The organism is Pseudomonas syringae (assembly GCF_000737245.1).
Classification (GTDB): domain Bacteria; phylum Pseudomonadota; class Gammaproteobacteria; order Pseudomonadales; family Pseudomonadaceae; genus Aquipseudomonas; species Aquipseudomonas syringae_J.
In genome coordinates, this window is record NZ_JPQU01000038.1 from 1 (window position 1) to 57,671 (window position 57,671).

Annotated in this window: 46 protein-coding genes (1 of these 46 running past the window's edge); 25 read left to right on the forward strand and 21 right to left on the reverse strand. The window is 59.2% G+C overall.

What is annotated here, in order from left to right:
• The first annotated feature begins 172 nt into the window (after positions 1-172).
• The 6 genes from IV01_RS11585 (at position 173) to efeO (IV01_RS11560) (ending at position 7,829) form a co-directional block, all read left to right on the forward strand.
• On the forward strand, positions 173-1,618 hold the full coding sequence (locus IV01_RS11585) for a SulP family inorganic anion transporter (protein WP_032628943.1): 1,446 nt from the start codon (positions 173-175) through the stop codon (positions 1,616-1,618).
• Positions 1,619-1,799: 181 nt separating this feature from the next.
• On the forward strand, positions 1,800-2,948 hold the full coding sequence (ampC, locus tag IV01_RS11580) for a class C beta-lactamase (protein WP_050507637.1): 1,149 nt from the start codon (positions 1,800-1,802) through the stop codon (positions 2,946-2,948).
• Between the two features lie 459 nt (positions 2,949-3,407).
• Positions 3,408-4,262: an iron uptake transporter permease EfeU gene (gene efeU, locus IV01_RS11575; RefSeq protein WP_032628945.1), complete on the forward strand. Its 855-nt coding sequence runs from the start codon at positions 3,408-3,410 to the stop codon at positions 4,260-4,262.
• An 8-nt stretch (positions 4,263-4,270) separates the two neighbouring features.
• On the forward strand, positions 4,271-5,479 hold the full coding sequence (gene efeO, locus IV01_RS11570) for an iron uptake system protein EfeO (protein ID WP_032628946.1): 1,209 nt from the start codon (positions 4,271-4,273) through the stop codon (positions 5,477-5,479).
• A gap of 181 nt (positions 5,480-5,660) precedes the next feature.
• Entirely contained in the window at positions 5,661-6,977 is a 1,317-nt protein-coding gene (gene efeB / locus IV01_RS11565) for an iron uptake transporter deferrochelatase/peroxidase subunit (RefSeq protein ID WP_032628947.1), read from the forward strand.
• 33 nt (positions 6,978-7,010) lie between these two features.
• Complete coding sequence (gene efeO / locus IV01_RS11560; protein ID WP_032628948.1) at positions 7,011-7,829, forward strand: iron uptake system protein EfeO; 819 nt, start codon at positions 7,011-7,013, stop codon at positions 7,827-7,829.
• Between the two features lie 130 nt (positions 7,830-7,959).
• On the opposite strand, the gene IV01_RS11555 is transcribed toward efeO (IV01_RS11560), so the two are convergent.
• The 3 genes from IV01_RS11555 to IV01_RS11545 all read right to left on the reverse strand — a co-directional run bounded on the left by IV01_RS11555 (position 7,960) and on the right by IV01_RS11545 (position 10,094).
• On the reverse strand, positions 7,960-8,742 hold the full coding sequence (locus IV01_RS11555; RefSeq protein WP_032628951.1) for a molybdopterin-dependent oxidoreductase: 783 nt from the start codon (positions 8,740-8,742) through the stop codon (positions 7,960-7,962).
• Positions 8,735-9,349 (reverse strand): cytochrome b/b6 domain-containing protein, encoded by a 615-nt coding sequence (locus IV01_RS11550; protein WP_032628953.1) that lies wholly within the window; start codon positions 9,347-9,349, stop codon positions 8,735-8,737. Before IV01_RS11550 ends, IV01_RS11555 begins: the two co-directional genes overlap by 8 nt.
• Positions 9,350-9,488: 139 nt before the next feature.
• Entirely contained in the window at positions 9,489-10,094 is a 606-nt protein-coding gene (locus IV01_RS11545; protein ID WP_032628954.1) for a hypothetical protein, read from the reverse strand.
• Positions 10,095-10,323: 229 nt separating this feature from the next.
• Here IV01_RS11545 and IV01_RS11540 point away from each other — a divergent pair, with 229 nt between their 5' ends.
• On the forward strand, positions 10,324-11,013 hold the full coding sequence (locus IV01_RS11540; RefSeq protein ID WP_032628956.1) for a heavy metal response regulator transcription factor: 690 nt from the start codon (positions 10,324-10,326) through the stop codon (positions 11,011-11,013).
• The gene (locus IV01_RS11535; protein ID WP_032628957.1) at positions 10,992-12,377 is read left to right on the forward strand and encodes a heavy metal sensor histidine kinase; all 1,386 of its coding nucleotides are present in this window, start codon (positions 10,992-10,994) and stop codon (positions 12,375-12,377) included. Before IV01_RS11540 ends, IV01_RS11535 begins: the two co-directional genes overlap by 22 nt.
• 179 nt (positions 12,378-12,556) lie before the next feature.
• Here the strand turns inward: IV01_RS11535 and IV01_RS11530 are convergent, their stop codons facing one another.
• Entirely contained in the window at positions 12,557-13,225 is a 669-nt protein-coding gene (locus IV01_RS11530; protein WP_032628958.1) for a polysaccharide lyase family 7 protein, read from the reverse strand.
• A 532-nt stretch (positions 13,226-13,757) separates the two neighbouring features.
• Between IV01_RS11530 and IV01_RS11525 the strand changes: the two genes are divergently transcribed.
• The 5 genes from IV01_RS11525 to IV01_RS11505 are packed head-to-tail and all read left to right on the forward strand — an operon-like array spanning position 13,758 to position 18,817.
• Complete coding sequence (locus IV01_RS11525; RefSeq protein ID WP_032628959.1) at positions 13,758-14,210, forward strand: MarR family winged helix-turn-helix transcriptional regulator; 453 nt, start codon at positions 13,758-13,760, stop codon at positions 14,208-14,210.
• Positions 14,207-16,297 carry an FUSC family protein gene (locus tag IV01_RS11520; RefSeq protein WP_032628960.1) on the forward strand — a complete coding sequence of 697 codons (2,091 nt, stop codon included), beginning with the start codon at positions 14,207-14,209 and terminating at the stop codon, positions 16,295-16,297. The genes IV01_RS11525 and IV01_RS11520 overlap by 4 nt, the downstream gene beginning before the upstream one ends.
• Entirely contained in the window at positions 16,294-16,503 is a 210-nt protein-coding gene (locus IV01_RS11515; protein WP_032628961.1) for a DUF1656 domain-containing protein, read from the forward strand. Before IV01_RS11520 ends, IV01_RS11515 begins: the two co-directional genes overlap by 4 nt.
• Positions 16,500-17,399 carry an HlyD family secretion protein gene (locus tag IV01_RS11510; RefSeq protein ID WP_032628963.1) on the forward strand — a complete coding sequence of 300 codons (900 nt, stop codon included), beginning with the start codon at positions 16,500-16,502 and terminating at the stop codon, positions 17,397-17,399. Before IV01_RS11515 ends, IV01_RS11510 begins: the two co-directional genes overlap by 4 nt.
• Positions 17,396-18,817, forward strand: a complete 1,422-nt coding sequence (locus IV01_RS11505; RefSeq protein ID WP_032628964.1) for an efflux transporter outer membrane subunit — start codon at positions 17,396-17,398, stop codon at positions 18,815-18,817. Before IV01_RS11510 ends, IV01_RS11505 begins: the two co-directional genes overlap by 4 nt.
• Before the next feature lie 521 nt (positions 18,818-19,338).
• Here IV01_RS11505 and IV01_RS11500 read toward each other — a convergent pair.
• Positions 19,339-24,195, reverse strand: coding sequence for an NAD-glutamate dehydrogenase (locus tag IV01_RS11500; RefSeq protein WP_032628965.1), 4,857 nt, complete (start codon positions 24,193-24,195; stop codon positions 19,339-19,341).
• Between the two features lie 349 nt (positions 24,196-24,544).
• Between IV01_RS11500 and IV01_RS11495 the strand changes: the two genes are divergently transcribed.
• From IV01_RS11495 to IV01_RS11445, 10 genes are all read left to right on the forward strand, one after another.
• The gene (locus IV01_RS11495) at positions 24,545-24,904 is read left to right on the forward strand and encodes a hypothetical protein (RefSeq protein WP_032628967.1); all 360 of its coding nucleotides are present in this window, start codon (positions 24,545-24,547) and stop codon (positions 24,902-24,904) included.
• Between the two features lie 395 nt (positions 24,905-25,299).
• Positions 25,300-26,259, forward strand: coding sequence for an AAA family ATPase (locus IV01_RS11485; protein WP_032628971.1), 960 nt, complete (start codon positions 25,300-25,302; stop codon positions 26,257-26,259).
• Between the two features lie 4 nt (positions 26,260-26,263).
• Positions 26,264-27,208: a DUF58 domain-containing protein gene (locus tag IV01_RS11480; protein ID WP_032628972.1), complete on the forward strand. Its 945-nt coding sequence runs from the start codon at positions 26,264-26,266 to the stop codon at positions 27,206-27,208.
• Positions 27,205-27,699 carry a DUF4381 domain-containing protein gene (locus IV01_RS11475; RefSeq protein ID WP_032628973.1) on the forward strand — a complete coding sequence of 165 codons (495 nt, stop codon included), beginning with the start codon at positions 27,205-27,207 and terminating at the stop codon, positions 27,697-27,699. Before IV01_RS11480 ends, IV01_RS11475 begins: the two co-directional genes overlap by 4 nt.
• The gene (locus IV01_RS11470) at positions 27,692-28,762 is read left to right on the forward strand and encodes a vWA domain-containing protein (protein ID WP_032628974.1); all 1,071 of its coding nucleotides are present in this window, start codon (positions 27,692-27,694) and stop codon (positions 28,760-28,762) included. The genes IV01_RS11475 and IV01_RS11470 overlap by 8 nt, the downstream gene beginning before the upstream one ends.
• Positions 28,759-30,528, forward strand: a complete 1,770-nt coding sequence (locus IV01_RS11465) for a VWA domain-containing protein (protein WP_032628977.1) — start codon at positions 28,759-28,761, stop codon at positions 30,526-30,528. Before IV01_RS11470 ends, IV01_RS11465 begins: the two co-directional genes overlap by 4 nt.
• Positions 30,525-32,207: a BatD family protein gene (locus IV01_RS11460; RefSeq protein WP_032628978.1), complete on the forward strand. Its 1,683-nt coding sequence runs from the start codon at positions 30,525-30,527 to the stop codon at positions 32,205-32,207. Before IV01_RS11465 ends, IV01_RS11460 begins: the two co-directional genes overlap by 4 nt.
• 163 nt (positions 32,208-32,370) lie before the next feature.
• On the forward strand, positions 32,371-33,615 hold the full coding sequence (locus IV01_RS11455; protein WP_032628980.1) for an exonuclease SbcCD subunit D C-terminal domain-containing protein: 1,245 nt from the start codon (positions 32,371-32,373) through the stop codon (positions 33,613-33,615).
• Positions 33,612-37,256, forward strand: coding sequence for an AAA family ATPase (locus IV01_RS11450; RefSeq protein WP_032628981.1), 3,645 nt, complete (start codon positions 33,612-33,614; stop codon positions 37,254-37,256). The genes IV01_RS11455 and IV01_RS11450 overlap by 4 nt, the downstream gene beginning before the upstream one ends.
• Positions 37,256-37,855, forward strand: coding sequence for a glutathione S-transferase (locus IV01_RS11445; RefSeq protein ID WP_032628982.1), 600 nt, complete (start codon positions 37,256-37,258; stop codon positions 37,853-37,855). The genes IV01_RS11450 and IV01_RS11445 overlap by 1 nt, the downstream gene beginning before the upstream one ends.
• A gap of 183 nt (positions 37,856-38,038) precedes the next feature.
• Here IV01_RS11445 and IV01_RS0125140 read toward each other — a convergent pair whose 3' ends face one another.
• From IV01_RS0125140 to IV01_RS11415, 8 genes are all read right to left on the reverse strand, one after another.
• The gene (locus tag IV01_RS0125140) at positions 38,039-38,242 is read right to left on the reverse strand and encodes a hypothetical protein (protein WP_050507642.1); all 204 of its coding nucleotides are present in this window, start codon (positions 38,240-38,242) and stop codon (positions 38,039-38,041) included.
• The gene (locus tag IV01_RS26660; RefSeq protein WP_154232227.1) at positions 38,239-38,412 is read right to left on the reverse strand and encodes a hypothetical protein; all 174 of its coding nucleotides are present in this window, start codon (positions 38,410-38,412) and stop codon (positions 38,239-38,241) included. Before IV01_RS26660 ends, IV01_RS0125140 begins: the two co-directional genes overlap by 4 nt.
• A 477-nt stretch (positions 38,413-38,889) precedes the next feature.
• The gene (locus tag IV01_RS11440) at positions 38,890-39,072 is read right to left on the reverse strand and encodes a hypothetical protein (protein WP_032628983.1); all 183 of its coding nucleotides are present in this window, start codon (positions 39,070-39,072) and stop codon (positions 38,890-38,892) included.
• A 191-nt stretch (positions 39,073-39,263) separates the two neighbouring features.
• Complete coding sequence (locus tag IV01_RS11435; protein ID WP_032628984.1) at positions 39,264-40,433, reverse strand: lactonase family protein; 1,170 nt, start codon at positions 40,431-40,433, stop codon at positions 39,264-39,266.
• 94 nt (positions 40,434-40,527) lie between these two features.
• The gene (locus IV01_RS11430; RefSeq protein ID WP_032628986.1) at positions 40,528-40,818 is read right to left on the reverse strand and encodes a DUF5629 family protein; all 291 of its coding nucleotides are present in this window, start codon (positions 40,816-40,818) and stop codon (positions 40,528-40,530) included.
• Positions 40,819-40,887: 69 nt separating this feature from the next.
• Positions 40,888-42,246, reverse strand: a complete 1,359-nt coding sequence (locus IV01_RS11425) for an MFS transporter (RefSeq protein ID WP_032628988.1) — start codon at positions 42,244-42,246, stop codon at positions 40,888-40,890.
• A 130-nt stretch (positions 42,247-42,376) separates the two neighbouring features.
• On the reverse strand, positions 42,377-43,369 hold the full coding sequence (araD1, locus tag IV01_RS11420; protein WP_032628990.1) for an AraD1 family protein: 993 nt from the start codon (positions 43,367-43,369) through the stop codon (positions 42,377-42,379).
• A 152-nt stretch (positions 43,370-43,521) separates the two neighbouring features.
• The gene (locus IV01_RS11415) at positions 43,522-44,841 is read right to left on the reverse strand and encodes an MFS transporter (RefSeq protein ID WP_032628993.1); all 1,320 of its coding nucleotides are present in this window, start codon (positions 44,839-44,841) and stop codon (positions 43,522-43,524) included.
• A 205-nt stretch (positions 44,842-45,046) separates the two neighbouring features.
• On the opposite strand from IV01_RS11415, the gene IV01_RS11410 reads away from it, so the two are divergent.
• Both IV01_RS11410 and IV01_RS11405 read left to right on the forward strand, forming a co-directional pair.
• Complete coding sequence (locus tag IV01_RS11410; protein ID WP_032628995.1) at positions 45,047-46,792, forward strand: IlvD/Edd family dehydratase; 1,746 nt, start codon at positions 45,047-45,049, stop codon at positions 46,790-46,792.
• A 190-nt stretch (positions 46,793-46,982) separates the two neighbouring features.
• Positions 46,983-47,705, forward strand: a complete 723-nt coding sequence (locus IV01_RS11405) for a FadR/GntR family transcriptional regulator (protein WP_032628996.1) — start codon at positions 46,983-46,985, stop codon at positions 47,703-47,705.
• A gap of 107 nt (positions 47,706-47,812) precedes the next feature.
• On the opposite strand, the gene IV01_RS11400 is transcribed toward IV01_RS11405, so the two are convergent.
• From IV01_RS11400 to IV01_RS11370, 8 genes are all read right to left on the reverse strand, one after another.
• Positions 47,813-50,206, reverse strand: coding sequence for an efflux RND transporter permease subunit (locus IV01_RS11400; protein ID WP_032628998.1), 2,394 nt, complete (start codon positions 50,204-50,206; stop codon positions 47,813-47,815).
• Between the two features lie 27 nt (positions 50,207-50,233).
• Positions 50,234-51,319, reverse strand: a complete 1,086-nt coding sequence (locus IV01_RS11395; protein ID WP_032628999.1) for a WD40/YVTN/BNR-like repeat-containing protein — start codon at positions 51,317-51,319, stop codon at positions 50,234-50,236.
• A gap of 425 nt (positions 51,320-51,744) precedes the next feature.
• Positions 51,745-52,689 (reverse strand): omptin family outer membrane protease, encoded by a 945-nt coding sequence (locus IV01_RS25925; RefSeq protein WP_195758791.1) that lies wholly within the window; start codon positions 52,687-52,689, stop codon positions 51,745-51,747.
• 241 nt (positions 52,690-52,930) lie between these two features.
• A complete protein-coding gene (gene pepN, locus IV01_RS11390; RefSeq protein WP_032629000.1) occupies positions 52,931-55,597 on the reverse strand; it encodes an aminopeptidase N in 2,667 nt (888 codons plus the stop codon).
• A gap of 11 nt (positions 55,598-55,608) precedes the next feature.
• Positions 55,609-56,439, reverse strand: coding sequence for a DUF2797 domain-containing protein (locus tag IV01_RS11385; protein WP_032629002.1), 831 nt, complete (start codon positions 56,437-56,439; stop codon positions 55,609-55,611).
• Positions 56,436-56,696 carry a YeaC family protein gene (locus IV01_RS11380; protein ID WP_027902009.1) on the reverse strand — a complete coding sequence of 87 codons (261 nt, stop codon included), beginning with the start codon at positions 56,694-56,696 and terminating at the stop codon, positions 56,436-56,438. Before IV01_RS11380 ends, IV01_RS11385 begins: the two co-directional genes overlap by 4 nt.
• Before the next feature lie 41 nt (positions 56,697-56,737).
• Complete coding sequence (locus tag IV01_RS11375; RefSeq protein WP_032629005.1) at positions 56,738-57,610, reverse strand: rhomboid family intramembrane serine protease; 873 nt, start codon at positions 57,608-57,610, stop codon at positions 56,738-56,740.
• A protein-coding gene (locus IV01_RS11370) for a metallophosphoesterase (protein WP_032629006.1) crosses the window boundary here: on the reverse strand, positions 57,610-57,671 show its final stretch. The gene runs 907 nt beyond the window's last position; only the last 62 of its 969 coding nucleotides appear in the window; its start codon lies off the right edge, out of view; its stop codon occupies positions 57,610-57,612. The genes IV01_RS11375 and IV01_RS11370 overlap by 1 nt, the downstream gene beginning before the upstream one ends.

Consider the following 57,671-nt stretch of genomic DNA (forward strand, 5'->3'; position numbering starts at 1 on the left):
GGAGCGGTGCTTGCCCGCGATGAACGATTACACGGTGTGCCTGATAAACCACGCCGCCTGTATCGCGGGCAAGCGCCGCTCCCACAGGGTCATGTGCCTACTTTAGGTCGCGGTACTCCCTCACATTCAGTAACATCCCCTCCTTTTTACGCTTCCCGCAGTCAGGTAGTTCATGAAACCAGCTCGTATACGCGCCGATGTTCTGGCAGGCCTCACCACCGCTTTCGCCCTCGTGCCGGAATGCATTGCCTTCGCGCTGGTGGCTCACCTCAATCCTTTAATGGGTTTGTACGGAGCATTCGTCATTTGCACCCTGACCGCGCTGTTCGGCGGTCGGCCGGGGATGATTTCCGGGGCCGCAGGGTCCATGGCCGTGGTGATCGTCGCGCTGGTGGTGCAACACGGGGTGCAGTACCTGCTGGCCACGGTGCTGTTGGGCGGTTTGCTGATGATCCTGTTTGGCGTGTTACGTCTGGGCAAGCTGGTGCGCATGGTTCCGTATTCGGTGATGCTGGGCTTCGTCAACGGACTGGCAATTGTCATTGCCATGGCGCAACTGGAGCACTTCAAGGTGGGCGATGCCTGGTTGTCCGGCAAGCCGCTGTACCTGATGCTCGGGCTGGTGGCGCTGACCATGGCGATTGTTTATCTGTTGCCGCGCCTGACCCGGGCGGTGCCGCCAGCACTGATCGCCATCCTCGGCGTCGGGCTGCTGGTCTATTTACTGGATCTGCCCACCCATACACTGGGTGACATGGCGCACATCGCCGGTGGCCTGCCGACCCTGGCGTTGCCGGATATCCCGTGGAATTTTGACACCCTGCGCATCATCGCCCCCTACGCCATCCTCATGGCGCTGGTAGGCCTGCTGGAAACCCTGCTGACCCTGAACCTGACTGACGAAATCACCGAAAGCCGAGGCAATCCAGACCGTGAATGCGTGGCGTTGGGCGTCTCCAATATGGTGTCCGGTGCCTGCGGCGGCATGGGCGGTTGCGCGATGATTGGCCAGACGGTGATCAACCTCAGCTCCGGTGGCCGAGGTCGCCTGTCCGGCGTGGTCGCGGGGCTGATGATTCTGCTGTTTGTGCTGTTCCTTTCCCCACTGATCGAAGAGATTCCGTTGGCAGCACTGGTCGGCGTGATGTTCGTGGTCGCTCAACAGACGTTCGCCTGGGCCTCGCTGCGGATTCTGCACAAAGTCCCGGTCAACGACCTGCTGGCGATCATCGCCGTCACTATCGTCACCGTACTCACTGACCTGGCGACCGCCGTCATGTTCGGCATTGTCATCGCCGCGCTCAATTTCGCTTGGCAGCATGCCCGTGAGCTGTACGCCGACAGTCATATCGAAGCGGATGGTCAAAAAATCTACACCGTACACGGCACACTATTTTTCGCCTCCACCACGCGCTTTCTGAATCAGTTCACCCCAGGGGAAGATCCGGCGCACACAACCCTGGACTGCCGCCACCTGATCTTTGTCGATTACTCGGCGGTATCGGCGCTGACCACCCTGCGCGAACGCTACAGCAAAGCGGGCAAGCATCTGCGCGTGGTACACCTGTCGGACCGCTGCAAACAGTTGCTCAAGCGTAATGATGTGCAGCACGGTTGAACTGATCTGGCAAAGACGCGACTCTGGTTGTAGCCATAACCTCCGGGGCCCGTACTATTCGCGCTACCGGATGCCTGATGGTTGGTCATCAGCGCTAAACGCGATGTGATGAATCGTTTGTCGAGAGTTGATCTCCCACGGCGATAGTTTCCGGGCTCAGAAAGACACTGAAGGACATCCAATGCTGACTATTTCACGCCTGCTGCTCATGACCTGCAGCTTCTCGTTTCCCCTCCTCGCCTCGGCGACTCAGCCAACACCGAACATCGAGGCCAAAGCCCGCGCCGCCGCCGAGCAAGTCATGCAGGAATACAAGGTTCCGGGCATGGCAATCGCGGTCACAGCCAACGGGCATCAGTTCTTTTATAACTTTGGCGTGACCTCCAGAGAGGCTCCAAAACAGGTCAGCGACGACACTCTGTTCGAGGTCGGCTCAATCAGCAAGACCCTCACCGCAACATTGGCGACCTACGCCCAGGCCAATGGCCAGCTCTCGCTCAACGATCATCCAGGCCAATACTTGCCTGCGCTTAAAGGCACGGCGTTCGACAAAGTCACACTCCTGAATCTGGCCACTCACACCGCTGGCGGCTTCCCTTTGCAGGTGCCTGATGAGGTACAGAGCAACGAACAGTTGCTGACTTATCTGAAAAACTGGCAGCCAGAATACGCCCCTGGAACTGCCCGAACTTACGCCAACCCCAGTATCGGCATGCTGGGGATGATCACTGCCAAAGCCATGAACATGCCCTTCGTTGAGGCGATGCAACAGCAGCTGTATCCGAAGCTTCGGCTGACCAACAGCTACCTGAATGTACCGGCGGATAAACTGCCGCTGTATGCACAGGGGTACGACAAAAAAGATGCGCCCGTTCGGCTGAACGGTGGCGTGCTCGGTGACGAAGCCTATGGCATGAAAACCAGCAGCAAGGACCTGATTCACTTTGTCGAAGCCAATATCAACCCTGCCAAGCTCGACACCGCCCTGGCTCGAGCGGTTGCCGACACGCAGGTGGCTTACTTCAAAGCAGGCGCCATTACGCAGGATCTGGTGTGGGAGCAATATGCCTACCCGGTGAAACTGGAGACGCTGCTGGAGGGCAATTCGGCGAAAATGGTTCTTGAAACCCATCCCGCCCAGGCGATCACTACGCCGCTGGCTGCGCAGCAAAACACCTGGATCAACAAGACCGGCTCCACCAATGGCTTCGGCGGTTATATAGCGTTCATCCCGCAGAAAAAACTGGGCATCGTCATCCTCGCCAACAAGAATTACCCGAACGAAGCGCGGGTTAAATTGGCGTATCAGATCCTCAGCGAGTTGGATTAAGGCCCAGATCCCTGTTGGAGGAAGCTTGCATGCGAAGGCAATTTCGAAGGCGCGAAGAACGTGGCGAATGTCACGCCCTCTTCGCGAGCAAGCTCGCTCCCACAGGTGTGGCTCGATATTGCCGATGTCGTGGGACCGGCTTTAGCCGGGAAGAGGCCGTTACTATCACTGATAATTGGTCGCCAGAAATACCGCCTTCCCGGCTAAAGCGGAACGCCGCCCGGCCGCTCCCACGTCGTCACATCCGATTGCGAGCAAACATAGAATCTCCCACAGACATATGACGCACACACCTCCCCACCTGAACCCCGCCTGAACACGATTGAGAATCTGATCCAAAACAAAAAAACAACTATACGCATTCAATAATGAGTATCATTATGTTACACATTGTTTCGGATGCTCCCGCGTTTCCCCGCTCCGAAGCAGATCAGATTTCCGATTTAACCCTGGTGAATCATGCTCGTTCCTTTTTTGATCATGCTGCGCGAAGGGATTGAAGCCGCGCTTATCGTTGGCATCATCGCCAGTTATTTGAAACAGACCGGTCGCGGCGAGTGGATGCCCGCTGTGTGGATCGGGGTGTTCCTCGCCGTTGCCCTGGCGCTGTTCGTCGGTGGTGGTCTGGAACTGGTCAGTGCCGAATTCCCCCAGAAGCAGCAGGAATTGTTCGAAGGCATCGTCGGACTGGTCGCCGTGGTGATCCTCAGTTCCATGGTGTTCTGGATGCGTAAGGTCTCCCGCTCGATCAAGCATGCGCTGCATGAATCTCTGGACGCCGCCCTCGCCGGTTCGAAAAACCAGACCTACGCGCTGATCGCCATGGTGTTTTTCGCCGTGGCCCGTGAAGGTCTGGAGACCGTATTCTTCCTGCTCGCCGTGTTCCAGCAGAGCGAAGGTGCCGGTGCGCCGATGGGCGCCCTGCTCGGCCTGGTCCTTGCGGTCGCCGTGGGTTTCGCCATCTACAGCGGCAGCATGCGCCTGAATCTGAGCCTGTTCTTCCGTTGGACCGGGCTGTTCATTCTGGTGGTTGCCGCCGGGATTCTCGCCAACTCGGTGCAAGCGCTGCATGAAGCCGGCGTGTGGAATCACCTGCAAGCGGTGGTCTTCGACATCAGTGCCACATTGCCGATGGACGGGCCGACCGGTTCGGTTCTGGCGGGCATGTTTGGTTATCAGGATGCGCCGACCGTCAGCACGCTGAGCGTTTACCTGATTTACCTGCTGTTCGCGCTGGCATTGTTCTTCATGCCGCACGCGGGTCAGTCCAGCCGACCGGCGCACTCGCACCCATCTTCAGCTACGAACGAATAAGGGCATCCATGTCGAATCGTCCTAACCGGCTTTCAGAGAAAGCCAAGCCTCCCCGCGCCTTGCAATTGGCGGTCGCGGGCTCCGTGGTGATCATGATCGCTGCAGGCGGGCTGTTTTATTACGCGTCCCAGACCGCCATGAAGAAGCGCGCCGCCAACAACAGCGCGGAAACCGTAGTCACCATTCACGCCCATGCCTGTGAACCCAATGCCCTGACGGTGCCGGCCGGCAAAAACGCCTTCCGCATCGTCAACCGCTCCGAGCGGGCCGTTGAATGGGAAATCCTCGACGGTGTGCTGGTGATAGAAGAACGGGAAAACATCGCGCCCGGACTGAGCCAGGTGATCAACGCCAATCTGCAACCCGGCGACTACGCCATCACCTGCGGATTACTGAGCAACCCGCGCGGCACGCTGCATGTCACGCCGACTGCAGAATCCGAAGCCAATGCCAAGGCGCGGCCGTCGATGGTGGCGTTCATTGGCCCGCTATCTGAATACCGGGTTTACCTGAGCCTGCAAGGTTCGGCACTGATCAAGGCCGTGACCGCGTTGCAACAAGCCATCGAGGCTGGCGACCTTAATGCTGCACAGGCCGCTTATGTTCCTGCCCGCGCCGCGTATCAGCGGATCGCCCCAGCTGCGCAGCGTCTGGCTGAGCTGGACAACGCCATCAACGCCCGCGCCGACTATTACGAAAAGCGTGAGCAGGATGCGGCCTTCAGCGGCTTCCATCGCATCGAGTATGGGCTGTTCGATCAGCACAGCGTCGAAAGCCTGAACCCCATCGCCCAGCGCTTGCAAACCGATGTCACGTCCCTCAAGCAACAGTTGCTGGCGCAGAACATGGCCCCCGAGCAACTGGCCGCCATTGTTGTACGCAACATGCGCAGCCTTGCGGAAATCCGCAGCAATGGCGAAGAGGAACGTTACAGCCACAACGACCTGAATGGTTTCGCCGCCAACCTGGAAGGCACTCGCAAAGTCATCGACCTGCTGCGCCCATTGTTGAGCAAGAGCTCAGGGCCGCTGCTGGAAAAAATCGATGCCGCCAGCGCCGGACTGGACACTGAGCTCAATGGCCTGAAAACCGACAGTGGCTACCGCCCCTACGATCAGGTCGATGCAGTACAACGCAAGTTGATCGCCGACAAGGCCAAGACATTGGCCGATGCGCTGGATGGGATTGATGCGGCTCTGGGTTTGTCGGGGCTTTGATGAATGATCGCGATCCTCTGAATTGAAATGCATTCCTGTGGGAGCGAGCTTGCTCGCGAAGAGGCCGTTACGTCTGTCCCGTTTTCTGTGGCCAAACAAATGCATTCGCGAGCAAGGTGGAGCGCCACCCCGGTCGCTCCCACGGGTTAATACGCACAGACTTTGAGAAAGACCAAAAGCCATGAACGATTCAGATACCAGCAACGCCCCACAATCAGCCCAGCGCCGCCGAGTACTGCTTGGCCTTGGCGCGGCCGGTGCGGCTTTGGCAGGCAGCAGCCTGAGCGGCAACGTGTTGGCCGCCGCACCAGCGCAAGTCACTGAAGCGCCGAAAAGCGAAAAGACCGAAGACCATAACGACTTCCACGGCATCCACCAGACCGGGATCGTCAACCCGCGTCCGGCGTCCGGCATGCTGGTGGCCTTCGATGTGCTGGCCGCTGACCGTGAAGATCTGGAGCGCCTGTTCCGCACCTTGAATGAACGCATCGCCTTCCTGATGACCGGCGGCAGCGTGCCTCAGGTCGATCCGAAACTGCCGCCGCTGGATTCGGGCATCCTCGGCCCGGTGGTCACCCCGGACAATCTGACCATCACCGTTTCGGTGGGCGAGTCGCTATTCGACGAGCGCTTCGGTCTGGAATCGGTGAAACCCAAGCGCCTGAGCCGCATGGTCGGCTTCCCCAATGACGCACTGGACGCCGACTGCTGCCATGGCGATCTGAGCATCCAGTTCTGCGCCAACACCGCCGACAGCAACATTCACGCCCTGCGCGACATCGTGAAAAACCTGCCGGACCTGCTGCTGGTGCGCTGGAAGCAAGAAGGCACCGTGCCGCCGCAAGCGCCGAAGAAACCTGGCCAGCCACCAGAAAGCGCGCGCAACTTCCTTGGCTTTCGTGACGGTTCGGCCAACCCTGATTCCAACAACCAGAAAACCATGAACGAACTGGTGTGGGTACAACCGGGCAGCGACGAGCCGAGTTGGGCCGCCAACGGCAGCTACCAGGCAGTGCGGATTATCCGCAACTTCGTCGAACGCTGGGACCGCACACCGCTGCAGGAACAGGAAGCCATCTTCGGCCGGGTCAAAACCACCGGCGCGCCCATGGACGGCAAGGTCGAAACCGACGTCCCGAACTACGCGGCCGACCCCCATGGCAAGAAAACCAAAATGGATTCCCACATCCGCCTGGCCAACCCGCGCACCGCTGAAAGCCAGCGCAACCTGATCCTGCGCCGCCCGTTCAATTACTCCAACGGAGTGAACAAGAACGGCCAGTTGGACATGGGCCTGCTGTTCATCTGTTACCAGTCCGATCTGGAAAAAGGCTTCATCACAGTCCAGACCCGTCTCAATGGCGAGCCGCTGGAGGAATACCTCAAGCCCATCGGCGGCGGTTACTTCTTCACCTTGCCGGGGGTGGTCAACGATCAGGATTTTATCGGTCGCTCGCTGCTCCAGGCTTCGGCCAACGCCGACACTAAAACCGTTTAACCCGCTATCAGACACCTCAACAGGAAGAGTCCCATGAAAAAGTTGCCTTTTGCTTTGCTGCTCACCGTTGGTTTGCTCCAGACCCCAGCCTTCGCCGCCACCGCGCCGCTGGATCTGGTAGGGCCGGTGTCGGATTACAAAATCTATGTGTCCGAGCAGATCAGTGAGCTGGTCAGCCACACCCAGAAATTCACCGACGCAGTGAAGAAAGGTGACCTGGCCACGGCCAAGAAACTCTACGCACCAACCCGCGTGTTCTACGAAGAAATCGAGCCGATGGCTGAGCTCTTCAGCGACCTGGACGCGTCCATCGACTCCCGCGTCGATGACCACGAAAAAGGCGTGAACGCTGAAGATTTCACCGGCTTCCACCGCCTGGAATACGCCCTGTTCGCCCAGAACAGCACCAAGGATCAGGGCCCGATTGCTGACAAGCTGATGGCTGATGTGAAAGATCTGGAAGCCCGTGTGACCGGCCTGACCTTCCCGCCTGAGAAAGTCGTCGGCGGTGCCGCTGCGCTGCTCGAAGAAGTCGCAGCCACCAAGATCTCCGGTGAAGAAGACCGTTACAGCCACACTGACCTCTACGACTTCCAGGGCAACATCGACGGCGCGAAGAAAATCGTCGACCTGTTCCGCCCGCAAATCGAGAAGTCTGACAAAGTCTTCGCCGCCAAGGTCGACAAGAACTTCGCCACCGTGGACAAGATCCTGGCCAAGTACAAAACCAAGGATGGCGGTTTCGAGACGTATGACAAAGTGAAGGAAAACGACCGTAAAGCACTGATTGGCCCGGTCAACACCCTGGCTGAAGACCTGTCCACCTTGCGTGGCAAGTTGGGTTTGAACTGAGTCCAGAAGGCAAGCGCAGTCCCCTGTAGGAGCGCGCTTGCCCGCGATGGCGTTGGTACAGCCGATAGATAAATATCGCCCGACACACCGCATCGCGGGCAAGCGCGCTCCTACGGGGCCATTGCCAACCTCAAATCCCGCTAAACCAGTTATACCCCTGGTCTTCCCAATATCCGCCGGGGTTCTCGTTGGTCACGAATATCTCGACGATGTGTTTGGGGTTCTTGAAGCCCAGTTTGGTCGGTACCCGCACCCGCAGCGGGTAACCGTAGTCAGGCGGCAAGGCGACCTCGCCGAAGTCCAGCGCCAGCAGCGTTTGCGGATGCAGCGCGGTGGGCATGTCCAAGCTTGAGTAGTAGCGGTCGGCGCACTTGAAGCCGACGAATTTCGCCGTGGTGTCGGCACCGATGCGCTCCAGGAAAGTCCGCAACGGCACCCCGCCCCACTGGCCGATGGCGCTCCAGCCTTCAATACAGATCAAGCGCGTGATGTCCGAACGCTGAGGCAGTTTGCGTAGCCCTTCCAGTGTCCACTCCTGCTTGTCCCGCACCAGCCCTGAAACCCCCAGACGGTAATCGGACAGATCCACCTCCGGCACGTTGTACTCGGGGTAAAACGCATTGAACGGGAACGGATTGGTCAGCTGCGCCTTGCTGTACACCGGCGCGAGTTTCTGGCCGCTGAACAACCAGGCCTGCACTCGGTCATTCCAGCGCGACATGGCCCACAGTGCCTTGTCGACCTGATCGCCGTCCTGCAGGTTGCAGCCTGTCAGCATCGACATCGCCCCCACGGTCAGACCGGCGCGCAGGAAGGAACGGCGCTGAATATTGATCAATTGAGTTTGCTGTGCCGGTTCCAGGCGGATGCGCTGTTCGCGGCGCTGATCCCGGTTAGAGAGTGGCTTATTCATGAGCATCTTCAAGCGTGCGCTTGCCCCCGGTAATCATGGGTAACAGTGTGCGCGGCACAATCAGAACCAGCGCCAGGTGCACCACGACGAACGCGCCAATGGCGGCCATCGCGGAAAAGTGCACATAGCGGGCAGTGTCATAGCCGCCCAACAGACTGGCCAGCTCCTGAAACTGCACCGGCTTCCAGATGGCCAGGCCGGACAGTACGATCAGCACGCCCATCAGCAACACCAGCCAGTACATCAACCGCTGCACCGAGTTGTAGCGCCCGTGCTCATGGGCCAGTCGAAAACGCAAAGCGTCCACCACGTCGCGTTTCACGGCGCTGACATGCACAGGCAGCAGATCGCGCTTGAAATGGCGGCTGAACACGCCATACAGCACGTAGGCCAGGCCGTTGATCACCAGCAGCCACATCACCGCAAAATGCCAAGCGATGGAGCCACCGAGCCAACCGCCCAGCGTGAGTTGTTTGGGAAAGGTGAAGCCGAACAGCGGCGACGCGTTATAGATCGCCCAGCCGCTCATAAACATGCCGACCATGCCGGCGGCGTTGAGCCAGTGGGTCAGGCGCACGGGCCAGGGGTGGATGGTGCGGGTTTTCATAGGGCTCTCCTGTGATCGCCAGTCAGGCGCCACCTGTCAGACCTGATTGCATGAACAGACGCCTTCGCGAGCAAGCTCGCTCCCACAGATCTACGCTAAACCTGTGGGAGCGAGCTTGCTCGCGAATGGCCTCACACGTTTACATCGGCGGAGTAAAACCATCCTTGCCGACAGCTACACCGCGAGCCGATTTGCCGTCGTCGGCCGGGAACAGGACGATCTTCGCACCCGCTTTCAGCTCGTCGCGTTTGCCGGGTTCAACGTAGGCAATCGGCACATCCTGCGGAACGACCAGTTGCTTCTCGCCGCCTTTGTACAACACGGTCAGCGTCCGGCCGTTGGCCTTGGACAGTTTGCCCACCGTACCGTTAGTCATGGTGCCAGTGGTGCCGTCGGCATTTTCCCAGCCGTAGTGACCTTCGCCGCTGCCTTTGAGGCTGGCTTCAAATACAGTCACTTCCAGGGCTTTCAAGCTGCCATCGGCTTGTGGAATTGCGGCGGAACCGACAAAGCTGTCCGCTTTGATCGAATCCAGATCGGCCTTGGAGACCAGTCGAATACCGGTTTTGTCAGTCAGCATGATGCTCTGGTGCTGACCGCTGCGGGTGGTGTAGTTCAAGGTGTCGGCCTGAACGCTGTCGACCGTGCCGCGCATCGGTTTGACCACTGGCATGTCGGCAGCCTGAGTCATGACAGCGGCGCTGAGCAGCAACAGGCCGAACGTGGTGGACAATGCAGTCTTCATGAGTGATTCCTTGGCAGGTGAATTCGTAATCATATTCACCCCGTTACCGGCACTGGACCATGACCGGCGAATGACATCTTTGTCATAAACGCCGCCACTGCATTGGGGTGCCCTGATCAGTAAAGCCCTTAATGACAAAGATGTAACCGACACCGCACAAGCACTTGGTTAAACTTGGCCCACTCCGCACTTTTGCCACCCTGCCGGCGTACCGCGCCCGAGCTTAACGATGCATATCCTGCTGATCGAAGACGACACCAAGACCGGCGAGTACCTGAAAAAGGGCCTCGGCGAATCCGGCTACAAGGTCGACTGGACCCAGCACGGCACCGATGGCCTGCACTTGGCCCTGGAAAACCGCTACGACCTGATCGTCCTGGATGTGATGCTGCCCGGTATCGATGGCTGGCAGATCATTGAAGTGCTGCGCGCCAGACAGGATGTGCCGGTGCTGTTCCTGACCGCCCGGGATCAATTGCAGGACCGGATTCGCGGCCTGGAACTGGGGGCTGACGACTATCTGGTCAAGCCGTTCTCCTTCACCGAGCTGTTACTGCGCATCCGCACGATTCTGCGCCGGGGAGTGGTTCGCGAGGCCGACCACTTCCATCTGGCCGACCTGGAGCTGGATCTGCTGCGCCGCCGGGTGACTCGCCAGCAACAGGTCATTGTGTTGACCAACAAGGAGTTTGCCCTGCTGCATCTGTTGTTGCGCCGGGAGGGCGATGTGCTGTCCCGAGCGCAGATCGCTTCGGAGGTCTGGGATATGAATTTCGACAGCGACACCAACGTCGTCGATGTCGCCATCAAACGCTTGCGCAGCAAAATCGACCTGCCCTACCCGGTCAAACTCATCCATACCGTGCGCGGCATCGGCTACGTCTGCGAGGTGCGGCCATGCGCGCCCGACACTCCCTGACACTGCGCTCGACCCTGGCTTTCGCTCTGGTGGCCATGTTTACCGTGGCGGGCGCGGGCTGGTATCTGTACGAGTCGATGAAAAGCTCGGTGATGCAGCGCACTGATCATGCAGTACTGGCGCGCCTCGATCACTTTCGCAAACTCCTCAGCTACGACCTGACCCTCGAGCATCTCAAGGGCAGCCCGCAACTGTTCGAGAACATGCTCGACAGCGAAGAAGACATCTTCATCATCGGCGAGCCGGGCAAGACGCCGGTGATTTCGGTCAATCCATCACGCGCACCGCTGCCGGAAACGCCCACCGTGGCGGCGGATGCCACGTTACGTGACGCCGACCTGCGCAGCGGCATGAGTCTGCAAGGCGTGCCGCTGCGGGTGGCCTCGGTGCTGGCGGTATCCGGGGGTGTTGAGGTGCGCTTGCAGGCCGCGCACGTGATGGTCAAGGAAATGGCTATGCTGGCCAGCTTCCGTCAGCGCATCTATTTCGCGGTGGCCCTGGCATTCATCGTCACCGCCCTGCTCGGCTATGCCTTGCTAAGACGTGGCTTGCGCCCTTTGCTGCGCATGACTGACCACGCCGCCAACATCACGCCGGCCCGTTTGCATATCCGCCTCGACAGCGACGATGCACCGATTGAATTGCAGCCACTGGGCAATGCCCTGAACGCCATGCTGGAGCGACTGGATGATGGCTATCGGCGCCTGACGCAGTTTTCCGCTGACCTGGCCCACGAGATCCGCACGCCTGTGGGCTCGTTGATGGGCCACTGTCAGGTTGCACTGCGCCAAACTCGCAGCGCCGATGAATACCAGGCGTTGCTGGCGTCGAATCTGGAAGAACTGGAGCGCATCTCACGGCTGGTGGAAAGCATCCTGTTTCTGGCCCGTGCCGATGAAGCCCAGGCGGCGCTGGAACGTCAGCCGCTGTGTTTACAGGACGAGTTGCAGCGAGTGGCCGGTTATTTCGAAGGGCCGGCTGAAGAGCGTCAATTGAGCATCAGCACCTCGGGCGACGGGACGTTGAAGGCCGACCCGATTCTATTGCGGCGAGCGTTGAGCAATCTGGTGGCCAACGCCATTCGTTATGCCGACGAAGCCAGCGAGATTCAGGTGCGGGTCAATCAGCGGGATGGTGAGTGGCGGGTGGACGTGGAAAACCATGGCCAACCGCTGGATGAGTCAGCCCTGGGCAAACTGTTTGACCGTTTCTACCGGGGCGACGCGTCACGCCACCAAAGCTCTGACTCCAATGGCCTGGGCCTGGCCATCGTCGCGGCAATCATGCATTTGCACAATGGCCGGGTGAGCGTCGCGCAGCCGGTGGCGGGGACGATCTGCTTTACCCTGGCGTTCCCGGTTTGACCATTGCACCAATGGCATGGGGACGCCGCGCTGTATCGCAACAGACACGATCCCTGTAGGAGCGCGCTTGCCCGCGATAGCGTCAGGTCAGAGCAAATTTTTTTCGCTGATTCAACGCATCGCGGGCAAGCGCGCTCCTACAGATATATTGCGCGCCCGCCTGTGAAGAAACCGCCCGATCACGCTTTTTTATCGTGATTAATCGTCAGCTTGTAGAACGTCGCAGCCCCGCCTTCGGTGGCATACCCGGTGTTGTCCTGGGTATAAACCCCCGCTTTGAAGTACAGCAATTTGTCTTTCCAGCCTGCATCCAGCTTGGCGTTCCACACATAATCCGCCGCGTTGACTGACAGGTTGCCCGCCGGCGTGAGGTGGATGCTGTAGCTGAAACGCGTATTCAACGGCACGCCCTGAGCGATCATGATCACTTCGATTTCAGCATCCGGCCCGCGGCGAAACTTGGCGACAATGTTGCCAGTCTGCAGTTTTTCCTTGAATTGATACTCCACTTTCAACAGCGGCTCCTGGCTCTTGAAGGCGTGGATTTGGCCAATCACGATCTTGCCGGTGGACGGCACCTGGTTGACCACCAGTGAGGCGCGCAGGAAATTGTCGGCCTGGGAGTAGGTCCAGTTGTTGACGCTGCCGTCGGCCTTGGTCTCGCGCAACTCCGTTCGCGGATAGATCGCGTTTTCCGTTCGCGAACCGGTCACCGGCGCCCAGAAGAACAGGGTATTACCGGAACGAAAATAACCATCCTGATAACCACCCACCAGTTTGGGGGTATCGACGATGATGGCTGGTGTGCCTACAGGAACGGACAGATTCCACATGGCGAGATCGATCATTGCATGCTCACAAGGTGCGACGAGCGCACCGACAAAGGTGTCTAGAACGGGCGTTGGCGCCGCCTGTTTGCTTCGTCTGGCATATCGGCTGACTCGATTTTTTGATGAAGGACCCGCAGCATGACCCAAGCGCCAATAAACCATCGGCGCGGGGCCAAAGCCACTATTTAGACATCACTAGAACCGGCTGACTGAAAACGGCTGCGCCTGTGCAACCGTTAAAAAACAGGGCGCAGGAAAAATTTGTTGACGTCATTTTTTTGGAGAGACTGTCGATCTGTTCTCGTTTTTACCATCCAAAGCCTGATTTTTTACCGACCAGCGGTACGAATTATTTTTCACAACTCGGCACTTTTTTTAAAAAAGGCTGTCCCTGACGCTTCCAACTATCTCAACAACGAACACTTCCCCTTAACGCACCCGTTTAGCGTTTACGGGTTGACTGTAAGACTTTGTTACAGGATTATAGTTAGCAAGCTAATTATATCGTTACGAACAATATCAACCTCGCCCATCCCTAAACGGTCTTTTCATGTCTCTTGATTCCCTGCAGATGAGTATCAGCAGTGGCATGGTCGCTGCTTCCCGCCAATGGCGACGCATCTGCCAGACCACGCTGCTGCACTTCGGCGTGTCCGAAGCCTGTGCCGCTCCGCTACTGATGATCCTGCGTCTGGGCGACGGCGTGAATCAGGTCACCGTGGCTCACGCTGCTGGCATGGAAAGCCCGACCCTGGTGCGACTGCTCGATCAACTGTGCAACGCCGACATCGTCTGCCGCACGGAAGACCCTACTGACCGTCGCGCCAAATCCTTGAGCCTTACGAAAAAAGGTCGTGCCGTGGCGCTGGCCATCGAAGATGAGTTACTGCGTTTGCGTCGGGAGGTACTCAAGGGCGTAGCGAAGGAAGACCTCGAAGCCACCCTGCGGGTGTTCAGCGCGTTCGCCAACGCCGCCAACCAAGACAACCTGGGGGCGATTTGAAAGATTTTTTTGCCGGCGTCCCCCCCGCACGCGATTGGTTTTATGGGGTACGTACTTTCGGCGCGTCGATGCTGGCGTTGTACATCGCACTACTGATGGAAATGCCGCGCCCGTACTGGGCGATGGCCACCGTGTACATCGTCTCCAGCCCGTTTGTCGGCCCGACCAGTTCCAAGGCGCTGTACCGTGCGTTCGGCACACTGACCGGCGCAGCCGCGTCGGTTTTTATCGTGCCGATGTTCGTCCAGACGCCGTTTCTGCTGGCAGTGGTCATCGCCCTCTGGACCGGCACCCTGCTGTTCTTGTCCCTGCATCTGCGCACCGCCAACAGCTATGCCCTGATGCTCGCCGGTTACACCATGCCGCTGATTTCCTTTCCGGTAGTGGATAACCCCCAGGCAGTGTTTGAAATCGCGGTATCGCGGACTGAAGAAATCTTCCTCGGCATCGTCTGCGCCGCGGTGGTCGGCAGCATGTTCTGGCCGCGCCGCCTGGCCCCGGTCATGCAGGGCGCTGCGGCTCAATGGTTCAGCGATGCGTCGGCTTACAGCAGTCAGTTTCTGGCCCGCACAGTATCGGCCGAGGAGGTTCGCGCCCTGCGGGTCTCGATGGCAGCCACCTTCAACACCCTCGAACCGATGATTGGCCAGTTGCCCCACGAAGGCGCCCGAAACCAGACCGTACGCAACGCCAAAGAACTGCGCGGCAGAATGATCCATTTATTGCCGGTAATCGACGCGCTGGATGATGCCTTGTGGGCACTGGAACGGCGCTCAGCGCAATCGATTGCCGACATCACGCCGCTGCTGATGGAAATCCGAAACTGGCTGGACAACACCGCCAGCGGACTGCAAACCGAACAGTGGCGAGCCCTGCATCGTCACCTTGAACGTCTGGAGCCGAGGCCGGAGCAGCTTGATGATCGCCAGCAGCTATTGCTGTCCAACGCGCTGTATCGCCTGAGGGAATGGATTGATCTGTGGCAGGACTGCCGCTCCCTGCAACACGCGATCAAGACTGACGATCAATCCCCTTGGCGGGCGGTCTATCGCCACTGGCGGCTGGCGAAGATCAAGCCGTTTCTGGATCGCGGCCTGATGCTCTATTCGGTCATGACTTCAGTGCTGGCGATCATCGTCGCGTCGGTGCTCTGGATTCTGCTGGGCTGGACCGATGGCGCTGCTGCGGTGGCGCTGGCGGCGGTGTCGTGCAGTTTCTTCGCGGCCATGGACGACCCGGCCCCGCAAATCTATCGGTTCTTTTTCTGGACCATGCTTTCGGTGCTGTTCGCCAGCCTTTATCTGTTCGTGGTGCTACCCAACCTGCACGACTTCCCGATGCTGGTGCTGGCCTTCGCGGTGCCATTCATTTGTGTTGGCACCCTGACCTTACAGCCGCGTTTCTATCTCGGCACCCTGCTGACCATCGTCAACACCTCGTCCTTCATCAGCATCCAGAGTGCCTACGACGCCGACTTCCTGAACTTCATCAACTCCAACCTGGCCGGTCCCGTGGGCCTGCTGTTCGCGTTTGTCTGGACGCTGATCATGCGTCCGTTCGGCGTTGAACTGGCATCGAAACGCCTGACCCGCTTTGGCTGGCGCGACATCGTCGCCCTGACCAAACCCGCCACGCTGGTTGAGCGCCGGGCCATGGGCGTGAAGATGCTCGATCGCCTCATGCAGCATTTGCCGCGTCTGGCAGCCACCGCGCAAGACACCGGCGTGGCCGTGCGTGAATTGCGAGTTGCCCTGAATTTGCTGGACACCCTGGCATGGCTGCCGAGGGCGCATGCGTCGCAACAACTGCTGTTGCGCCAGGTGATCGATGAGGTGGGCGGTCATTTTCAGGCCTGCCTCAAGGCCGGGCGCCGCCTGCCAGCGCCCAACGCCATCCTGATGACCATGGACCGTGCGCGACGCGCCTTTAATGCCGAGTCGCAGATTGACGACGAGGTCCGCATCCATTTGCTGCACGCCTTGAGTGGTCTGCGTCTGGCACTGCTGCCCGGCGTGGAAATCGTCAACGCGACAGCCATCGAAACCGAATCTCATCCCCCCTACGGCCTCGACGGAGCGTCTCTATGATTGGCGATCTGGACATCAGCGGGGTCTTCGTGCCCACTTTTCTGGCGCTGATGGGCATTACCTACGTGTTGTTTCTGGGCGTCCACGCGGTGTTATCGCGGGCCCACTTTTATCGTCTGGTCTGGCACCGGGCATTGTTCAATACAGGTCTATACGCTTTGCTGCTCGGCGCCGTGGATACTCTCAGTCGATACCTGATGAAATGAAAAAACCTCTGCTTACCCTGGGCCGCGTGGTCCTGACTCTGCTGGTTGTGACCTTCGCCGCCATCGTCGTGTGGCGCATGGTCATGTATTACATGTACGCACCGTGGACCCGCGACGGGCACATCCGCGCCGACGTCATCCAGATTGCCCCGGACGTTTCCGGGCTGATTCAGAAGGTCGAAGTGCGCGATAACCAACTGGTCAGCAAAGGCCAGGTACTGTTCACCATCGATCAAGACCGTTTCCGTCTCGCCCTGCGTCAGGCTCAGGCGACCGTGGCCGAACGTCAGGAAAGCTGGGAACAGGCGCGCCGCGAGAACAAACGCAACCGCAGCCTGGGCAACCTGGTGGCTCGCGAGCAACTGGAAGAAAGCCAGTCCCGGGAGGCCCGTGCCCTCTCCGCCCTGAACGAATCGCAAGTGGCGGTAGATGCCGCGCAACTGAACCTCGACCGCTCGGTGATCCGCAGCCCGGTGGACGGCTACCTCAACGACCGTGCGCCCCGTGATCGCGAATTCGTTACGGCGGGCCGTCCAATCCTGTCGGTGGTCGACGGCGCATCGTTCCACATCGACGGTTATTTTGAAGAAACCAAGCTTGATGGCATCCACATTGGCCAAAGCGTGGACATCCGGGTCATCGGCGACAACGCACGGTTGCGCGGGCACGTGGTGAGCATCGTCGCCGGCATCGAAGACCGCGACCGCAGCAGCGGCTCGAACCTGCTGCCCAATGTCAATCCGGCGTTCAGCTGGGTGCGCCTGGCACAACGGATCCCGGTACGTATCGCCTTTGATGACGTCCCGGCCAATTTCCGCATGATCGCCGGGCGCACCGCCACCGTATCGATCATGGAGGATGCCCAGGCATCCAGCTTGCAGGAGTCCGGTAAATGACACACCTCACGCGCCTGTCGGCAACGGTCGGGCTTGGCTTGCTGTTGTCGGCGTGTCAGATGGTTGGCCCGGACTACAAACTGCCCAAGGACGCGGCGATCAATCGCCCGGACCTGCAGGGCGAACTCGCCGGGAAATCGGTCAATACCGTGTCCGCGCCAGTGCCCGCCGATTGGTGGCGGTTGTACCAGGACCCGCGCCTGGACCAACTGGTGCAACAGGCCATGGCATCCAATACCGACCTGCGTATCGCCGCCGCCAACCTGCAGCGCGCCCGCTACCAGACCGCCGAAGCCCAGGCAGCGGGCGGTTTCACCACCAGCGCCAAGGCCGGAGCGCAGCGCTTGCAGGAGTCCGGCGAAGCCTTCTTGCTGACTGAAAAAGTACCGGTCGCTAATGTCGGTGATGTGGGCATTTCGACGTCGTATCAGTTCGACCTGTTCGGCACCTTGCAACGCGGTATCGAAGCCTCGAACGCCAACGTTGAGGCCGCCCAGGCCGCTGCCGATACCGCGCGGATTACGCTGGTCGCCGATGTGGTCCGGGCTTACACGCAAATCTGCTCGGCTAATGAAGAACATGACATCGCCATGCAATCCCTGAACCTGCAAAAGCAGGGCGTGACCCTGGTACAACGCCTGCGCGATGCCGGGCGCGGTGATGAAACCCAGGTGACCCGCTCGGAGACTCAGTTCAAATCCCTGAGCGCCGAACTGCCCCGCTTCGAGGCACTGCGCCAGACCGGACTGTTCCGCCTGTCGATGCTGCTGGCCAAGCCGCTGGATCAATTACCAGCGGGTGTCAGAACCTGTAATGAACTGCCGCACATCGCGCAGGTGATGCCGGTGGGTGACGGCGCAGCCTTGCTCAAACGCCGCCCGGACGTGCGCCAGGCCGAGCGTCGATTGGCTGCCGCAACGGCGGAGATTGGCGTGGCCACCGGCGAGCTGTACCCGGACATCAGCATCGGTGCGACCGTGGGCACAGTGGGTCTGTTGGAAAACCTCGGCAAACCTTCAGCCAACCGCTGGGGCTTCGGACCGCTGATCAGCTGGACCGTGCCGTCCAACGGTTCGCGGGCGCGTATTCATCAAGCTGAAGCGACGACCCAAGGGGCGCTGGCCCGGTTCGATGGCGTGGTGCTCAATGCCATCCGCGAGACCCAGACCAGCCTTGCGCAATACACCGCCCTGCTGCAACGCCGCGACGCTTTGACTGACGCGGCGCAGTCGGCTGAACAGGCGGCTGACCAGACTCACCGGTTCTTCCAGGCCGGTCGAGCTTCGTTTCTGGCTGACTTGCAGGCCACACGGACGTATACCGATGTGCGTGGGCAATTGGCGACGGCCAATACCCAGGTGGCGATGGGGCAGATTGATTTGTTTCTGGCGTTGGGTGGGGGGTGGGAGGGGAAATAGCGGTTTTTAGGCGTGCATATCCGTTATTTCTGGGTGTTGGGATTATGGTTGTGCCCTTACGGAGCCTCACTTTTGAACAGCCGGGATGCCGGCCCAGTCAAAAATAAGCAAACGCTCTTGCCCCACCACTCGGCACCTCGCCCGGGATCGGTGCTCGATGTGCCCGTAATCCGGCATTAAACCGGGGGGCCGCCGCAAAGGACCATCCCTGGCCCAGTGCGGCTAAACCGGCGTCCTGCCGATTCAACATCGAATTCCGCCCAGCGTGGTTTAACGGGGCACCCAAAATCAAAATCAAAATCAAAAGCAAAACGAGACGGCCTGATAACCGACCTGTTTTTCTGTGTGCGCCTGTCGCGCTGTAGCCGTTGTTTGCGCCTTCGCCTTCGCGAATCAATCCGCTTCCACGAGCTCGGGGATCTGTGAGAGCCGAGCTTGCTCACGATACCGATAGCCAAGCACCCAATAAAAAACCCCACATCTCACGATGCAGGGTTTTTTGTTACCACCAATCTAAACCATCAAACCGCGACAGCCTGCCCACTCATGGCCAGATCCAGCAGCTCACGGTTGGCTACCGCGTACATCGCGTAGTCCGTCCCACTGGCTGCACGGATGTCGACCAGCATGGCACGCCAGCGGTCGACCATGGCGCCGTGCTGTTCAAGCCACAGGTTCAGCCGCTCCTCGATATCTGCCGGGCCATCGGCCATTTGCAGAACCGAAATGGTAATCGCCCGTTGCTGCCAGTCGATGTCGTCACGGAACGCTTCACGGGCCAGAGCTTGCCAGTTGTTTTCCACCGGCAGACTGCTGATCTGTTGCAGGTACCAGGTCACATCCAGCGCACTGCCCACAGCGAAGTAAGCCTTGGCCACGTCGGCAGCGTTCTGCCCGGTGACGTCAGACGCCTCGATGATCGGCAGCAAGGTGTACAGGTGGCTGGTGCCAGCAACCATTCGTGCCAGCAACTCCGGCACGCCAGCTTCGACATACGCCTGATAGCGGGTCTGCCAGACTTCCCGGGTCGGGCCTTCCAGCAACTCGTCGAGCTTCAGCCCCAAAGCGGCGATGTGCGGGCCGAAGTGGCCGACGTCGCGACCGGCATCCAGCTCATTGCGACGGCTGCGCAGGAACCAGCGCGTGGCGCGACGGCCCAGACGCATCAGTTCGTCCATCAAGGCCAGCTGAATGTCGGCCGGAACCTTGTAGTCCAGTGCCTCGATCTGACGGAACCAGTGCGGCAGATGGAAGATGTCCCGCACGATCACGTAAGCACCGGCCACGTTGGCCGCGCTCATGCCGGTGGACTCTTTGAGTCGCTGCACGAACGTGATGCCCATGTGGTTGACCAGATCGTTGGAGATCTGGGTGCTGACGATTTCACGCTTCAAGCGGTGCTGACGCATGGCGTTGGAGAACTTGGCCCCCAATGACGGCGGGAATGCAGTCTCCATGTCCCGAGCCAGATAATCATCATCCGGTACACGAGAATCCAGCAGCGCTTCGTTAAGGTCGATCTTGCTGTAGGAAATCAACACCGACAGCTCTGGACGCGTCAGGCCCTGACCGGCAGCCACGCGCTCGTTGATCTGCTCTTCAGCAGGCAGGAACTCGATAGCGCGGTCCAGTTTGCCCCGCGCTTCCAGATCAGCCATGAGGCGTTTGTATTCGGCAATCCGCTCGTAGGCACGACGGGCCGCCATGGACAGCGCCTGGGTCTGTTTGTAGTTGTTGCCCAACACCAGATTGCCAACTTCGTCGGTCATGCTTTCCAGCAGCTGGTTACGCTGCTTCTCGGTCATGTCACCAGCCTGCACCACTTCGTTGAGCAGGATCTTGATGTTGACCTCGTGGTCGGAGCAGTCGACGCCAGCGGCGTTGTCGATGAAGTCAGTGTTGGAGCCGCCACCGTTGAGGCCGAACTCCACGCGACCCAGCTGGGTCATGCCCAGGTTGCCGCCCTCGCCCACTACTTTGCAGCGCAGTTCGTCACCATTGACCCGCAGTGCGTCGTTGGCCTTGTCGCCGACATCGGCGTGGCTTTCTTCGCTGGATTTCACGTAGGTGCCAATACCGCCGTTCCACAACAGATCCACCGGTGCCTTGAGCAGCGCGTTGAGCAGTTCGGTCGGGGTCAGCTTGTCAGCCTTGATGTCGAAGCGTTCTTTCATCTGCGGCGTGATGGCGATGCTTTTCGCGCTGCGCGGGAAGATACCGCCACCGGCTGACATGATGCTGGTGTCGTAATCCATCCAGGACGAACGTGGCAGGTCGTACAGGCGCTGACGCTCGACGAAACTGCTGGCTGGCTCCGGGTTCGGATCGATAAAGATGTGCAGGTGGTTGAAGGCTGCGACCAGCTGCAGTTTGTCAGACATCAACAAGCCATTGCCGAATACGTCACCAGCCATGTCACCAATGCCGATCACGCTGATGCTGTCCTGCTGAACGTTGATACCGCGCTCACGGAAGTGACGCTGCACACCGACCCAGGCGCCCTTGGCGGTAATGCCCATCTTCTTGTGGTCATAACCGGCCGAGCCGCCCGAGGCGAACGCATCGCCCAGCCAGAAGCCGTAATCAATGGCGATGCCGTTGGCGATGTCGGAAAAAGTCGCGGTGCCTTTGTCGGCGGCGACCACCAGGTACGGGTCATCGTCGTCATGACGCACGACGTTGGCTGGCGGTACCAGGCCGCCCTCCTTCAGGTTGTCAGTGATGTCCAGCAGACCCGAAATGAAGATGCGATAGCAGGCGATACCTTCAGCCTGAATATCATCCCGGCTACCACCCAACGGCAGACGACGCGGCAGAAAACCACCTTTGGCTCCCACCGGCACGATCACCGAGTTCTTCACGTGCTGGGCCTTCACCAGGCCGAGCACTTCAGTACGGAAGTCTTCTTCACGATCCGACCAGCGCAACCCGCCACGGGCCACGTTGCCGAAGCGCAGGTGCACGCCTTCAACCCGCGGCGAGTAGACGAAGATTTCGAACTTCGGCACCGGCTTTGGCAGCTCGGGGATCAGTCGCGGGTTGAACTTGAAGCTGAAGTAGCTCTTGCTCTGGCCGTTGGCATCGGGTTGGTAGAAGTTGGTGCGCTGGGTGGCTTTGATCAGGTCCAGGTAGCGACGCAGGATGCGGTCTTCGTTGAGCACCTGAACATCGTCCAGGGCTGAAAGAATCGCCTGCTCCAGACGCAGTTGTTTATCGTCCAGGTCTTCGGTGGTGAGTTTGCGTGCCAGATAGAAACGGGTCTTGAACAGCCGGGTCAGCTCACGGGCGATGTCCGTGTGGTTGTTCAGAGTGCTGGCGATATAACCCAGATCGAAGCCCAGGCGGATCTGTTTCAGGTAACGGGCATAAGCGCGCAGCAACGCCACGTCGCGCCACGGCAGACCGGCGGTCAGCACCAGACGGTTGAACGCATCGTTTTCGGCGTCACCACGCACGATGTGGACAAAGGCGTCCTGCAAGGTGTCGTTGAGTTGCTGGATATCGATTTCCAGACCTTCGGCGGCGGTAAAGGCGAAGTCATGGATCCAGAACTCGCGGCCATTGGTATGACGCAGGCGATACGGAAACTCACCCAGCACTCGCAGGCCAAGGTTTTCCAGAATCGGCAACACGTCGGACAGGGCCAGCGGTGTATCGGCGTGATACAGCTTGCAGTGCAACTGCGCCTTGTCGCCGGACAGCGGCTGATAAAAACTCATCACCAGCGGACTGGCTTCGTTCAGGCTCAACAGGTGCTGCATGTCGACTACAGCAGAGTGAGCGGCGAAACGCTCGCGGTAACCAGCCGGGAAGCCTTTCGGGAAATCGGCCAGCACGTTGGTGCCATGGGCTTCGCCGAAACTTTCGACGATCAGGCTCGAATAGTCATCCTTCCACGAACGGCAGGCCTGAATGACTTCGTTTTCCAGCTGCACAGGGTCGATATTCAGATTGACCTTTGGATCAACCCGCAGAATCAATTGCACACGGGCCAGCACGGACTCCGAGAAGAACGTCCAGAATTCGCAGTCGCTGGCCTTGAGGCGCTCCATCAACACTTGCTGGATTTTCTGCCGCACTTCAGTGGAATAGATGTCCCGTGGCACGTAAGCCAGGCAGTAGCAGAAGCGCCCGTACGGGTCCTTGCGCAGGAACACGCGGATCTTGTTGCGCTCCTGAATCTGCACGATGGACATCACCGTGTTGAACAGCTCATCCACCGGAGTCTGGAACAGATCATCGCGGGGCAGCACTTCCACCACCTGCGCCAGTTCCTTGCCCAGGTGCGCCTTGGGATGGAAGCCCGAGCGATGCTCGATTTCCGCAACCTTGCGGCGGATATAAGGGATTTCCCGCACGCTCTCGCCATACACCGACGAGGTGTACAGGCCCATGAAGCGGCATTCCTTGATGACTTTGCCGGATGCATCGATCTGACGGATCGACACATAGTCCGGATAAGCCGGACGATGCACGCGACTCGGATGGGCGGCCTTGGCAAACGACAGCAGCATCGGCTCTTGCAGGTAATTCACTGCATAGCCTTCGATGTGCAGATCTTCCTTGGTCAGGCCTGCACGCAGACGCTTGGTCAAGCCCAGGAAGGACGACTCGTCATACACCAGCTGACCGCCATCGGCCTCGCTGCTGACTTCAAACTCTTCGTAGCCCAGGAAGGTGAAATGGTTATCCACCAGCCATTGCAGGAAAGCCTTGATTTCGGACTTCTCGTCCTCATCCACGCCGTACTGCACCGTATCGATACCCGCCAGCAACTCGTGGAGTCGGGCTTTCATCGGTTCGAAATCTTCCACCGCCACCCGCACTTCGCCCAGTACCTGCTCCAGCTCCCGGGCCAGTACGTTCAGCTCGCTGGCGTTGGCACAGCGGTCGATTTCCAGGTACATCAGCGATTCTTGCAGAATACCTTCGCCAGTCGTGCCCTTTGGCAACAACTCCAGCAGCTCACCCTTGCTACCACGCCGGACGCTCAGGACCGTGGTTTGCAAGGTATGAATGCTGTAACCGCGACGGTTCAGTTCGGTCCGCACAGAGTCCACCAGAAATGGCAGATCGTGATGCAGCACTTCGACGGCAGTGTGTGTCGATTGCCAGCCATGACGTTCGTAATCGGGGTTGTAGACACGTACCTGAGGGGTGTCGTGTTCAAAACGCTCAAGCAGACGCCAGGCCGACAAGGTGCAGCCAGCCAGATCAGACAACCGACGCTGGGTCAGTTCATCGAGGGAAATGATGCCGAAGAATTGCTCAGCGAACAGCGCCACTTGTGGCAGTGCCTGTTCACTGATGTGCTGCGCCAGTGCCGATTGCAGTTGATGCTGAAAATCGGACTTGCTGGCTGCGGTGAAGAACGCCATCTGAGGTACTCCGCTTGTGCTTTTTTAGAAGGAAGCTTGAAGGAAGTGTTGCTTGCACATGCTGTGCCTGGATAAAACGGGCAGTGGCACAGCTTAGGCCAAAGAACTAACGCTTGCCGTGAACGACTCGTCACATTCAATTTTCCCAAACCGGCTTATGAACGTCCTTTTTGAAGACAGGACATTCGCGCGACCGTTCATCTGCCCCCCCAGCTTAACGACAGCCAGCCCGCCGATACTTGCAGCGCTGCGACATATTCGGTCAATTGCATGCGGCAATCACCCGAGCAAAGCCCGCCCAAGGCTGGCAAAATCCCCATTGCCCGTTTTTGTCCAGCCAGGAACTCTCATGCAAATCAAAACTGCAAGCTTCATCGTCAACCCATGCGATGACGAATATGACGACATGGCCCTGCTCTGCTGTCATGGAGAGACCGGCGATCTGTTCTCCCTGACCCGCTTTCCGGATGAGCAGGAAATCGAAATCACCGTGCGCGATGACAAGGTGCACACAGTGTCGCAGCTTAAAGTGACCTTCAGTGCCGAACGGCTGCTGATCGAACTCGATCCCGCGGACGGCCAACAGCTTGATGGCCATTCCCAATACGAAATCCTGCACGGCACGGCGGGGGATGAGCTGAAGGACGTGGAAGAGACCCTGGTGATTATTCTTGAGGGTGTAGGCACTTACGTTAGCGAGATTGGATGAGTCGGTAGCCTACAACCTGATTACCCGTGGGAGCGAGCTTGCTCGCGGAGAGGCCGGGGCATCCGAATATATTACTGGCGGGAGGAACATTGCCTTCGCGAGCAAGCTCGCTCCTACAGGTGATATTCCGGTAGGAGCGCACGAGCAGCGCGAGGCCGCGATAGCGATTTACCTGACACACCGCCATCGCGGCCTCGCGCTGCTCGTGGGCTCCTCCAAGAACGGTATTAACTTGATCCTGTAGGACAATTCCTAATCCTTTGTAGCGTAATGCTCAAAACCCCATAAAAAACCCCACAGCCGTTAGTCGGCACCCCCCTCCATGGATTAAAGTAACGCCCCCAGCTTTCGTGTCGCGTGACACCGCTGATCACTCCTGCCAGGAACAGTCACCGATGGAACATCGTGAAGCGCTCATAGCGCTGCGAACATTTCTTTCCACGCAGATTCTCGGCCAGGAAAAACTGATCGAACGCCTTCTGATCGCCCTGCTTGCCGACGGCCATATGCTGGTCGAGGGGGCTCCCGGTCTGGCCAAGACCAAGGCGATCAAAGAACTGGCCGAAGGCATCGAAGCGCAGTTCCATCGCATTCAGTTCACTCCCGACCTGCTGCCTGCCGACATCACAGGTACTGAGATTTATCGTCCGGAAACCGGCAGCTTCGTCTTTCAACAGGGGCCGATCTTCCACAACCTGGTGCTGGCTGACGAAATCAACCGTGCGCCTGCCAAGGTGCAGTCGGCGCTGCTGGAGGCCATGGCCGAACGTCAGGTCAGCGTCGGGCGCAGCACTTACGATTTATCTCCACTGTTCCTGGTGATGGCGACTCAAAACCCTATCGAGCAGGAAGGCACCTACCCGTTGCCGGAAGCCCAGCTCGACCGTTTTCTGATGCATGTGAAGATCGGTTTCCCTGACGCCTCGGTGGAGCGCAAGATTCTTGCCCAGGCCCGCGGCGAAGCCTTGAACGGCGAAACCAAGCCAGAACGCCGGGTCAGCCAGCAGGCAATCTTTGCCGCGCGCAAGGAAATCCTCGGTCTGTACATGGCCGACGCCGTTGAGGAATACCTGGTTCAACTGGTCATGGCGACCCGCACGCCGGCCAAGTTCGATCCGGAAATGGCCGAATGGATCTCCTACGGCGCCAGCCCCCGGGGCTCCATCGCCCTGGATCGCTGCGCCCGGGCCCATGCCTGGCTCGCCGGGCGTGATTTCGTCAGTCCCGAAGACATTCAAGCGGTGCTGTTCGACGTACTGCGGCACCGGATCATTCTGTCCTTCGAAGCGGAAGCCGCCGGTATCGATCAGGATCGGGTGATCCAGCGCATTCTCGACGTCGTGGCTGTCGCGTGAAGCCATGCAACCTTACCTGATCCCCCAACCGGGCATTCGCGTCAGCCTCGCCGAGCTGATCGAAATGCGCCATCGCGTGCGCGAGGTTCAGCTGTTTTCGACGCCCAGCCAGCGCAGCCCGTTGATTGGTCTGCATCACTCCAAACTGCGCGGACGCGGAGTGGACTTCGATCAGGTGCGGGTCTATCAGGCGGGCGACGACGTGCGCAGTATCGATTGGAGGGTCACCGCGCGCACCCAGGAGCCGCATACCAAGCTGTTCCATGAAGAACGCGAACGGCCGATCTTTATTCTGGTAGAACAAAGCCGGCGGCTGTTTTTCGGCTCGGGCCTGATGTTCAAATCGGTGCTGGCCGCACAGGCTGCCGCGCTGATTGGCTGGGCGGCCCTGATTCACAATGATCGGGTCGGCGGGCTGGTCTTCGGCGACAACGAGCATTACGAAATCAAACCGCGACGCAGCAAGCAAAGCCTGTTGCAGCTGCTGAACAGGCTGGTGCGGGTCAATCAGTCCCTGCACACCGAAATCGAAGCAGACCGCGACGCTCTGGGCATCGCCCTGCGTAGGGCACGGGAAGTGTTGCGCCCTGGCAGTCTGGTCATCGTGCTCTGTGATGAGCGCGCGTTATCGGACGCCGCCGAGCAACAGTTGAGCCTGCTGTCGCGGCATTGCGACCTGCTGTTGCTGCCGTTGTCCGACCCGCTGGACCGGGCTTTGCCGGCAGCCGGGCTGTTGCGCTTTGCTGAACGCGGCGCGCAATTGGAACTCGACACCCTTGACCCGGAACTGCGCCAGGCCTATCGCGCCCAAGGCGAAGCCCGAGCCGCGCGCTGGGAACTGCTCGCGCAAAAACTGCGGGTGCTGCTGATGCCCCTGAGTACCCAACGCGAGATGGTCGAGCAATTGCGGGAATACCTCAATGCCCAGCGCCCGGTAAAGCAGAAATGAACCCGCTGGATCAGTTGCAACCCCTGATCGCCCCAGAGGCCGTCGGCTTCTGGCCACTGGCGCCCGGGTGGTGGCTGCTGTTGCTGTTGATTCCTGTCGCTGGCTGGGGGCTGTGGCGCATGCGCCATGTGCTGCCGGTTAAAACCCGGACGCGCCGTGCCGAACAACCCCTGGACCCGGTGCGCGTCGCAGCCCTGGCCGAACTGGCACAACTGCCCAAACCCTACGACGGCGCGCCGGCGGGTGCCTGGTTACAGCAAATCAATGGTTTGCTCAAACGCCTGTGCCGCAATCATTACCCCTACAGTCAGAGCCACACCCTGAACGGCCGCAAATGGCTGGCCTTCCTAGACAACCGTTGCCCGGCAGCCGGCTTGACCCGCTGGATGGTGCTGGTGGAAGGCGCCTACAAACCCGAATGCAAACTCGACGACAAGGCGATCACCGGTCTGACCCAGTCCGTTGAAACCTGGATTCGCAAACATGTTTGAGTTCGCCTGGCCCTGGATCTTTGCCCTGTTGCCCTTGCCGTGGATCATGCGCCTTGTGCTGCCAGTGGCGGACAGCGGCGAAGCGGCGCTCAAAGTCAGTTTCCTCGCTGACCTGGAAAGTCTGGTAGGCCGCCGTGCCAAGGCCAATCTTCCGGCATGGCGGCAGCAGTTGCCGTTCATTCTGATCTGGCTGCTGTTGCTGGTTGCCGCTGCCCGCCCCCAATGGCTGGGCGAACCTTTACCGCTGGCCTCCAGCGGTCGAGACTTGCTGGTGGCGGTGGATGTTTCCGGCTCCATGGATTACCCGGACATGGAATGGAAGAGCGATGAAGTCAGCCGCCTGGTGCTGGTTCAGCATTTGCTCGGTGACTTCCTCGAAGGTCGCAAAGGTGACCGGGTCGGCTTGATTCTGTTCGGCAGCCAGGCTTTCGTTCAGGCACCGCTGACCTTTGACCGGCATACCGTACGGGCCTGGCTGGACGAAGCGCGGATTGGCATTGCCGGCAAGAACACCGCCGTGGGCGATGCCATAGGGCTTGCCTTGAAGCGTTTGCGTCTGCGCCCTGCGCAAAGTCGCGTGCTGGTACTGGTCACCGATGGCGCCAACAATGGCGGGCAGATCGACCCGGTGACTGCCGCGCGTCTGGCCGCTGAAGAACAGGTGAAAATCTATACCATCGGCATTGGTTCGGATCCCAATAAAGAAGGCTCGCTGGGCATGCTCGGTCTCAACCCCAGCCTCGATCTGGATGAACCGATGCTGAAGGAAATCGCCGCGCTCAGCGGTGGTCAATATTTCCGCGCGAGGGACGGCGATCAACTGGAAAAGATCCGCAAAACCCTCGATGCCCTGGAACCCGTAGCTCAGCATCAGACTCAAGCCCGCCCTGCTCAGGCGCTGTATCAGTGGCCATTGGCGCTGGCCATGATCTTGAGCGTGTTGCTGGTGATCCACGAGCGCTGGCCCAACAGCGCGCTGCAACGTTTTCTCAATCAGCAACGCTTTATCCGCGACGCCCAGCACTGGCGGCAACGCATCAAACGTCTGAGGCGCAAACCATGATCGCCTTCTGGCCGCACTGGTTCCGCCCCTGGTGGTTGCTGTTATTGCCGCTGCTGGGCTGGCTGCTCTGGCAACTCTGGCACCGGCAAAAACGCGCCGGTCGCTGGCAGATGATACTGCCCTCGGCATTCCATTCAGTGCTGCTGGGCGGTGGCCGGGGTCGCGACAGTAAAAAGCCATGGCTGGTACTGGGCCTGGCCTGGTTGCTGGCAGTGCTCGCATTACTCGGCCCCAGCTGGCAACGGCTTGAACAGCTCAGTCAGAAACCTGCAGACCCGCTGGTGGTGTTACTGGAGCTGACCCCTGAAATGCTCGCCAGCGACAGCCCGCCGACGCGCCTGGAACAGGCACGACGCAAACTGCTGGACCTGCTGCAAGCGCGCAGCGACTCGCAGACTGCGGTCATCGTCTACTCCGGCAGCGCCCATACGCTGGTGCCGTTATCCGACGATCTGCTGACCATTCGCAATCTGCTCGATGCGGTCAAACCCTCGATCATGCCGCAAACCGGGCATCGCGCCGATCTGGCGGTAAAAAAGGCCGTTGCCCTGCTCAATCAGGCCGCATTGGGCCGTGGTCGTCTGCTGCTGATTGGCTCGTCGCTGAGCGAACAGGAACGCCAGGGCATCCGCCAGACACTTAGCATCCAGGCTCCGCCGCTGCTGATTCTCGGTGTCGGCACTGCCCAGGGTGCGCCCGTGGAGCAGGAAAAAGGAGGCCTGCTCAAGGATGCGCAAGGCGCAATTCTGTTGCCGCGTCTGGACAGCGCCAGCCTTGCCGAATTCGCCTCGCAAATGGGCGGCCAATATCGCCAGTTGCGCATGGATGACCAGGACCTTCGCGAACTCGGCCTGCTGGATGCTCCCAAGGTCATGCAGACCGACGGACAGCTGATTGAACTGGACAGCTGGGCCGATCAAGGTTACTGGTTCTTGTTACCGATCCTGTTGCTGGCCGCCTGCGCGGGCCGCCGTGGCTGGTTGCTGTGCTTGCCATTCCTGATGCTGGCGCCGCAGAACAGCTACGCTTTTGATTTCGTTGACCTTTGGTTGCGGCCCGATCAGCAAGGTCAGCAATTACTTGAAAAACACCAGCCCGCAGAAGCCGCGCAACGCTTTAAAGACCCGCGATGGAAAGGCATAGCCCTTTATGAAGCGGGCGACTATGCGGCCGCCGCCCAGCGCTTTGCCGAAGGCAGCAGCGCCGCCGACCATTACAATCGTGGCAACGCGCTGGCCCGCAGCGGGGAACTGGAAGCGGCACTGGATGCCTATGAACAGGCCCTGGAGCGTCAACCGGACTTGCAGGCAGCGGTCAAAAACAAGGCGCTAGTGGAACAGGCGCTGCAACAGAGTAAACGCCCGGAACCCGCCGAACCTGAAGACAAGCCGTCCGAAGACGCCAACGAAGACAGCGACAATCCACAAAGTCAGGCGGCCACCTCCCAGGTTTCCAAGGATCAGCAAGCTGCTGAACCCGGCGAAGACAACAGCCCGGACGGCGAGCCGAGCAGCACGACTGCCAAAAACAGCTCCACCGCCAAAAACAACGCCCAAAACAGCGCCGAAGCCAAGCCAGCTCCCGGCTCGCCCCTGGATGATGAAGAAACCACACGACCACCGATCCAGCCCGCCGACCCCACCATAACCGGCGAACGCCGTCAGGCGCTGGAACAATGGCTGCGGCAGATCCCGGATGATCCCGGCGAACTGTTGCGGCGTAAATTCTGGTACGAACAGCAACAGCATCAGGAAAAGACCCGATGAGTCGCGCCGTCACCCTATTGCTCAGCCTGGTGCTGTGCTCCCTGTACCTCGTCACGCTCTCCGCCCAGGCGGCGGAGCTGGTCGCCAGCGTCGATCGCACGCGCCTGAATTCCGGCGAAACCGTGGAATTGACTCTGGAGACCAGCGACGTCACGCAATTCGGCAAACCGGATCTGACGGCCCTTGAGGCCATCTTCGATGTCGGCGGTACCCGGCAAATCAACCGGCTTAATACCCTGGATGGCGGCAATCAGGCCACCACTCGCTGGATCATCACGCTGCTGCCCAAACAGACCGGCTCGGTGGTGATTCCGTCTCTGGAGCTGGGCGAACTCAAGAGCCAGCCGATTACTCTGCAAGTCATTCAGAGCGACAACCCGGCGCAAGCAGCACAGCAGGCGCCGGTGTTCATCGAAGCGACGCTGGATAAAGACAACGTCTATGTGCAGGCTCAGGCCGTACTGACTGTGCGCATCTACCACTCGGTGTCATTGTTCGACGACAGCACCATGAGCCCGCTGGAGTTGCCCGATGCCCGGGTCGAGAAGCTGGGCGAATCGCGCACTTACGAAAAGCTCATCAACGGTATTCGCCACGGGGTGATCGAAATGCGCTACGGGATCTACCCGCAGCACAGCGGCACCCTGATGATCCCGCCGCAAGTGTTCAGCGCGACTCTGGTGCAACCCAGTCCGGAGCCGTCGCAAAACTCTTCACAAAAAAATGAGCCCGGCACCTCATTCGGACCGCAACCGGGCAAGGTCATGCGGGTCAATTCGGTGGAAGTGCCGCTGACCGTCAAGGCCAAACCTGCCAACTACCCGGCGGATGCGCCGTGGTTGCCCGCGCGCAGCATCAATTTGAATGAAAGCTGGAGCCCGGAGCCAGGTAGCAGCCAGGTCGGCGACGCACTGACCCGCACCCTGACCCTCAAAGTCGAGGGCCTCTCCAGCGCACAATTGCCCCCTCTCCCTGCTACCGACATCAGCAGCCTGCGACGTTACCCGGACCAACCCAAGCTGGCGAATGTCATCAGTGAGCGCGGCATCATCGGTAGCCGCGAAGAACGCGAAGCACTGGTGCCCAATCGCCCCGGTGCCATCGACTTGCCTGCGGTGGACGTGGTCTGGTGGAACACGCTGGAAGACCATCTGGAGCACACCACCCTGCCCGCCCGCACCTTGCAGATCAGCGTCAACCCGAGCCTGGTGGTGGACACCCCGGTCAACAGTGACATGGGCGGCGTGACAGTGATCGGTCCGCCGGTATGGCCATGGCAGATGAGCACGTTGTTTTTTGCCTGCACCACGCTGGTCGGTTTTGTTCTCTGGTGGCGAGCCCGCTGGCAACCGGCAGTGGCCCGCGCCGTGCAGACCGGTCCGAGCCCGCGCACCGTGCTGGATGACCTCAAGCGCGCAAGCCTGGCCAACGACCCCCAGGCGACTCGCCAGGCACTGGATGCGTGGGCCCGCCAGCAACCGGAAACCCTGGCCGACATGGCTGCGCGCTTCGTGCCGCTGTCCGACGCACTGGATGGCCTGAACGGCGCGCTGTACAGCGAAACCGGCCAATTATGGCTGGGCGAGGAACTGTGGCGGGCGGTGCGCACTCTACCCGCACCAGAACATATTCAAGACCCGGCAAGCGACCAGAGCCTGCCGCCGTTGTATCCAAAATAGGAAGCGTTGAGCTGGCAAGAGCGACCCTGTGGGCGAATTCATTCGCGAAGACATTCGTTCAGACGCCGCATAATTGCCAGATACACCGGCCCTTTCGCGAATGAATTCGCTCCCACGGTTTCCACTGCGCTTCCACAAGCCACATATTCAGGATTGATTACCCATGCGACTGTTCCACACCTCCGACTGGCACCTTGGCCAGAACCTTCATGGCCAGGAGCGGGACTTCGAACATGCCAGCTTCCTGGCCTGGCTGCTGGCCCGGCTTGCCGAGCGTAAGCCTGACGTCCTGCTGATCGCCGGCGACATCTTCGACACGGTCAATCCAACGGTCAAAGCCCAGGAGCGGCTGTACGACTTCATCGTCAACGCCCACGAGCAACAGCCGCTGCTGACCATTGTGATGATCGCCGGCAACCACGACTCCGGTTCACGAATCGAACTGCCAGCGCCCCTGATGCGCCGTTTGCGCACCCATGCCCTGGGCCGTGTGCTGTGGCTTGATGACGGCACGCTGGATGTCGAACGCCTGTTGTTACCACTGCCCGACGCTAATGGTGAAATCGGCGCCTGGTGTCTTGCGCTGCCCTTCCTGCGTCCCGCCGAAGTGACCGGCCCGACCCTGGGCGACAACTACCTGCGCGGCATCGGCCAGGTTCATGAACTGCTGATCGCCGCGGCCAACCTCAAACGCCGGCCTGGCCAGGCGCTGATCGCCATCAGCCATGCGCACATGGCCGGCGGCTCGGTTTCCGAAGACTCGGAACGCAGCCTCATCATCGGCAATGCCGAGGCCCTGCCCGCCAGCCTGTTCGGCGAAAGCATCACCTACGTCGCCCTCGGCCACTTGCACAAACCCCAGAGAGTCAACGGCGAAGAACGTATCCGTTACAGCGGCTCGCCCATCCCTTTGTCGTTTTCCGAAATCGGTTATCAACACCAGATTCTCGAAATCGACTGCGAAGGCGACCAACTGCGCAGCGTCGAAACCCTGCTGGTGCCCCGTGCCGTCAACCTGCAACGCATCGGCCCCGCGCCATTGGCTGAACTCTTGCTTCAACTCAAGGATCTGCCCGACATCGACCTGCTGGCCGATATCGACCGGCAACCCTGGCTCGAAGTCCGGGTGCGGCTGGACGAGCCGCAGCCAGACCTGCGCAACCAGATCGAAAGCGCACTGGAGGGTAAAGCCGTTCGTCTGGTGCGTATCGGTGCCGAATATGCCGGAAAAGGCAGCGGCGAAGGCGGTGATAACGATGAAGGCCTGATCGAACTGGATCAGCTCAGCCCCCAGGAATTGTTCAGCCGCGCCTGGCTGGACAACTACGGCAGCGAGGTGGACGAACAGACCCTGAGTGACTTCGCCACCCTGTTGCAGGAAGTCCAGCTGGAGAGCGAACAACCATGAAAATCCTCGCCATCCGCCTGAAGAATCTCGCCTCGCTAGCCGGACCATTCGAACTGGACTTCACCGCAGAGCCGCTGGCCAGCGCCGGGCTGTTCGCCATCACCGGGCCCACCGGCGCCGGCAAAAGCACCTTGCTTGATGCCTTGTGCCTGGCACTGTTCGGCGCGATTCCGCGGCTGAGCAACATCGGCCAGTCCCGGGTCCCGGAAATCGACGGCGACATCAGCACCAACGACCCGCGCACCCTGCTGCGCCGTGGCACTGGCAGTGGCTATGCCGAAGTGGATTTCGTCGGCATCGACAAACGTCGCTACCGCGCTCGCTGGGAAACCAACCGAGCCCGGGACAACGCCGCGAAGAAACTTCAGGCCAGTCGTCAGACGCTGACCGATCTGGACAGCGAACAGATCCTCAGCACCCAGAACAAAGCCGAATACAAAACCATGCTCGAAGCCCGTCTGGGCCTTAATTTCGAGCAGTTCACCCGTGCAGTGATGCTCGCCCAGAGTGAGTTCAGCGCCTTCCTCAAGGCCGACGACAAAGAACGCAGCGAGCTGCTGGAAAAGCTCACCGATACGGCGATCTACAGCCAGCTGGGCCGCCGCGCCTTCAGCAAAAGCCGGGAGGCGGAAAAGGTTCACGACGACCTCAAGCTGTTGGCCACCGGCATCGCACCCATGGCGCCGGAGCAGCGGGCGGAACTGGAGCAGCGTTTCACCGATGCCCAGCAGCAACTCAAAACTCAACAGGCGCAACAACGTCAGTTGGAGCTCAAACAGCAATGGCTGGCCGAGCTGCAACGTTTGCGCGACGAACACCTGAGCGCCGCTGAACAGCTCACCCGGGCTCAACAGGACTGGGACAACCAGAGCGGCCAGCGTCAATTACTCGGTCAGCTGGAACGACTCGCGCCCCAACGCCACCTGTTCGCCCAGCGCAATCGCCTGAATGCCCAACTCAGCCCCCTCAGCGCGCAAATTGCCGAACATGCGCAACGCCAGAGCGATGTCCAGGCGAGACAGACCGGCCTTGAAGAAAAGCTGCTGGCATCTAATGGCGCACTGGAACAGGCCGAGCAGCAGAAAAAAACCGCTGCACCGATCATCGGCCAGGCCTTCGAACAGCAAGGCAACCTCAGCCACTTGAGCAAGGAAGTGCAGGACGCAACGGTTCAGGCCGACGCGGCAGAACGCGCCAAAGCTGAAGGCCAGACGGCATTGAGTCAACTGCTTGAACAGCAACGCCAGCTGGACGAGCGCCTGCAGGCCATCACCGGGCAACTGGAAAAAAGCGCGGTACTCGCGCCCTTGGCTCAAGCGTGGACTGCATACCGGCCTCGCCTGCAGGAGGCGATGAAACTCAGCGCACGGCTCAATAAAGGCCGCGAAGAACTGCCGGAGCTGGAAAAAAATTCGACCCGGGTCGAACAGGAACTCACCGACCGGCGCAATGCCCTGCAAGCGCTGTACAGCGAAGCACAGGTCAAGGCCGACGCAGTGAGTGCGGAAATCCAGCGCCTCGGTCAGTTGTTGCAGGACAACCGGCAGCAGCACAGCGCCTGCGATTCACTGGAGCGCATCTGGCAGCGCCATCAGGACATCGAAAACCGTCTGCAGGAAATCGAACGGCAACAGCAACAGGCCAACGAACGTCGCACCCAGGCCATCGCCAGCGGCCTGCAACTTAAAATCGAACACGAAGCTGCCGAGCTTGCGCTGAAAACCACCGTTGAACTGCTGCAACGCCAGCGTCTGGCTCGCAGTGCCAGCGTTGAAGAATTGCGCGGTCAGTTGATCGATCAGCAGCCGTGCCCGGTGTGTGGCAGCGAAGATCATCCTTATCATCAGTCCGACGCGCTGCTCCAGGCGCTGTCCGGCCATGACGACAGCGAAGAAACCAGCGCGCGACTCAAGGTCAGCCAGCTGGCGGAAAAACTGGTCGAGTTGCGCAGCGAAGTCACCGAACTCAATGCCCGTCTGAAACAAGCCCGGCCGCAGCTGGAACAACTTACCGAGCAATTGCAGAAGCTGATCCCGGAGCTGGAGGCTCATCCGCTGTATGCGCGCTTGCTAGAACAGCCTGAGTCACAGCGCGGCGACTGGCTCAGCGAACGCCTGCACGCATTGACCGCAGAAATCGCCAGCAGCGAACAACGCCAGGGCCTGCTGCTCAAGGTTCAGCAACAAGCCGAGCAGTTGCAGCAGAACGTACAAACCGCCCGTGACGCCAGCCAGCAAGCGATGAAGATGCTCGATGACCAGCAGCGCAATATCGCCCTGGATAATCAGGCCTTCGAAGCCGCGCTACAGGAATTCGAGCCGTTGTTGCCAGCCGAGAGCCTGCCCCGCTGGCGTGAGTCGGCCACCGACAGCTTCATGCAACTGGACAACGACATCGCGCAACGCCTTGAGCAACTCGATCGCCAGCAGGAAGAACAGCAGGAACACAGCGAGCGGGCGCGTAAAATCGAGCGCGAACAGGACAGCCTGCACAATCTGGAACAGGAGTGCGTGAGGCAGCGACAACGTCTCGCCGCCCTGCAAGCCCAGCAATCGGCCAGCCAGCAACGGCTCCGCGAAATGCTCGGCAGCCACGCCAGCGCCGAGCAATGGCAACAACAGCTTGAAACCGCTCTGGAACAGGCACGCCGTGCTCAAAGCGGCGCCGCTGATGAGTTGCAGCTGGCCCGCAGTGAGCTGATCAAACTGGCCACCGGGCTGGAAAACGAGCAGGCGCGCCTGCAAGAACTGCAACAAGAGTCCGGCGAGCTCAATCAGCAGATCACCCAATGGCGCGCCAGCCATCCGGAACTGGACGATGCCGCTCTGGATACCCTGCTGGGCTACAGCGAGCAAGGCGTGAGCCATCTCCGTCAGCAATTGCAACAGAGCGAAAAAAACCTGGAGCAGAGCCGCATCCTGCTTCAGGAGCGGGACAAGCAAGTGCAGCAACATCAAGCACATCACAGCGACGTGACTGACGCCGCGCAGCTGACCGCAGCCTTGCAGGACGCACAAAAATCCAGCGCCGACCACGAACAACAATGCGCCGACCTGCGGGCGCAATTGAGCGAAGACGAACGCCGCAACAACGCCAGCCGCGACTTGCAGGAACAGATCGCCAGCGCCTACGCTGAATATTTGCGCTGGGCGAGACTCGCAGCCCTGATCGGCTCGGCCGAGGGGGATAAATTCCGCAAGATCGCCCAGGCTTACAACCTCGATCTGCTGGTCCATCACGCCAACGCGCAGCTCAAGCAACTGGTGCGCCGCTATCGCCTGAAACGCGGCGGCAGCATGCTGGGCCTTCTGGTCATGGACACGGAAATGGGCGACGAACTGCGCTCGGTGCATTCGCTGTCCGGCGGCGAAACCTTCCTGGTCTCCCTGGCGCTGGCGTTGGGCCTGGCGTCCATGGCGTCCAGCACCCTGAAGATCGAATCCTTGTTTATCGACGAAGGTTTCGGCAGCCTCGACCCGGAATCCCTGCAACTGGCCATGGATGCGCTGGACGGGTTGCAGGCTCAGGGTCGCAAGGTCGGTGTGATTTCTCACGTGCAGGAAATGCACGAAAGGATTCCGGTACAGATCCAGGTGCGGCGTCAAGGCAACGGTCTGAGCACGGTGGAGGTCAGCAACTGATGGAAGCCGTACTTTATTCATTTCGTCGCTGCCCCTACGCCATGCGTGCCCGTATGGCGTTGCGGTACGCGGGCTGCACAGTGCGGATTCAGGAAGTCAGCCTCAAGGCCAAGCCGCCAGAAATGCTCGAACGCTCACCCAAAGGGACTGTTCCCGTGCTGGTGCTGGATGATCAGGTACTGGAGCAAAGCCTGGACATCATGCACTGGGCCCTGGCCCGGAACGATCCGGACAACTGGTTGATGATTCAGGATGGCGACAGCCGCCGGGAAATTCAGGCACTGGTGGAAGAGAACGATCAGTTGTTCAAACAACATCTGGATCGCTACAAATACTTCGTCCGCCACCCTGAGCATCCGCAGCAACACTATCGGCAACTGGGCGAGGTTTTTTTGCAGAAACTGGAAACGCGTTTGCAGCGGCGGGATTTTTTGATCACGAATCGAGTGACCCTGGCCGATATCGCCCTGGCGCCCTTTATCAGACAGTTCAGCGCAGTCGATCCCGAATGGTTCGCCACCAGCCCCTATCCAAAATTGCGCGGCTGGTTGCAGCGGTTCGTCGAGTCAGAGCTGTTCAGGGCGGTGATGGTGAAGTGAACGCAACACTAAACCTGATGTACCCCTGTAAATCTGACACGGCGCTATCGGACAGCTAACACACGACCCGTAGGAGCGCGCTTGCCCGCGATGCGATTTCAAGGCCAGCACATTAGTCGCTGGGGAGAATGTCATCGCGGGCAAGCGCGCTCCTACAGAACAACATTTCCAGGGGATAGCCCGTCAACCAACCACCCCAACTCTCTCCGGCCGATTCCCCGCGACCACTTTCTGCGCCCGGGATACGGCGATGGCCTGAGCGATTTCGTGCCGGCATTCAATATTGCGTGCCACCCCGCCCACTGAGTTTTGACCGATGCCCAATAGCGAACTGCCATTGATCATGACTGCCAGCCCCGCTGTTACCCACAACTTGCCGCCACTCACGATGCACGCTCCTGAATGTTCAAGGCTGTACGTTCAACAAGGGATTGTGTTGAGGGAGTGGTCAGTTGCGGACTCATGCTGCCGACAGTAACCACTGCAATAAAGACCACATAAAGTGAAATGGCGATATAAGCGCCTTGTTTGATTGAATGAAGAATGGCAGTGGCCATGGGTGTAACTCCGTGATGTGTTTCCAGGCCGACAGAATGGTTGAATACGGAACTATTGAAAAACCATGAGTGGGAATAGCGGATATCAGTTGGGTTGATAGGGCCAGCGATATTACACATCCTCTGTGGGAGCGAGCTTGCTCGCGAATGGGCCAGCTCATTTAAACCCTCTTTGGCTGACACAACGCCTTCGCAAGCAAGCTTGCTCCCACAAGTAAGTGGACATGCCAGAAATTGTCCAAAAAAAAGCCCGCATCCTATGAGAGACGCGGGCCAAGAGGGGATACCGGTGTCGCTTTCGCGAGCAGGCTCACTGGCAGAATTTGCAGGGCCTGATACGCAATGATCAGTGGGTCGCAAAAACCTGGGTAAGCGAACATGCTCGCGAAAGCGGCCTTCATCAACAACAGTGTTTTCTGCGAATCCATTCCCGGGTAGCGATAGGGTCGTTAACCGGGAATGGATTCAATCGCTTATTCATTGTTGAGTCTTGTGATCCAGTGCTGCGTAGAAATTAGCACTTTGCTGCAAGTATTTAGCGGTGTAAGTCTGGGTGCTGTGGTTTTTACTGGTCGGTGCGTCAACACTGGCATGGGCAGGTAATGCAGCAGTGGCAGAAATGGCAGATGCGGCGATGATGGAGAAGAGATTGAAGTTCATGGCGGTAATCCTCGGCTTCTGTATGTAAGTGCAGTATCTAACTGCGTTTCAAGTCTTGACCGTCTTGGCCGTGACTCAAACTTACCCCCGAGGGCGGTTCAGCCGAAATGTTTTGTAGCACTAGCTCATATCATCTGAATTGATAGAACCCGCAAGCCCCCGAAAACCGGGGGCTTGGAGTTGAGCGACAGCTACTTGCCGGTCAGGAAACGGAAGTCCGACGGCGAGTCGAAGTCGACTTTCTGCACGGTTTCACCGAGCATGCCGGTCTTCGGGTCAACCTTAACCGAGACGATCTGGTTGCTTTTCTGATTGGCAATCAGCATGAAGTGCCCGCTGGGATCGAAGCTGAACTCGCGTGGCTCGACACCTTCCACCGAGCGACGCTGGATTTCCTTCAACTGCCCTTTGCTATCAATGGCGAACACAAGCAACTGGTTGGCCTCGCCACGGTTGGCGACATACAGGAACTTGCCGTCCGGTGAGGTATGCAGACCGCCCGCGCCCACTTTCTGCTGGGGATCCTTATTTTTCAGATCGACCGTTTGCGTCTGCTTGAAAACGCCGTCGTGGTAATCAAACACCGCGACCTGCGCCACCATCTCCAAAGTCAACCAGGCATGCTTGCCATCCCTGCTGAACAGCAGGTGACGCGGACCGCTACCCGGCGGCAACTGCACGATGGGCGCTTTCGCCGGTTGCAGCGGCTCGGCGCGGTTGCCGTCATAGCTGAACACCAGCAGCTTGTCGGCCCCCAGATCACTGGTGACTACGTATTTGTCATCCGGCGTCGGGATGGCCGAGTGCACGTGGGAAGAAGCCTGACGCTCCGGGTTGACCTTGCTCGCGCCGTGATTGTTGCTCACCTGCACGACCTCGGACAGCTTGCCGTCCTTGCCCACCGGGATCACTGCCAGCGCACCACCCGGATCGGGGTGCACGGCGTAATTGGAAACAAACAGAAAGCGCTGATCAGGGCTGAGACTGGAATGGGTCGGCTCTTCGCCACGGCTCTGCACGTGATTGATCGGCGTGACCTGGTGGGTCTTTGGATCAATGGCAAAACTGCTGACCTTACCCACTACATCCTTGCCGCCGGGGCCGTTTTCGTTGACCACGAACAGATGACGCTGATCCCTGGACAGGGTCAGCCAGGACGGGTTGTCAGTCTTGATCACTTGCAGAGGTTTGCTGTCGAGCTTGCCGGTCTGGCTGTCGAAGCGGTAACGATAGATGCCTTCGCTGGCACCCTGGGTGTAGGAGCCAATCAGTACGTCGTATTCAGTCATGCTTTGAGCCTGTATCGGGAAAGCGCTCATTGCGCCGGCAAACGCCAGCAGCGGCAGAAATTTACGAGTCATGGGGCTTTAGCCTTCTTTCGAGGATTATTGTCGGGCGCCATAGACGCGGGATTCACGTCTATGACACTGCCTGCCCCTGATTGTTTTACGCAGATCAGTCCTCGAGCACGTCTTCCTCATCGTCCTTGCTCGGGGTGAACGCTTCAAGGCACTTCATCCGATGTTCGTGAATGCCATCGGTGATCAGCCAGCACTGCTGAGCTTCGTCGAATGTCGCGGCCTCGACCTGGGCCATTTCAAAACGCCAGGTTTTACGCTCGCGGCCATCCATGCACTCGAGCGTCAGAAAGTCACCCAGGAAGAAATCCCAGGCATGCAACCCGTCGATTTCCAGCATGGTGGCGTCTTTCAGGGCGGCTTTGAGATCGGTCGAGTTGGTGGTCATGGCAGTCTTCGTCTGTGTAAAAGCGCGAATGATAGGCCAAAACCACCCTCGACAGAACCACCGTCAACGTCAGGCCGTTGCTTCAACTGCACCGGCTGGAGCTTTGTCATGGGTGGTTTCACGCACGTAATAACGGTCCGGAATACCCCATATGATCAGGCCGGTCGCCAATACGCAGACGGCACACAGCACGAACAACGCCGGAGTGGCCGCGCCAGTCAGGTCCTTGATGCGGCCCACCATGAAGGGCGCAATGATCCCGCCCAACTGACCGATGGAGTTGATCAGGGCGATCCCGGCCGCAGCCGCGAGGCCACTGAGGAAGCGTGGCGGGATGGTCCAGAAAATCGGCATCCAGGCAATGATGCCGGTTAGGATCATGGTCATGCCGATCATCAACGGCAGCAACTGGCCAGGGAACAGCGCGCAAACCAGATAGCCCGCAGCGGTCAGCAACGCACAACCGGCCATGTGCCAACGCCGCTCGCCCCGTCGGTCAGAGCTGGACCCGATCAACAGATTGCCAACCACTGCGCCCAGATAAGGAATCACCGTCAGCAGCCCGATGTTCATGGTGTCAGCCACCCCTGCGCTCTTGATCAGTTGCGGCATCCAGAACAGCAAACCAGTCAGGGCCATCACCAGACACAGGTAAATCACCGACATCACATAAGTGGTCGGATGCTTCCAGATGTCCTTGAAGGTTTGCGGGGTTTGCGGCTGGACTTCACGGGCCATGCGCGCCAGTACGACTTTCTTCTCCGCGTCATTGAGCCACGTGGCGTCTTCGATCCGGTCACACACGAACCAGAACACTACGACGCCCAGCAATACGGAAGGAATACCTTCGAGCAAAAACAGCCAGCGCCAGCCCGCCATGCCCATCACACCGTCGAAATGGCCGAGGATCAAACCGGCAATCGGCCCGCCGACGATCCCGCACAGGCAGATCGAACTCTTGAAGTAGGAATTGACCCGGGCGCGGCGGTTGCTTGGGTACCACTGGGTGAAAAAATACAGCACCCCAGGGACAAATCCGGCTTCCATTACGCCGATGAGGAATCGCAGGGTGTAGAACCAGAACTCGGTTTGCACGAACATCATGCAGGCCGAGGTGATGCCCCAACTGACCATGATCCGCGCGATCCAGACCCGCGCGCCGATCTTGTGCAAGAGCATGTTGCTGGGGACTTCGAACAGGAAATAGCCGACGAAAAACAGACTCGCGCCTAGCCCGTAAACTGTTTCGCTAAAGCCCAGGTCGCTCTGCATCTGCAACTTGGCAAAGCTGATATTGACCCGATCCAGATAGGCGAACAGAAAACACAGGATGAACAGCGGGATGATGCGCCAGTTGACCTTGCGGTAGATCTTCTCTTCGAAAGCGTCTTCATCGAACGCCTCGACCGGCGCAGTATTGGTGGTCATGTGCGCACCTCGTTGTTGTTATTGGAGGGTGAACTGCAATACGGTTCCGAACCTGTAGGAGATTCTATGTTTACCTGCAACTCAGTAGGACCTCCCACAGGTTGAGCACTTGCACGGAGACTCAACAGGTTTACAACCTACCTATCCCGCCCGGCAAAAACGCCGCTTCGGTCTTTTCAATGCCATTGACCAACGGCTTGCCAAACTCGGCCTGGCTGATCTGGAACTGATCCCCCGGCTGAGTGCGCACGCCATCAGCGAAAGACAGGGTCGCGGTGCCGAAGAAGTGCACATGCACGTCACCGGGGCGCAGGAACTGGCGGTATTTGAAATGGTGGTACTCGAGGTTTTCCAGGCTGTGGCACATGTTGGCTTCGCCGCTGAGGAATTCCTTCTCCCACAGCACCTCACCGTCACGCAGCACCCGACTGGTACCCGACAGATTCTGTGGCAGGTCGCCAACTCGCAGTTCCGGGCCGAAGGAGCAGGCACGCAGCTTCGAATGGGCCAGATACAAGTAGTTGCGGCGCTCCATGATGTGATCGGAGTATTCGTTGCCGATGGCAAATCCCAGACGATAGGGTTTGCCGTCGTTGCCAATCACATACAAACCGCTGAGCTCCGGCTCTTCGCCGCCATCTTCGGCGAAAGGTGGCAGCGAGAACGCCGCGCCGGGGCGCACGACAATTCCGCCATCGCCTTTGTAAAACCATTCCGGCTGCACGCCCGCCTGCCCTGCTTCAGGCTTACCGCCCTCCACACCCCACTTGAAGATGCGCATGGTGTCGGTCATCGAGGCTTCGTCACCGGCTTGCTGATGCATCTTGTCCCGGGCCGAGGCGCTTCCCAAGTGAGTCAGACCGGTGCCGCTGACCAACAGATGAGCGGGATCAGGATGGTCCAGCGGCGGCAGAATCCGCAGTTCCTCAAGCAGCTGGGCATAGTCATGACTGTCGCCCAGCCCTTGGTTATCCACCTGTTGCGCCAGGCCTATATCGGCATCAATGGCCGACAACGCCAGGTCGCGCACGCTTTCTGCGCCTTTCACTTCGCGAATCAGATCGCCATCTACCAGGCCGACGCGGCGCTGGCCGTTGCTGAGTTCGAATTGAATCAGGTTCATGGTTTTGCTCCTTTGCAAAGTCATCGCAGACGGCGCGCGCTCCTGTAGGAGCGGTGCTTGCCCGCGATAAGGCTGGACGCGATTCACTTTAGATCGCGTGGACCTTATCGCGGGCAAGCACCACTCCCACAGGGAAAGGCGCCATCCAGTGTTTAGGCCTGTCGGCTGCGAGCGCTGGCGGCGAAGTCGCTGGCTGGCAGTACGTGTTTTCGCTCAAGCACGCGGTACACAACGCCTGTCAGAATCAGCCCAAAAACCATCACTCCGGACAGGAAGTACAAGCCGGAAGCAAGGTTGCCGGTGTATTCCTTGAGCGCGCCGATCACGAACGGACCGATGTAGCCACCCAGGTTGCCCACCGAGTTAATCAACGCGATGCCGGCAGCAGCACTGGCGCCGGCGAAGAAGCGACCGGGCAAGGTCCAGAACACTGCCGTGCAGGAGAACAGCGAGAAGGCCACCAGGCACAACGCGGCCAGTTGTGCCACCGGCACGGTCAGCCAGGCACTGAGGAACAGGCCGATGGCACCCAGCACGTACAGCACCGCCAGATGACCATAACGGTCGTTAAGCCGGTCGGAACTACGCGGCACGATCAGCAGGCCGACGATGCCGAAGATGTAAGGCACGGATGAGACAAAACCGGTCACCAGATCGGTGCCGCCAAATTGCTTGATCAATGTTGGCAACCAGAGGCCAAGACCATAAATGCTCAAGGTGACCGGCAGGTAGAACAACGCCAGCAGCAGGACGCGCTTGTCTTTGAGAGCGTGCAGTGGGTTGCCGTGGCGGGTCTGGCCGTACTCTTCCAGGTCTTTTTTCAGTTCACCTGTCAGCCAGTCCTTCTCAGCCTGATCCATCCATTTGACTTGCTTTGGACCATCCGGCAGCCAGCGCAATACCGGCCAGGTCAGCAGGATCGCAGGCGTACCGATCACGATGAACAACCACTGCCAGCCATGCAGGCCGAGCACGCCATCCATGCCCAGCAAACCACCGGAAACCGGGCCGGTGATCATCATGGCGATGGGTTGCGAAAGGATGAACAGGCCCAAAATCTTGCCGCGATGGCGAACCGGGAACCACTGAGTGATGTAATACAGCACACCCGGAAAGAAGCCAGCCTCAGCCGCCCCCAGCAAAAAGCGCATCACATAAAAGCTATGTGGGCCTTGCACGAAGGCCATGCCGATGGTGATCGCGCCCCAGGTGATCATGATCCGCGCAAACCAGCGCCGCGCGCCGAAGCGTTCGAGCATCAGATTGCTGGGGATTTCGAACAGGAAATAACCGATGAAAAACAAACCGGCGCCCAACCCGTAGGCCGCATCGCCGATGCCGATGTCTGCGCCCATATGCAGCTTGGCGAAACCTACGGCGGAACGGTCAACATAAGCGATCAGGTACAACAGGATCAGGAAAGGAATCAATTTCAGGGTGATGCGGCGAATAAGCCTGAGTTCCTGGCTCATGTGCGGTCTCCAATTGTTTTTATTGTGGAACCTGCGGGTTTTGCCTCTCGCCTCGAGCACGCGGGTGCTTTTGCCAGGGTCAATGCCTCACTGAAAATCGACTATATAGTATTACTATTTAGCTAACAACTCTTCCAATGGCACGAATTAACGCTTAACTTAATCATCAGAAACGCCATTAAGTCTTACAATAAGAGAGCCGATCATGTCTGATTCCGATAAAAAACCCCTGCGTTCCGCCCAATGGTTTGGTACTGCCGACAAGAACGGCTTCATGTACCGCAGCTGGATGAAGAACCAGGGCATTGCCGACCATCAGTTTCAGGGCAAGCCCATCATCGGCATCTGCAACACTTGGTCAGAACTCACTCCCTGCAACGCCCACTTCCGACAGATCGCCGAACACGTAAAACGCGGCGTCATCGAGGCAGGCGGCTGGCCGGTGGAATTCCCGGTGTTCTCCAACGGCGAATCCAACCTGCGCCCCACCGCGATGTTCACTCGCAACCTGACCAGCATGGATGTCGAAGAAGCGATTCGCGGCAATCCGATTGACGGCGTAGTGCTGCTCACCGGCTGCGACAAAACCACCCCTGCGCTTCTGATGGGCGCGGCCAGTTGCGACGTGCCAGCCATCGTGGTGACCGGCGGACCGATGCTCAACGGCAAGCATAAGGGCAAGGACATTGGTTCGGGCACGGTGGTCTGGCAGATGCACGAAGCCTATAAAGGCGGGCAAATCACCCTTGATGATTTCCTCGCGGCCGAAGGCGACATGTCGCGTTCGGCGGGCACCTGCAACACCATGGGCACCGCCTCGACCATGGCCTGTATGGCCGAAGCACTGGGCACTTCCCTGCCCCACAACGCAGCGATCCCGGCGGTCGACTCCCGGCGCTATGTGCTGGCGCATATGTCCGGCATGCGCGCGGTAGAGATGGCCCGCGAAGACCTGCGTCTGTCGAAGATCCTCACCAAGGCTGCGTTCGAAAATGCGATTCGGGTTAACGCAGCTATCGGCGGCTCAACCAACGCCGTGATCCACTTGAAAGCCATTGCCGGGCGCATCGGCGTGGATCTGGAATTGGACGACTGGACCCGTATCGGGCGCGGCATGCCGACCATCGTCGACCTGCAACCCTCCGGACGCTTCCTGATGGAAGAGTTTTATTACGCGGGCGGTCTGCCCGCTGTTCTGCGGCGCATGGACGAAGCCAATCTACTGCCCAACCCCGACGCCTTGACCGTGAATGGCAAAACCATCCGCGAGAACAACCAGAACGCGCCGATTTATGGTGAAGACCAGGTGATCCGTGCCCTGGACAACCCGATCCGTGCCGACGGCGGCATCTGTGTCCTGCGCGGTAATCTGGCCCCCCTGGGCGCGGTGCTCAAACCCTCGGCAGCCACGACATCGCTGATGCAGCACCGGGGCCGAGCGGTGGTCTTCGAAAACTTCGACATGTACAAGGCCCGCATCAACGACCCTGATCTGGACATCGACGCCAATTCGATCATGGTCATGAAAAACTGCGGGCCCAAGGGTTATCCGGGCATGGCTGAAGTAGGCAACATGGGCCTGCCCGCCAAGCTGCTGGCCCAGGGTGTGACCGACATGGTGCGTATTTCCGATGCACGCATGAGCGGCACGGCTTACGGCACCGTTGTTTTACATGTGGCGCCGGAAGCCGCAGCGGGCGGGCCGTTGGCGGTGGTGCAAGAAGGTGACTGGATTGAGCTGGATTGCGCCAGCGGCCGCCTGCATCTGGACATCACCGACGCCGAACTGGCCGCACGCCTGGCCGACTGGCAGCCACCGCAACAGCAGCAACTTCTGGTGGGCGGCTATCGCGAGCTGTATGTGAAGCACGTGCTGCAGGCCGATCAGGGTTGCGACTTCGACTTCCTGGTGGGCATGCGCGGGGCAGAGGTGCCGCGGCATTCGCATTGATCGCGGTTTAACCTGTGGGAGCGGTGCTTGCCCGCGATAAGGTCTACGCGATCTAAAGTGAATCGCGTTCAGCCTTATCGCGGGCAAGCACCGCTCCCACAGGGATAGCGCCAGCACACGCGATCTCCTACAGCTCAACGCCGATGCTATGATGCTCCGCACTCATCGCTCAGGATTGACTTGCGTTCCCATGGATTATCGAAAGCCCTCCGACCGTAAAAGCATGCATGCCCGTATCGTCCAGGAGCTGGGCATGCAGATCGTCTCCGGGCGTTTCAAGCCTGACGAGAAACTGCCTGCCGAAGCCCTTTTATGCGAGGAGTACGCGGTCAGTCGTCCTGTATTGCGCGAAGCCACCCGGGTGTTGGTCGCCAAAGGTCTGGTGTATTCCAGGCCGCGAGTGGGCACGGTGGTCAAGGTCCGACGCGAATGGCATTTGCTCGATCCGGACGTGCTGCACTGGATCATGCAAAGCACGCCGCAGAATGAGTTTTTCCACCTGCTGACCAGCGTCCGCGCGGTCATCGAACCTGCCGTGGCAGCCCTTGCCGCGCAACACGCCACCGAAGATGAAATCGCCGCCATCGGTGAGGCTTATCAGCGCATGGAAGCCGCGCCAACGCCCGAAGCCTTGCTGCAACCGGACCTGGATTTCCATAGCCGGATCGCCGACGCCACCCATAATGACCTGCTGGCTCACCTGTGTAACATGTTGTCGCTGGCGCTGCGTGAAGCGCTAAAACACTCCAATCAGCGGCCCAACCTGCATGAACTGGCGCTGCCCCGTCATAAAGCGATCCTCACCGCCATCGAAAACCGCGACGCACTCGGCGCCCGGCATGCGACGTTGGTGCAGCTTGATGATGCGCGGAATGCGTTGAGTGTGGTGTTGGGGAGAGAGTTGGGGTTGTAAAAACGGCCCGTAGGAGCGCGCTTGCCCGCGATGGCGCCAGATCTGTTGATTCATTTGTTGACTGACCTGACGCTATCGCGGGCAAGCGCGCTCCTACAACCTGGACCTCAATGTGAAAACAGTGAATTCCCCACCTTGCCTGCCATCTTCTCCGGCTTGATCAGGAACCGCGCCAACGCTGGCAGCAGCCACAAGGCGCCGAACATGTTCCACAGCAGCATGAACGTCAGCATCAAGCCCATGTCGGCCTGGAATTTGATCGCGGAGAAGATCCAGGTGCACACGCCGATCGCCAGGCACAGCCCAGTGAACAGCACCGCTTTACCGGTGGACTTCAGGGTTTCGTAATAGGCTTCCTGCAGCGGCAGCCCCGCGCGCAGGAAGCTTTCCAGACGGCTGTAGATGTAGATGCCGTAATCCACGCCAATGCCCACACCCAGTGCCACCACCGGCAAGGTCGCGACTTTGACGCCGATGCCCATGAACGCCATCAGCGCGTTGCCCAGCACGGAGGTGAGCACCAGCGGCAGCACGATGCACAACGTCGCCGCCCAGGAGCGGAAAGTAATCATGCACATCGCCGCAACACACACGTAGACCAGCACCAGAATGGTCAACTCGGAATGTTTGATGACCTCGTTAGTGGCAGCCTCAATGCCGGCATTACCAGCCGCCAGCAGAAATTCCAGGCCTTCGCGATTGTTCTCATCGGCAAAGGTCTGCACCGCATGTACAGCGCGGTCCAGGGTTTCGGCCTTGTGGTCGTTGAGGAAGATCAGCAGCGGCGCCAGCGAGCAGTCATTGTTGTACAGGCCGTCAGCCCGGGCGATGGAGCTGTTGAGCACGTCCTTGTTGCGGGACAAGGACTCCCACTTCAGATTGCCCTCGTTCATGCCCTTGATCATCTGTTTGGACACGGTGACCAGCGAAATTGCCGACTGGACTCCGGGGGTGTTCTCCATCTTCCAGGCCAGCTCGTTGATCGCGGACATAGTCGGGTAAGCCGAACACCCTTCGCGAGGTGTCTTGACCATCACCACCAGCACGTCGGAACTGGTGGAGTAATTGTTGATGATGAAACTGTTGTCCTGGTTATAGCGCGAATCCGGGCGCAACTCTGGGGCACCCTGATCCAGGTCGCCGATCTTCAGGTTCTGGCTGTACCAAAGCCCGCCACCGAAGGCCAGCAACGCCAGAACAATGGACACCGGGGCCACTTTGGCACTGGCAAAGTTCGACAACAGGCGCCAGAAAGGATGCTCTGACACCGCGTCTTTCTTGCTGCGACTGATCGCTTTTTTGCTGATACCCGCGTAGGAAATCGCCACCGGCAGCAGTATCAGGTTGGTGAACACGATGACCGCCACACCAATAGAGGCGCCAATGGCCAGCTCTCGAATTACCCCGATATCAATGATCAGCAAGGTGATAAAGCCCACCGCGTCGGCCAGAATCGCGATCATGCCGGGCAGGAAGAGCTGCCGGAATGTACGCCGCGCAGCCGTCAGAGCGTTCTCGGCATCGCTGGATTGCAGAGCAATGCCGTTGATTTTCTGCACACCATGGGAGATACCGATGGCGAAGATCAGGAACGGTACCAGCATCGAATACGGGTCCAGTCCAAAGCCCACCACATGCATCAGCCCCAACTGCCAGATCACCGCAATCAGCGTGGTACAAAGCACCGCGATGGTGCTGCGGATACAGCGGGTGAACCAGACCAGCAGCACCAGGGTAATCACGAACGCCACGCCGAAAAACATCACCACCATCAGCAGTCCGTCAATCAGGTCGCCGACCTTCTTGGCGAAGCCGACGATGTGCACCTTGATATTCGGGTTTTGCGCCTGGTACTTGTCGCGAATCTTTTCTTCGAGTTGATGGGAGAACTGCTGGTAGTCCAGCTTGATCAGCTTGCCCTGATCCTCTGGGTCAGGATAAGACTCCAACAACGGGACATCGACGATACTCGACTTGAAATCGTTAGCCACTAACCGGCCAACCTGACCCGACTTGAGCACGTTGTTTCGCAATTGATCGAGGCTGTCGTCGGAACCGTTGTAGCTCTGGGGGATGACTTCGCCGCCGGCGAATCCTTCCTCGGTCACTTCGGTCCAGCGCACGCTTGGGCTCCAAAGTGACTTCAGACCCGAGCGGTCAACGCCGGGAATGTAGAAAACCTCGTCGTTGATTTCCCGCAGGGTCTCCATGTACTGCTTGGAGAATATGTCGCCGTCCAGCGCCTCCACCGAAATGCGCACCGTGTTGCCCAGATTGGCCAGGTCGTTGCGGTGTTCCATCATTTTCTGAATGAACGGATGATCCAGCGGGATCATTTTCTCGAAACTGGTGGACGGCCGAACCAGGGTCGCCTGCCAGAACAGGAAAATGCTGACCAGCAGGCAGATCACGATCACGGCCGGTCGGTTGTTGAAGATCAGGCGCTCAAGAAAAGTCGCCTTGTCGCCGTTGTGCTGCTGAGTGTCATGAAGATTGCTCATGCCGGAATTTCCCCGCCCTGATAGTTCTTATTGTTGGGTCGACTCGGCGCCCGTCGGCGAGGTGACGCGAACGCCACCCTGACCAACCAGAATCAGATTGCCCTGCGCGTCAGCTGTAACCCCGGACAGCGAAATCCGGTCGGGACGGTTGTAAACCTGGAAGGTCTGGCCGTCATCGGTGCTGCGCATCACGCTGCCGCCGTTGCCCACCAGGACCAGTGAGCCATCATCCAGCACCGTAGCGTTGGACAGGCCGAACTCAAGAGGGCCGCGAGCCCCCTGGAGTTCAATAGCGGTCCAACTGTCGCCAAAGTCCGTTGACCGATACAGATTGCCCCGCAGGCCATATACCAGCAGCGTGTCCGGCTTGCCGGTGCCAATCGCACCAAACAGCGAGCCTTGATAGGGTCCTTCGAGCTTTTCCCAGGTCTGCCCGTCATCCGCCGAACGGAACATCGCCCCCGCCTCCCCCACGACGAAAAGGCCGCTGTCGGTCACTTGAGTGATGCCATTGAGGTGGTACTGATCTTCGTTATCGAGTCGGTCGCTGACGTCCTGCCAATCCTTGCCGCCATCGGTGGTTGCCAGCAAAGCGCCGTAAGCGCCAACGGCGAAACCGTGACTGACATCCTTGAACCAGACATCCAGGAGAGGGGCTTCGCGCTTGAGGTCTTCGAACTGCTTGGTCCAGGTGACGCCGCCGTCGCTGCTGGCGAGGATCTGCGCATCATGCCCCACCGCCCAGCCATGCTTGTCATCGACGAAGTACACCGCTGTCAGCAACTGGCGGCTGGGCACTTTGGCCTGGGTCCAGGTTTTGCCCTGATCGTCGGAATAAAGAATATGTCCGCGATCACCGACCACGACCAGTCTCGCGCCCGCATGCGCCACGTCCAGCAGCAGGCCACGGGAGGATTTGGCTGATTCGATGGAGTACTGGGTGGCGTCAGCCGGTGCAGTGGCTGCGCTCACCGGGCTGGCAGGAAACAACAGTGAAATAGCCGCCAATAGCAAAAATGCCGTGGGCTGGAGCTTGCCTGTAGCGCAAGCCAATGGCTGACAGACCACCGGATCCACACCGGCTCGCGTGCGCCGATTTACAGGCTCACTCATGAAGCGTCCCCTATCCATTTTATTTTTATGAGGTCGACCCCGGCCAGGCGCTCTAGGCTTGGTGTTCTGGAGGCAGACCTATCCTATCCAGCTTTCGAAAGCCATGACAGTCAACATGGCGTCATCTTTGGTCTAGCCCTCTGCTGTGATTGGTGGGTTATCAGTTGGGGTGATGCTGTTCGACGGTAACTCAGGCATTTGCGGGAGCGGTGCTTGCCCGCGATAAGGCTGGACGCGTTGGACCTGATATCTGTGGCGGCTTTATCGCGGGCAAGCACCGCTCCCACAAGAGTGATCTCAATATTGACGCGACGACGTGGGACCGCCCGGGCGGCGTTCCGCTTGCGAGCAAACAAAGAATCTCCCACGTACCGCATCCGGCAAATGCCAGTGTAGGCCGAGTTTAAGCGCCCGGCCTGCAATTGTCAGAACTGATAGGCGACCGCCAGGGTGGTCATGGTTGTCCGGTTGGTCTGGGCGCTGGATTTGGGTTCAGTGACACCGCTCCAACCGTTGAAGGCATCCTTGATCAGCTTATTGCCCTTGGTCGACGTATAGACCTGATGATCGATACCCGCTTTGACTGATAGCTGCGGATTGACGTTATAGGTAAGTCCCAGAGCAAGGCTTTGCATGCGGCCTGTGTTGCCGTTGTCGCTACTGAACGTCGTTGCGCGCAGGTGGTGATTATCGAAATCCCTCGACCGCACCCAATTGCTGTATTTGAAGCGGCTTTCCAGGGTCCAGTTATGCAGATTGTAGAGCCCGACAAGCCCCAGATAAGGCGTGTCATAGGTCTGTTGATAACTGATGACTTTCAGCCCATCCGGGAAGCTTCCTTCTCGATCGCGAAATCCATCCTGGGAAGAATAGGTGTAGCTCCCGCCTTTGGAATCCCAATCAAATCGGCTGCGCTGATAACCCGCCATTACCCCAAGGGCAAGGTCTTCACGCTTGAGCGCCCAGGCGGTGGCAGCGAACTCAACCTGCCAGGCGTTCTTGAGGCGGGTCTTCGGATGGTCCGAGTAATGGGTCCAGCCGACATCCTCATCACTGAGCCAGTCGTAATCTTTCATATGACTATTGCCGGCACTGATCCGGGTCCAGCCGCGCAAGTCATAGGACAGCCAGTCCAGCGGATGGAAAGCCAGCCCGAGATGCATGGTGGGGACTTGTTTGATATCCCAGGTCAGCTGGCTGAGTTTTTCGCCATCCTGGTAGACCTTTTCCTGGGACCGGCCATTCAACAGTCCAAGGCCCAGGCTCAAATCAACGCTGCCCACCTTCAAGCGTTGCTCATTGGTCACCTTGGCATCGGCCAATGCCTGCTGTCCCAGCGCACTCAAACCCAGTGCAGTTAATAAAAGCAATGTATTGCGTCCATTTTTCAACAACATCCAGCACCTAGATCAGGGTCATAGGTGCGCCGACTGAAAGCCAGCGCACCGGAGGACGAAAGGATGAAGGTTGTTGAAGGACGCTTCTGCCAGACAAAGCGTTATGAACCTGTATGAATTCTCACCGTGAAGTGCTGGAAAGCCCCTACAAAAAAGCCATGCAAAAAAAAGGGCCTGCCGCGTGCGCGGAAGGCCCCTGCATTACCTGTGGATTTTATTCGGCGAGGCTTTTGCTCACCACCTCGAACACATCACTGGAAAGCTCACCGGAATCCCGGATACGCACCAGTTCGGCTTTCATCAACGCCTGACGGGCGCTGTCGTATTTACGCCAGCGGGTCAGTGGCGCCAATTGGCGGGACGCGATCTGCGGGTTGAAGCCGTTGAGCTGAATCACCAGATCCGCCAGGAAGCGGTAGCCTGAGCCGTCCGCTGCATGGAAGTTGATCAGGTTCTGGCCCGCGAAAGCACCGATCAGTGCACGCACCTTGTTCGGGTTTTTGATGTTGAACGCAGGATGCTGCATCAATGCCTTGACCCGATCCAGACCTCCCGGCAACGGGCTGCCGGCCTGGACGCTGAACCATTGGTCCATGACCAGCGGGTTGTCTTTGAAGTTCTCGGCAAACACCGCCAGCGCCTTGTCTTTCTCCGCGGTGAATGGCGAGTTGACCAACACTGCCAATGCGGTAAGGCGCTCGGTCATATTGTCAGCGCTATCGAACTGCTCAATGGTAGCGGCCAACACCTCTGGTTTCTCGCTGAGCATCAGGTAGGACAACGCGATGTTCTGCAACGCACGGCGGGCGAAGTGTTCGGCCTCGGCCACGTAAGGCGTGGCCTTGGACAACTGGCGATTGGCGGTGTAACGCGTCCACAAGCCGTCGAACAGGCTGTCCGCAAGCTGCTTGCGGACAAACTCACGTGCGGCATGGATCGCGTCGACGTCAGCCACTTCGCTGATTTCGGTCAGGTAGGCTTCACCCGGCAACGACAGCATTTCCGCGATCATGGCCTGATCCAGCGAAGTATCCGCCAAAACGGTGCCCAGGGCAGTGACCAGACGCTGATCAAGAACCATCGGCTGGCCCTTCTGATACTGGCCGATCAGTTCCTGAAGGACCTGAACCGACAGTTGCTGGCCCGCATCCCAGCGATTGAAGCCATCGCGGTCATGCTGCATCAGGAACATCAGTTGATCGCGGTTATACGGGAAGCTGAGTTTTACCGGCGCCGAGAAGCCGCGCAGCAGCGATGGCAAAGGCTGCTCGGCGATGTCGACGAAGGTAAAGGTCTGCTCGGCTTCTGTCACCGAGATCACCCGCGTAGTGCCACCTGCCGCCTCTTCGCCTTGCAGACGCAGAGCAATTTCGCCGCCCTGCTTGTCCAGCAAACCCAGTTCCACCGGAATCACGAACGGCTTTTTGCTCTCGCCAGGCTGACCCGGTGTGGTCGGGCAGCTTTGGCGGAAGGTCAAGCTATAGGTCTTGGCTGCGCTGTCGTAAGACTCGCTCACCGCCAGACGCGGCGTACCCGCCTGGCTGTACCAGCGCTTGAACTGGGTCAGGTCCACGCCGTTGGCGTCTTCCATGGCCTTGATGAAGTCATCACAAGTCACGGCCTGGCCGTCGTGGCGTTCGAAGTACAGGTCGCTGCCCTTGCGGAAGCCAGCAGCGCCCAACAAGGTGTGAATCATGCCAACCACTTCCGAGCCCTTTTCGTAAACGGTCAGGGTGTAGAAGTTGGAAATCTCGATGAAGCTGTCCGGGCGTACGGCATGGGCCATGGGACCGGCATCTTCGGCGAACTGGTGAGTACGCAGATAGGCAACGTCCTGAATGCGCTTGACCGTGGCCGAGTTCATGTCCGCGGAGAAACCGGAGTCGCGGTACACCGTGAAGCCTTCCTTGAGCGACAACTGGAACCAGTCGCGGCAAGTCACGCGGTTGCCAGACCAGTTGTGGAAATATTCGTGGGCGACGATGGCCTCGACCCGCTGGTGAGCGGCGTCGGTGGCGGTTTCGGCACGGGCCAGCACGGCGCTGGAGTTGAAGATGTTGAGGCCTTTGTTTTCCATGGCGCCCATGTTGAAGTCGTTGACCGCAACAATCATGAAGATGTCCAGGTCGTACTCGCGACCGTAGGTCTCTTCATCCCAGCGCATGGATTTCTGCAGGCTGGTCATGGCGTGCTGGCACTTGTCGATGTTTTCCGGCTCGACGTAGATGCGCAGGGTCACTTCCCGCTGGCTCATGGTGGTGAACTTGTCTTCGACGCACCACAGATCACCCGCCACCAGCGCGAACAGATACGCCGGTTTCATGAACGGGTCTTCCCAGGTCGCCCAGTGGCGGCCGTCGTCTTCCGGACCACTGGCAATCGGGTTGCCGTTGGACAGCAGGACCGGGAAGTTGTGCTTGTCGGCACTCAGGGTCGTGGTGAACTTGCTCATCACGTCCGGGCGGTCGAGGTAATAGGTGATCTTGCGGAAGCCTTCGGCCTCGCACTGGGTGCAGAACATGCCGCTGGATTTGTACAGGCCTTCCAGCGCGGTGTTGGTTTCCGGGTGGATGCGCACGCTGGTATCCACCGTGAACGACTCGGCCTTTGGATGCAGCGTCAGGTGGTCCGGGGTCAACTGGTAATCGGCAGCACTCAGCTCGGTATCATCGAGCTGCACCGACAATAATTCCAGCAGTTGGCCGTCCAGCACCAGCGGCGGCAGGCCCGCGCCACGGGCCGGGTTACGGCGCATCACCAGCTGGGCATGGACCAGGGAATGGTCATCGAACAGCTCGAACGTCAGGTGCGTTTCGTCGATGAGGTACTCGGGAGCCTGATAATCCTTCAGGTAGATCATTTGCGGTTGTTCGGTGCGCATGATGAGTCCTCTTACTGATGCACGGCGAGCTGATATGCCGTGTATTTGCGAATATTGATCACGCCGGTATCGAAGATCAGGTACTGGCCCTTGATCCCCAGCAATGTGCCTTCGGCGATCGGATTCTTGTCCAGATTGAAGCTGACGATCTTGGTCGGGTACGCCTCGACGGGGTAGCGGATCTCGATCGGTTCGACGTCATGCAGCATTTGGATGGCCTGCAGGCCAAATCGTTCTTGCAAGCCAGCCAGACCTGCGCCACAGCTCTCGAACAATTGCTGACGAATAGCCACCAGATCCACTGGCTCGGCGTCGCCCTTGAGCAAGGCACGCCAGTTGGTGCGGTCAGCCACCTGACTGCGCAGCAGGTCTTCGACGAAGCCAGACTGCTGGCGGGTCGCAACCCGCAGGATCGGCAAAGCCTGGCTGGCACCCTGATCCAGCCAGCGGGTGGGCAACTGAGTGGCGCGGGTGATGCCGACTTTCACGCCGGACGAATTGGCCAGATACACCACATGATCGGTCATGCAGAACTGCTCGCCCCAGGCCGGATCGCGGCAGGTACCGTGTTCGTGGTGGCACTTTTCCGGGCTCATGATGCAGATATCGCACTGCGCGAGCTTGAGCATGCAGGGGTAGCAATAACCCTGGCTGTAGCTGGATTTGGTCTTGCGGCCGCAATGGCTGCAATGAATCGCGCCAAGGAACTCCAGACGCACCGTTGTACCAATCAGCGGGTTGACCGGGATCTCGCTGTCACCCAGACGAAACGCATACTGCACCAGCGGCGTATCAAGGCGCGCTGACATTTTGTTGACTGCACCACGACCAATCTCAATCAATGGATAGCATCCGACTTGAACAGGATGTTGGGTACAGTCGTCGACTTGGAGGCGCATTCCTGCGGGCCCATGTAACCGATGCGCTGGTCTTCCGGCAGGTTCTGTACTTCCCAGGCGATCAACGCCTGCAGGGACAACTCACGCTGTTCCTGGGTCAGCTTGCGGCCATCGGACCATTTACCGATTTCCACGGCCAGTTTCAGGCTCTCGTAGATATCCGGTGTGATGTTTTCAATCATTTCAGCAAAAGAGGACATGGAGCACTCCTGACTCTCGAATAAGTAGCAGACGGCAGACTTTAAGCTCTGACCCGGGCAATCGCCCCGCCGATCAGACCTGTTGCACAACCAATAATCAGACCACCCACATGCGCGCCGTTGGCGATTTCGCCAAAGCCGAGCATGCTGACCAGCCCCGACAAGCACAACGCCAGCCAGACCAGCATCATCACCAGAACCCCACGCGGTAAACGGTAGATGGGGTTGGGCGCGAGCATTTGAAAGATCCAGCAATGGCCGAGCAGGCCATACAGCACGCCGGACAAACCACCAAACAGGCTGGGACCGCCGAACTGGTATTGAATGAAGTTGGAAACCCCGCTGAATAACAGGGTCAGGCCCAACAGCTGCAACCCGCCCTGGCGCCACTCGATGCGCCGCCCCAGTTCCCAGTACCACAAGGCATTCATGGCCAGATGCAGGATGCCGAAGTGGATCAGCATCGGCGTGACGATCCGCCACCACTGGCCTGACGCCAGGCTGTCGGCCAACGGCACGAAGGTCGCGTAGTCACCGCGTACCTGGAAATCAAGAAAGGTCAGCCAGCGCACCGCCTCGAGATTATCGCCCAGCAACGTGATGCCACCGACGATCAGACAGGCCAGCAACACCAAAGCGGTGACCGGGCTGTCACGCAATTGCTGAACAAAACCGGGACGCGACGCAGGACTGCCCTGCTCGCCCGGCGGCAACTGATAGTGCTCATCACCTTGGGGATATTGCTGATACAGCGCGCGAATGTCGTCGGCCAGTTGCGGCGTATCCGGCACCCACAGCACTTGCTCGCCGGCTTCTTCGCTGACCCGATGGGGTACGCGCAAACGATTCAACAGGCTGACGAAACCACTCAGGTCGGTGGTCAACGGCAGGCGTAATACAGCAACAGGACTCATCAAACAGCCTCGGGACGTTCGACATCGACCCAGACGAATTTCGCCGGATCGATGCGGGTTT

What these genes read in the sequence shown, in the direction of transcription:
- IV01_RS11515 (WP_032628961.1), top strand. Translation starts at nt 16,294, where the DNA reads ATGATTGGCGATCTGGACATCAGCGGGGTCTTCGTGCCCACTTTTCTG.
- IV01_RS26660 (WP_154232227.1), bottom strand. Translation starts at nt 38,412, where the DNA reads ATGGCCACTGCCATTCTTCATTCAATCAAACAAGGCGCTTATATCGCC.
- efeO (WP_032628946.1), top strand. Translation starts at nt 4,271, where the DNA reads ATGTCGAATCGTCCTAACCGGCTTTCAGAGAAAGCCAAGCCTCCCCGC.
- IV01_RS11445 (WP_032628982.1), top strand. Translation starts at nt 37,256, where the DNA reads ATGGAAGCCGTACTTTATTCATTTCGTCGCTGCCCCTACGCCATGCGT.
- IV01_RS11460 (WP_032628978.1), top strand. Translation starts at nt 30,525, where the DNA reads ATGAGTCGCGCCGTCACCCTATTGCTCAGCCTGGTGCTGTGCTCCCTG.
- IV01_RS11435 (WP_032628984.1), bottom strand. Translation starts at nt 40,433, where the DNA reads ATGACTCGTAAATTTCTGCCGCTGCTGGCGTTTGCCGGCGCAATGAGC.
- IV01_RS11555 (WP_032628951.1), bottom strand. Translation starts at nt 8,742, where the DNA reads ATGAATAAGCCACTCTCTAACCGGGATCAGCGCCGCGAACAGCGCATC.
- IV01_RS11455 (WP_032628980.1), top strand. Translation starts at nt 32,371, where the DNA reads ATGCGACTGTTCCACACCTCCGACTGGCACCTTGGCCAGAACCTTCAT.
- IV01_RS11405 (WP_032628996.1), top strand. Translation starts at nt 46,983, where the DNA reads ATGGATTATCGAAAGCCCTCCGACCGTAAAAGCATGCATGCCCGTATC.
- IV01_RS11430 (WP_032628986.1), bottom strand. Translation starts at nt 40,818, where the DNA reads ATGACCACCAACTCGACCGATCTCAAAGCCGCCCTGAAAGACGCCACC.
- IV01_RS11475 (WP_032628973.1), top strand. Translation starts at nt 27,205, where the DNA reads ATGAACCCGCTGGATCAGTTGCAACCCCTGATCGCCCCAGAGGCCGTC.
- IV01_RS11380 (WP_027902009.1), bottom strand. Translation starts at nt 56,696, where the DNA reads ATGTCCTCTTTTGCTGAAATGATTGAAAACATCACACCGGATATCTAC.
- IV01_RS11525 (WP_032628959.1), top strand. Translation starts at nt 13,758, where the DNA reads ATGTCTCTTGATTCCCTGCAGATGAGTATCAGCAGTGGCATGGTCGCT.
- efeO (WP_032628948.1), top strand. Translation starts at nt 7,011, where the DNA reads ATGAAAAAGTTGCCTTTTGCTTTGCTGCTCACCGTTGGTTTGCTCCAG.
- IV01_RS11510 (WP_032628963.1), top strand. Translation starts at nt 16,500, where the DNA reads ATGAAAAAACCTCTGCTTACCCTGGGCCGCGTGGTCCTGACTCTGCTG.
- IV01_RS11440 (WP_032628983.1), bottom strand. Translation starts at nt 39,072, where the DNA reads ATGAACTTCAATCTCTTCTCCATCATCGCCGCATCTGCCATTTCTGCC.
- IV01_RS11540 (WP_032628956.1), top strand. Translation starts at nt 10,324, where the DNA reads ATGCATATCCTGCTGATCGAAGACGACACCAAGACCGGCGAGTACCTG.
- IV01_RS11425 (WP_032628988.1), bottom strand. Translation starts at nt 42,246, where the DNA reads ATGACCACCAATACTGCGCCGGTCGAGGCGTTCGATGAAGACGCTTTC.
- IV01_RS11545 (WP_032628954.1), bottom strand. Translation starts at nt 10,094, where the DNA reads ATGAAGACTGCATTGTCCACCACGTTCGGCCTGTTGCTGCTCAGCGCC.
- IV01_RS11495 (WP_032628967.1), top strand. Translation starts at nt 24,545, where the DNA reads ATGCAAATCAAAACTGCAAGCTTCATCGTCAACCCATGCGATGACGAA.
- IV01_RS11450 (WP_032628981.1), top strand. Translation starts at nt 33,612, where the DNA reads ATGAAAATCCTCGCCATCCGCCTGAAGAATCTCGCCTCGCTAGCCGGA.
- IV01_RS11585 (WP_032628943.1), top strand. Translation starts at nt 173, where the DNA reads ATGAAACCAGCTCGTATACGCGCCGATGTTCTGGCAGGCCTCACCACC.
- IV01_RS11410 (WP_032628995.1), top strand. Translation starts at nt 45,047, where the DNA reads ATGTCTGATTCCGATAAAAAACCCCTGCGTTCCGCCCAATGGTTTGGT.
- IV01_RS11505 (WP_032628964.1), top strand. Translation starts at nt 17,396, where the DNA reads ATGACACACCTCACGCGCCTGTCGGCAACGGTCGGGCTTGGCTTGCTG.
- efeB (WP_032628947.1), top strand. Translation starts at nt 5,661, where the DNA reads ATGAACGATTCAGATACCAGCAACGCCCCACAATCAGCCCAGCGCCGC.
- IV01_RS11480 (WP_032628972.1), top strand. Translation starts at nt 26,264, where the DNA reads ATGCAACCTTACCTGATCCCCCAACCGGGCATTCGCGTCAGCCTCGCC.
- IV01_RS11535 (WP_032628957.1), top strand. Translation starts at nt 10,992, where the DNA reads ATGCGCGCCCGACACTCCCTGACACTGCGCTCGACCCTGGCTTTCGCT.
- IV01_RS11415 (WP_032628993.1), bottom strand. Translation starts at nt 44,841, where the DNA reads ATGAGCCAGGAACTCAGGCTTATTCGCCGCATCACCCTGAAATTGATT.
- efeU (WP_032628945.1), top strand. Translation starts at nt 3,408, where the DNA reads ATGCTCGTTCCTTTTTTGATCATGCTGCGCGAAGGGATTGAAGCCGCG.
- ampC (WP_050507637.1), top strand. Translation starts at nt 1,800, where the DNA reads ATGCTGACTATTTCACGCCTGCTGCTCATGACCTGCAGCTTCTCGTTT.
- IV01_RS11530 (WP_032628958.1), bottom strand. Translation starts at nt 13,225, where the DNA reads ATGATCGATCTCGCCATGTGGAATCTGTCCGTTCCTGTAGGCACACCA.
- pepN (WP_032629000.1), bottom strand. Translation starts at nt 55,597, where the DNA reads ATGCGCACCGAACAACCGCAAATGATCTACCTGAAGGATTATCAGGCT.
- IV01_RS11400 (WP_032628998.1), bottom strand. Translation starts at nt 50,206, where the DNA reads ATGAGCAATCTTCATGACACTCAGCAGCACAACGGCGACAAGGCGACT.
- IV01_RS11550 (WP_032628953.1), bottom strand. Translation starts at nt 9,349, where the DNA reads ATGAAAACCCGCACCATCCACCCCTGGCCCGTGCGCCTGACCCACTGG.
- IV01_RS11395 (WP_032628999.1), bottom strand. Translation starts at nt 51,319, where the DNA reads ATGAGTGAGCCTGTAAATCGGCGCACGCGAGCCGGTGTGGATCCGGTG.
- araD1 (WP_032628990.1), bottom strand. Translation starts at nt 43,369, where the DNA reads ATGAACCTGATTCAATTCGAACTCAGCAACGGCCAGCGCCGCGTCGGC.
- IV01_RS11470 (WP_032628974.1), top strand. Translation starts at nt 27,692, where the DNA reads ATGTTTGAGTTCGCCTGGCCCTGGATCTTTGCCCTGTTGCCCTTGCCG.
- IV01_RS11465 (WP_032628977.1), top strand. Translation starts at nt 28,759, where the DNA reads ATGATCGCCTTCTGGCCGCACTGGTTCCGCCCCTGGTGGTTGCTGTTA.
- IV01_RS11500 (WP_032628965.1), bottom strand. Translation starts at nt 24,195, where the DNA reads ATGGCGTTCTTCACCGCAGCCAGCAAGTCCGATTTTCAGCATCAACTG.
- IV01_RS11485 (WP_032628971.1), top strand. Translation starts at nt 25,300, where the DNA reads ATGGAACATCGTGAAGCGCTCATAGCGCTGCGAACATTTCTTTCCACG.
- IV01_RS11375 (WP_032629005.1), bottom strand. Translation starts at nt 57,610, where the DNA reads ATGAGTCCTGTTGCTGTATTACGCCTGCCGTTGACCACCGACCTGAGT.